Annotated in this window: 56 protein-coding genes (2 of these 56 only partly in view); 38 read left to right on the top strand and 18 right to left on the bottom strand. The window is 64.9% G+C overall.

The window, feature by feature from the left end; translation table 11 throughout:
- Positions 1–1,245, bottom strand: the 5' portion of a protein-coding gene (locus tag KM135_RS03655; RefSeq protein ID WP_221712627.1) for a replication-associated recombination protein A. Its footprint begins 75 nt before the window's first position; only the first 1,245 of its 1,320 coding nucleotides appear in the window; the start codon lies at positions 1,243–1,245; its stop codon lies off the left edge, out of view.
- A gap of 121 nt (positions 1,246–1,366) precedes the next feature.
- On the opposite strand from KM135_RS03655, the gene KM135_RS03650 reads away from it, so the two are divergent.
- From KM135_RS03650 to KM135_RS03640, 3 genes are all read left to right on the top strand, one after another.
- The gene (locus KM135_RS03650) at positions 1,367–1,963 is read left to right on the top strand and encodes a PadR family transcriptional regulator (RefSeq protein WP_221712626.1); all 597 of its coding nucleotides are present in this window, start codon (positions 1,367–1,369) and stop codon (positions 1,961–1,963) included.
- 84 nt (positions 1,964–2,047) lie between these two features.
- The gene (locus tag KM135_RS03645; protein ID WP_221712625.1) at positions 2,048–2,371 is read left to right on the top strand and encodes a DUF2218 domain-containing protein; all 324 of its coding nucleotides are present in this window, start codon (positions 2,048–2,050) and stop codon (positions 2,369–2,371) included.
- Positions 2,372–2,429: 58 nt separating this feature from the next.
- Positions 2,430–2,861: a hypothetical protein gene (locus tag KM135_RS03640; RefSeq protein ID WP_221712624.1), complete on the top strand. Its 432-nt coding sequence runs from the start codon at positions 2,430–2,432 to the stop codon at positions 2,859–2,861.
- Between the two features lie 49 nt (positions 2,862–2,910).
- On the opposite strand, the gene KM135_RS03635 is transcribed toward KM135_RS03640, so the two are convergent.
- Positions 2,911–4,050 carry a glycosyltransferase family 4 protein gene (locus tag KM135_RS03635; protein WP_221712623.1) on the bottom strand — a complete coding sequence of 380 codons (1,140 nt, stop codon included), beginning with the start codon at positions 4,048–4,050 and terminating at the stop codon, positions 2,911–2,913.
- A 93-nt stretch (positions 4,051–4,143) separates the two neighbouring features.
- On the opposite strand from KM135_RS03635, the gene KM135_RS03630 reads away from it, so the two are divergent.
- From KM135_RS03630 to KM135_RS03620, 3 genes are all read left to right on the top strand, one after another.
- Positions 4,144–4,794, top strand: a complete 651-nt coding sequence (locus KM135_RS03630) for an MOSC domain-containing protein (protein ID WP_221713037.1) — start codon at positions 4,144–4,146, stop codon at positions 4,792–4,794.
- Positions 4,791–5,072, top strand: coding sequence for an HNH endonuclease (locus KM135_RS03625; RefSeq protein WP_221712622.1), 282 nt, complete (start codon positions 4,791–4,793; stop codon positions 5,070–5,072). Before KM135_RS03630 ends, KM135_RS03625 begins: the two co-directional genes overlap by 4 nt.
- A gap of 147 nt (positions 5,073–5,219) precedes the next feature.
- A complete protein-coding gene (locus tag KM135_RS03620; RefSeq protein ID WP_221712621.1) occupies positions 5,220–7,337 on the top strand; it encodes a nuclear transport factor 2 family protein in 2,118 nt (705 codons plus the stop codon).
- Positions 7,338–7,343: 6 nt separating this feature from the next.
- On the opposite strand, the gene KM135_RS03615 is transcribed toward KM135_RS03620, so the two are convergent.
- Both KM135_RS03615 and ligA read right to left on the bottom strand, forming a co-directional pair.
- Positions 7,344–8,210, bottom strand: coding sequence for a class III extradiol dioxygenase subunit beta (locus KM135_RS03615; protein ID WP_221712620.1), 867 nt, complete (start codon positions 8,208–8,210; stop codon positions 7,344–7,346).
- A 1-nt stretch (position 8,211) separates the two neighbouring features.
- Positions 8,212–8,613 carry a protocatechuate 4,5-dioxygenase subunit alpha gene (gene ligA / locus KM135_RS03610; RefSeq protein ID WP_221712619.1) on the bottom strand — a complete coding sequence of 134 codons (402 nt, stop codon included), beginning with the start codon at positions 8,611–8,613 and terminating at the stop codon, positions 8,212–8,214.
- Between the two features lie 195 nt (positions 8,614–8,808).
- Here ligA and KM135_RS03605 point away from each other — a divergent pair, with 195 nt between their 5' ends.
- Positions 8,809–9,069 (top strand): hypothetical protein, encoded by a 261-nt coding sequence (locus KM135_RS03605; protein WP_221712618.1) that lies wholly within the window; start codon positions 8,809–8,811, stop codon positions 9,067–9,069.
- Here the strand turns inward: KM135_RS03605 and KM135_RS03600 are convergent.
- The 6 genes from KM135_RS03600 to purB all read right to left on the bottom strand — a co-directional run bounded on the left by KM135_RS03600 (position 9,056) and on the right by purB (position 14,557).
- Entirely contained in the window at positions 9,056–10,336 is a 1,281-nt protein-coding gene (locus KM135_RS03600; RefSeq protein WP_221712617.1) for an MFS transporter, read from the bottom strand. The genes KM135_RS03605 and KM135_RS03600 overlap by 14 nt on opposite strands.
- Positions 10,336–10,767, bottom strand: a complete 432-nt coding sequence (locus KM135_RS03595; RefSeq protein ID WP_246605728.1) for a MarR family winged helix-turn-helix transcriptional regulator — start codon at positions 10,765–10,767, stop codon at positions 10,336–10,338. Before KM135_RS03595 ends, KM135_RS03600 begins: the two co-directional genes overlap by 1 nt.
- A gap of 189 nt (positions 10,768–10,956) precedes the next feature.
- Entirely contained in the window at positions 10,957–12,000 is a 1,044-nt protein-coding gene (locus tag KM135_RS03590; protein ID WP_246605727.1) for a methyl-accepting chemotaxis protein, read from the bottom strand.
- Positions 12,001–12,134: 134 nt separating this feature from the next.
- Complete coding sequence (gene pyrF, locus KM135_RS03585) at positions 12,135–12,809, bottom strand: orotidine-5'-phosphate decarboxylase (RefSeq protein WP_221712615.1); 675 nt, start codon at positions 12,807–12,809, stop codon at positions 12,135–12,137.
- On the bottom strand, positions 12,806–13,147 hold the full coding sequence (locus KM135_RS03580) for a LapA family protein (protein WP_221712614.1): 342 nt from the start codon (positions 13,145–13,147) through the stop codon (positions 12,806–12,808). Before KM135_RS03580 ends, pyrF begins: the two co-directional genes overlap by 4 nt.
- 90 nt (positions 13,148–13,237) lie before the next feature.
- On the bottom strand, positions 13,238–14,557 hold the full coding sequence (gene purB / locus KM135_RS03575) for an adenylosuccinate lyase (protein WP_221712613.1): 1,320 nt from the start codon (positions 14,555–14,557) through the stop codon (positions 13,238–13,240).
- 243 nt (positions 14,558–14,800) lie between these two features.
- Here purB and KM135_RS03570 point away from each other — a divergent pair, with 243 nt between their 5' ends.
- Positions 14,801–15,424 (top strand): EF-hand domain-containing protein, encoded by a 624-nt coding sequence (locus tag KM135_RS03570; RefSeq protein ID WP_221712612.1) that lies wholly within the window; start codon positions 14,801–14,803, stop codon positions 15,422–15,424.
- Between the two features lie 391 nt (positions 15,425–15,815).
- Here KM135_RS03570 and radC read toward each other — a convergent pair whose 3' ends face one another.
- Positions 15,816–16,523, bottom strand: a complete 708-nt coding sequence (gene radC, locus KM135_RS03565) for a RadC family protein (protein ID WP_221712611.1) — start codon at positions 16,521–16,523, stop codon at positions 15,816–15,818.
- A 77-nt stretch (positions 16,524–16,600) separates the two neighbouring features.
- Between radC and KM135_RS03560 the strand changes: the two genes are divergently transcribed.
- From KM135_RS03560 to uvrC, 9 genes are all read left to right on the top strand, one after another.
- The gene (locus KM135_RS03560) at positions 16,601–19,819 is read left to right on the top strand and encodes an intermembrane phospholipid transport protein YdbH family protein (protein ID WP_221712610.1); all 3,219 of its coding nucleotides are present in this window, start codon (positions 16,601–16,603) and stop codon (positions 19,817–19,819) included.
- Positions 19,820–19,842: 23 nt separating this feature from the next.
- The gene (locus tag KM135_RS03555) at positions 19,843–20,025 is read left to right on the top strand and encodes a YnbE family lipoprotein (protein ID WP_221713035.1); all 183 of its coding nucleotides are present in this window, start codon (positions 19,843–19,845) and stop codon (positions 20,023–20,025) included.
- The gene (locus tag KM135_RS03550; RefSeq protein ID WP_221712609.1) at positions 20,022–20,408 is read left to right on the top strand and encodes a YdbL family probable chaperone protein; all 387 of its coding nucleotides are present in this window, start codon (positions 20,022–20,024) and stop codon (positions 20,406–20,408) included. Before KM135_RS03555 ends, KM135_RS03550 begins: the two co-directional genes overlap by 4 nt.
- Positions 20,409–20,597: 189 nt before the next feature.
- Positions 20,598–20,921 (top strand): AtpZ/AtpI family protein, encoded by a 324-nt coding sequence (locus KM135_RS03545; RefSeq protein WP_221712608.1) that lies wholly within the window; start codon positions 20,598–20,600, stop codon positions 20,919–20,921.
- 71 nt (positions 20,922–20,992) lie between these two features.
- Entirely contained in the window at positions 20,993–21,751 is a 759-nt protein-coding gene (locus tag KM135_RS03540) for a F0F1 ATP synthase subunit A (protein ID WP_246605767.1), read from the top strand.
- 47 nt (positions 21,752–21,798) lie between these two features.
- Positions 21,799–22,026 (top strand): F0F1 ATP synthase subunit C, encoded by a 228-nt coding sequence (locus tag KM135_RS03535; RefSeq protein ID WP_114520182.1) that lies wholly within the window; start codon positions 21,799–21,801, stop codon positions 22,024–22,026.
- A 75-nt stretch (positions 22,027–22,101) separates the two neighbouring features.
- Entirely contained in the window at positions 22,102–22,587 is a 486-nt protein-coding gene (locus tag KM135_RS03530) for a F0F1 ATP synthase subunit B family protein (protein ID WP_221712606.1), read from the top strand.
- The gene (locus KM135_RS03525) at positions 22,587–23,228 is read left to right on the top strand and encodes a F0F1 ATP synthase subunit B family protein (RefSeq protein WP_221712605.1); all 642 of its coding nucleotides are present in this window, start codon (positions 22,587–22,589) and stop codon (positions 23,226–23,228) included. The genes KM135_RS03530 and KM135_RS03525 overlap by 1 nt, the downstream gene beginning before the upstream one ends.
- Before the next feature lie 297 nt (positions 23,229–23,525).
- Complete coding sequence (gene uvrC / locus KM135_RS03520; protein ID WP_221712604.1) at positions 23,526–25,448, top strand: excinuclease ABC subunit UvrC; 1,923 nt, start codon at positions 23,526–23,528, stop codon at positions 25,446–25,448.
- Between the two features lie 5 nt (positions 25,449–25,453).
- On the opposite strand, the gene KM135_RS03515 is transcribed toward uvrC, so the two are convergent.
- A complete protein-coding gene (locus KM135_RS03515; RefSeq protein WP_246605726.1) occupies positions 25,454–25,996 on the bottom strand; it encodes an OmpA family protein in 543 nt (180 codons plus the stop codon).
- A 300-nt stretch (positions 25,997–26,296) separates the two neighbouring features.
- Here KM135_RS03515 and secG point away from each other — a divergent pair, with 300 nt between their 5' ends.
- From secG to KM135_RS03500, 3 genes are all read left to right on the top strand, one after another.
- Complete coding sequence (gene secG, locus KM135_RS03510) at positions 26,297–26,683, top strand: preprotein translocase subunit SecG (RefSeq protein WP_221713033.1); 387 nt, start codon at positions 26,297–26,299, stop codon at positions 26,681–26,683.
- A gap of 84 nt (positions 26,684–26,767) precedes the next feature.
- Positions 26,768–28,402, top strand: a complete 1,635-nt coding sequence (gene pyrG / locus KM135_RS03505; RefSeq protein WP_221712603.1) for a CTP synthase — start codon at positions 26,768–26,770, stop codon at positions 28,400–28,402.
- Positions 28,403–28,458: 56 nt separating this feature from the next.
- The gene (locus KM135_RS03500; RefSeq protein WP_221712602.1) at positions 28,459–29,205 is read left to right on the top strand and encodes a GNAT family N-acetyltransferase; all 747 of its coding nucleotides are present in this window, start codon (positions 28,459–28,461) and stop codon (positions 29,203–29,205) included.
- Between the two features lie 170 nt (positions 29,206–29,375).
- Here the strand turns inward: KM135_RS03500 and KM135_RS03495 are convergent, their stop codons facing one another.
- Positions 29,376–29,843 (bottom strand): Hsp20 family protein, encoded by a 468-nt coding sequence (locus KM135_RS03495; protein WP_221712601.1) that lies wholly within the window; start codon positions 29,841–29,843, stop codon positions 29,376–29,378.
- A 516-nt stretch (positions 29,844–30,359) separates the two neighbouring features.
- Between KM135_RS03495 and KM135_RS03490 the strand changes: the two genes are divergently transcribed.
- The 4 genes from KM135_RS03490 to KM135_RS03475 all read left to right on the top strand — a co-directional run bounded on the left by KM135_RS03490 (position 30,360) and on the right by KM135_RS03475 (position 33,748).
- Positions 30,360–31,610: a lipoprotein-releasing ABC transporter permease subunit gene (locus tag KM135_RS03490; protein WP_221712600.1), complete on the top strand. Its 1,251-nt coding sequence runs from the start codon at positions 30,360–30,362 to the stop codon at positions 31,608–31,610.
- A gap of 6 nt (positions 31,611–31,616) precedes the next feature.
- The gene (locus KM135_RS03485) at positions 31,617–32,288 is read left to right on the top strand and encodes an ABC transporter ATP-binding protein (RefSeq protein ID WP_221712599.1); all 672 of its coding nucleotides are present in this window, start codon (positions 31,617–31,619) and stop codon (positions 32,286–32,288) included.
- A 49-nt stretch (positions 32,289–32,337) separates the two neighbouring features.
- Positions 32,338–33,009 carry an SDR family oxidoreductase gene (locus KM135_RS03480; protein WP_221712598.1) on the top strand — a complete coding sequence of 224 codons (672 nt, stop codon included), beginning with the start codon at positions 32,338–32,340 and terminating at the stop codon, positions 33,007–33,009.
- A 169-nt stretch (positions 33,010–33,178) separates the two neighbouring features.
- Entirely contained in the window at positions 33,179–33,748 is a 570-nt protein-coding gene (locus KM135_RS03475; RefSeq protein ID WP_221712597.1) for a PEPxxWA-CTERM sorting domain-containing protein, read from the top strand.
- Positions 33,749–33,919: 171 nt separating this feature from the next.
- Here KM135_RS03475 and KM135_RS03470 read toward each other — a convergent pair whose 3' ends face one another.
- Positions 33,920–35,083, bottom strand: a complete 1,164-nt coding sequence (locus tag KM135_RS03470) for a Yip1 family protein (protein ID WP_221712596.1) — start codon at positions 35,081–35,083, stop codon at positions 33,920–33,922.
- Between the two features lie 162 nt (positions 35,084–35,245).
- Here KM135_RS03470 and dnaE point away from each other — a divergent pair, with 162 nt between their 5' ends.
- The 3 genes from dnaE (at position 35,246) to KM135_RS03455 (ending at position 40,838) form a co-directional block, all read left to right on the top strand.
- Positions 35,246–38,734: a DNA polymerase III subunit alpha gene (gene dnaE, locus KM135_RS03465; protein ID WP_221713032.1), complete on the top strand. Its 3,489-nt coding sequence runs from the start codon at positions 35,246–35,248 to the stop codon at positions 38,732–38,734.
- Between the two features lie 121 nt (positions 38,735–38,855).
- Complete coding sequence (locus tag KM135_RS20130; protein ID WP_221712595.1) at positions 38,856–39,914, top strand: methyl-accepting chemotaxis protein; 1,059 nt, start codon at positions 38,856–38,858, stop codon at positions 39,912–39,914.
- 267 nt (positions 39,915–40,181) lie between these two features.
- Positions 40,182–40,838 (top strand): PEPxxWA-CTERM sorting domain-containing protein, encoded by a 657-nt coding sequence (locus KM135_RS03455; RefSeq protein WP_221712594.1) that lies wholly within the window; start codon positions 40,182–40,184, stop codon positions 40,836–40,838.
- 64 nt (positions 40,839–40,902) lie between these two features.
- Here the strand turns inward: KM135_RS03455 and KM135_RS03450 are convergent, their stop codons facing one another.
- Positions 40,903–41,967 (bottom strand): PA0069 family radical SAM protein, encoded by a 1,065-nt coding sequence (locus tag KM135_RS03450; RefSeq protein ID WP_221712593.1) that lies wholly within the window; start codon positions 41,965–41,967, stop codon positions 40,903–40,905.
- 155 nt (positions 41,968–42,122) lie between these two features.
- Between KM135_RS03450 and KM135_RS03445 the strand changes: the two genes are divergently transcribed.
- The 7 genes from KM135_RS03445 to KM135_RS03415 all read left to right on the top strand — a co-directional run bounded on the left by KM135_RS03445 (position 42,123) and on the right by KM135_RS03415 (position 48,111).
- Positions 42,123–43,328 (top strand): FAD-dependent oxidoreductase, encoded by a 1,206-nt coding sequence (locus KM135_RS03445; RefSeq protein WP_221712592.1) that lies wholly within the window; start codon positions 42,123–42,125, stop codon positions 43,326–43,328.
- Between the two features lie 61 nt (positions 43,329–43,389).
- Positions 43,390–43,896, top strand: a complete 507-nt coding sequence (locus tag KM135_RS03440; protein ID WP_246605725.1) for a YbjN domain-containing protein — start codon at positions 43,390–43,392, stop codon at positions 43,894–43,896.
- A gap of 69 nt (positions 43,897–43,965) precedes the next feature.
- On the top strand, positions 43,966–45,411 hold the full coding sequence (locus KM135_RS03435) for a DNA recombination protein RmuC (RefSeq protein WP_221712591.1): 1,446 nt from the start codon (positions 43,966–43,968) through the stop codon (positions 45,409–45,411).
- A 64-nt stretch (positions 45,412–45,475) separates the two neighbouring features.
- Positions 45,476–45,811, top strand: coding sequence for a VOC family protein (locus tag KM135_RS03430; protein ID WP_221712590.1), 336 nt, complete (start codon positions 45,476–45,478; stop codon positions 45,809–45,811).
- A 4-nt stretch (positions 45,812–45,815) separates the two neighbouring features.
- Positions 45,816–46,097, top strand: coding sequence for an ArsR/SmtB family transcription factor (locus KM135_RS03425; RefSeq protein WP_221712589.1), 282 nt, complete (start codon positions 45,816–45,818; stop codon positions 46,095–46,097).
- On the top strand, positions 46,097–46,690 hold the full coding sequence (locus tag KM135_RS03420; protein WP_221712588.1) for a hypothetical protein: 594 nt from the start codon (positions 46,097–46,099) through the stop codon (positions 46,688–46,690). The genes KM135_RS03425 and KM135_RS03420 overlap by 1 nt, the downstream gene beginning before the upstream one ends.
- Before the next feature lie 83 nt (positions 46,691–46,773).
- Positions 46,774–48,111, top strand: a complete 1,338-nt coding sequence (locus KM135_RS03415) for an amidohydrolase (RefSeq protein WP_221713030.1) — start codon at positions 46,774–46,776, stop codon at positions 48,109–48,111.
- Between the two features lie 29 nt (positions 48,112–48,140).
- On the opposite strand, the gene KM135_RS03410 is transcribed toward KM135_RS03415, so the two are convergent.
- Positions 48,141–48,524 carry a hypothetical protein gene (locus KM135_RS03410; RefSeq protein ID WP_221712587.1) on the bottom strand — a complete coding sequence of 128 codons (384 nt, stop codon included), beginning with the start codon at positions 48,522–48,524 and terminating at the stop codon, positions 48,141–48,143.
- Between the two features lie 227 nt (positions 48,525–48,751).
- Between KM135_RS03410 and KM135_RS03405 the strand changes: the two genes are divergently transcribed.
- The 3 genes from KM135_RS03405 to prsR are packed head-to-tail and all read left to right on the top strand — an operon-like array spanning position 48,752 to position 53,626.
- Complete coding sequence (locus tag KM135_RS03405; RefSeq protein ID WP_221712586.1) at positions 48,752–50,140, top strand: TIGR03013 family XrtA/PEP-CTERM system glycosyltransferase; 1,389 nt, start codon at positions 48,752–48,754, stop codon at positions 50,138–50,140.
- A 19-nt stretch (positions 50,141–50,159) separates the two neighbouring features.
- Positions 50,160–52,265: an XrtA/PEP-CTERM system histidine kinase PrsK gene (prsK, locus tag KM135_RS03400; protein WP_221712585.1), complete on the top strand. Its 2,106-nt coding sequence runs from the start codon at positions 50,160–50,162 to the stop codon at positions 52,263–52,265.
- A complete protein-coding gene (gene prsR / locus KM135_RS03395) occupies positions 52,265–53,626 on the top strand; it encodes a PEP-CTERM-box response regulator transcription factor (RefSeq protein ID WP_221712584.1) in 1,362 nt (453 codons plus the stop codon). The genes prsK and prsR overlap by 1 nt, the downstream gene beginning before the upstream one ends.
- Before the next feature lie 19 nt (positions 53,627–53,645).
- Here prsR and KM135_RS03390 read toward each other — a convergent pair whose 3' ends face one another.
- Complete coding sequence (locus KM135_RS03390) at positions 53,646–53,990, bottom strand: GntR family transcriptional regulator (protein ID WP_221712583.1); 345 nt, start codon at positions 53,988–53,990, stop codon at positions 53,646–53,648.
- A 123-nt stretch (positions 53,991–54,113) separates the two neighbouring features.
- Positions 54,114–54,689 carry a nitroreductase family protein gene (locus tag KM135_RS03385; protein ID WP_221712582.1) on the bottom strand — a complete coding sequence of 192 codons (576 nt, stop codon included), beginning with the start codon at positions 54,687–54,689 and terminating at the stop codon, positions 54,114–54,116.
- A gap of 213 nt (positions 54,690–54,902) precedes the next feature.
- On the opposite strand from KM135_RS03385, the gene KM135_RS03380 reads away from it, so the two are divergent.
- Positions 54,903–55,940, top strand: the 5' portion of a protein-coding gene (locus tag KM135_RS03380) for a peptide MFS transporter (protein ID WP_221712581.1). It continues 540 nt past the right edge of the window; only the first 1,038 of its 1,578 coding nucleotides appear in the window; the start codon lies at positions 54,903–54,905; the stop codon falls past the right edge of the window.

Genomic DNA, 55,940 nt, shown 5'->3' with positions numbered 1-55,940 from the left:
GACGGGATCGTAGAATGTTTGCGGCGTCATTTCCTCGGGCCAGTAATTATCGCCGGAGAAGCCGTCGTCCGTGTCGTGATCGTAGGTATAGCCCTTGCCGTAGCCGATTTCCTTCATGAGCTTCGTGGGCGCATTGAGGATATTGGCAGGCGGCATCAGCGAGCCGGTTTCCCTGGCGGAGCGCCAGGCGGCTTTCTGGGCGGTGTAGGCCGCGTTCGATTTGGGCGCGGTGGCGAGATAGAGGCAGGCCTGCACGATCGCCAGCTCGCCTTCCGGGGAGCCGAGAAACTCATAGGCATCCTTGGCGGCGAGGCACTGGGCGAGGGCCTGCGGATCGGCGAGGCCGACATCCTCGCTGGCGAAGCGGACGAGGCGGCGCACGACATAGAGCGGCTCCTCGCCGGCGACGAGCATGCGCGCCATATAATAGAGCGCGGCCTGCGGATCGGAGCCGCGCAGGGCCTTATGTAGCGCCGAGATGAGATTGTAATGCCCCTCGCGGTCCTTGTCGTAGACCGGCATGCGGCGGTGGAGCAGCTCAGCAAGCGCGGCGGGATCGAGCGGGTTGTCGATACCGATGCTTTGCAAGGTCTCGACCTGATTGAGCAGGAAGCGCCCGTCGCCGTCGGCCGAGGCGATGAGCGTGGCGCGGGCATCCTCGGTGAGGGGCAGGGGCTTTTCGGTCAGCGCCTCGGCGCGGGCGATGAGTTCGCCGAGCGCCGCCTCGTCGAGGCGGCGCAGGATGAGCACTTGCGCGCGCGAGAGCAAAGCGGCGTTGAGCGCGAAGCTGGGATTCTCGGTCGTGGCGCCGACGAGAGTGACGGTGCCGTCCTCGACATAAGGCAGGAAGCCATCCTGCTGGGCGCGATTGAAGCGGTGGATCTCATCGACGAACAGCAGTGTGCGCTGGCCGGCGCGGGCGGCGTCGCGCGCCGCGGCGAAGGCGGCCTTGAGATCGGCGACGCCGGAGAAGACAGCGGAGATCGGCGCGAAGCGCATGCCGACCGCATCGGCGAGCAGGCGAGCGAGCGTGGTCTTGCCGGTGCCGGGCGGACCCCAGAGGATCATCGAGGAGAGGCGGCCGGCAGCGACCATGCGGCCGATGGCGCCGTCCGCGCCGGTCAGATGGTCCTGACCGACGACCTCGGCGAGCGTGCGCGGCCGCAAGCGATCGGCGAGCGGCGCATCTTCGCGGGGTTCCTGAGGCGGGGAGGCGGCGGAGAGGCCGCCGAACAGATCTGACATGGCCCCTATATAATCGACTGTCGCGCAGATGCACTCGCGCTTGCTGCGGTTCGGGGCTTGACTATGACTGTCCAAGATATATCTTAGACCTATCAAAACGAATCACAGGAGTATTTTCGACATGATGAAATGTGGACCGGGAGGCTGGCATGGCGCCGGCCGGGGACGCGGGCGCGGCGGATGGGGTGGCTTCGGCCCCGAGTTCGGCGACGCCATCAACAGCTTCGTCAACGAGACGATCCAGGGCGCGATGCGCGGCCGCCGGATGTTCGATGGCGGGGAATTGCGGCTGGTGCTGCTCAAGCTGATCGAGGGCGGGCCGCGTCACGGCTATGACCTCATCCGCGCGATCGAGGAACTGACCGGTGGCGCTTATGCGCCGAGCCCGGGCGTGGTCTACCCGACGCTCACCCTGCTGGCGGACATGGAACTGATCGCCGAGCAGCAGAGCGAAGGCGCGCGCAAGCTCTATGGTATCACGGCGGCGGGCGAGGCCCATCTGGCCGAGCGTGCCGAGGAAGTCACGGCGCTGATGGCCCGGCTGGAAGGCTTGGGCGAAATGCGCGAGCGCTCCAATCGCGGGCCGGTGCGCCGGGCGATGGGCAATCTCAAATCGGCCCTGCAAGCCAAGCTGCGCGGGCAGGACGGCAATGACGAACTGCCGCACGAGATCGCCGCGATCCTCGACGAGGCCGTCCGGAAGATCGAGCGTCTCTGAATGAGGCGTCTCGAAATCCTGCGCCTTCGGCTCGGTATCGGGCCGGAGGTGGACAGGCCGGACGAAAAGACTGAAAAGGACGCTATGAGCACCATTATGACCACGGGTATCGCCAAGGTTCCGACCAGGTCGGGCAGCCGCTATCTCCAGCAGCTTTCCAAGCACTGGAGCCACAGTCTGACCGTCGAGTTCACGGCGGAGCAGAGCCGGATCGTCTTTCCCAAGGACGCGCGCGGCGCGACATGGTCGGCCGATGCGCTGGTGACGATGACCGCGCAGCCCGAGACATTGGACGTGCAGATCGACGCCAGCAGCCCCGAGCATCTCGAGGCGCTGAAGGGCACTGTCGCGCGGCATCTCGACCGCTTTGCCTTCCGCGAGGCACCGCTGACGTTCGACTGGAGTTGATGGAACCTGCCGCCTGACTGCGCTATGATGCCCCCGGGATGCTTGGGGGAGAATGACCATGAACGGAGAGGCACGTATTGGCTGGAGCTACTGGATCGTGTCCCTGCTCAGCCTGCTCTGGAACGCTTTCGGTTGCTTCGACTATTATATGACGCAGACGCGCAACGCGGCCTATCTCGCGAATTTCCCGCCCGATGTGATCGCGTTTATCGACAGTCTGCCGGGCTGGGTGCATGGCGCCTGGGCGGTCGGCGTCTGGGGCTCGCTGCTCGGATCGATCCTGCTGCTGCTCCGCTCGCGCTGGGCGGTGGCGGCCTTCGGCCTGTCATTGCTGGGACTCGCTGCCAGCCAGATCCATCAGCTTCTGGCCGGGATGCCGGCGAGCATGACGACGCCCGCGATGCTGGCCATGCAGGCCTTCATCTGGATCGTGCTGCTGTTCCTGATCTGGTATGCGCAATGGGCGCGGGCAAAGGCTATCTTGCGCTGAACCCCATTTGTTGACGCATTTGCGAGTCGTCAGGTGATTCCACCTGACTTCAAATGCTCAGTGCCAGATAGGCCTCGATCATGCGGGCATTGACGCCGTCCCATTCATAGCCCTGCACACGCTTGTGCCCGGCCTCGCCGGCGGAGGTGCGCAGGGCTGGATTTTCGATGAGGCGCTGGATCGCGTCGGCATAAGCGTTGACGTCCTGCGGCGGCACGAGGAAACCGGTGACGCCGTCCTCGACCAGATCGATTGCGCCGGTGGCGCGGGCCGCGACGACCGGCACGCCGGCGGCCATTGCCTCGGTCGTCACATTGCCGAACGTCTCGGTGACGGACGGCATGAAGAAGATGTCCATGCCCGCGACCGCCCGGCCGAGATCGTCGCCCGCCTGGAAGCCGGTGAACACCGCTTCCGGCACGCGCTGGGCGAACCAGGCGCGCGCGGGCCCGTCGCCGATGACTAGCACGCGATGCGGCACGCCGCGGCGCTTGAGCGCTTCCACCACGTCGGCGAACACGCCGAGGCCCTTCTCCAGCACGAGCCGGCCGAGAAAGCCAACCGCGACATCGTCATCCGCGATGCCAAGGGCGCGCCGCCATCCATTGTCGCGGCGCTGCGGATTGAAGCGCGCGTGATTGATGCCGCGGGACCAGATGCCGATCGGGCTGGTGACGCCCCATGTCTGGAGCAGACTCGCCATGCTCGGACTCGGCACCATCACCTGATCCACGCGATTGTAGAAGCGCTTCTGCAGCCAGACGAGTAGCGGCTCGGTGAAACCGAGGCCGTAATAGCGCGGATAGGTCTCGAAGCGGGTGTGCAGCGAGGCCATGCAGGGGATGTCCTGTTCGCGTGCCCAGGCGGCAGCGCGATGGCCGAGAATGTCCGGCGCGGAGACATGCACGATATTGGGCTTGTACGCCGTGAGGTCGGCCTTGATCGTGTCAGGCAGGCCCTTGGCGAGGCGATATTCGCCCCGGCCACCGGGCATGCTCCAACTTGGCACCGATACGAGATCCCCGGCCGGTTCGAAGGCGGGATGATCGGTCGTGGGTGAATAGACGCGGACAGTCGCGCCGGCCGCGATGGCGGACGCCATGAGACGATTGAGCGCCTGATTGGCGCCGTCGCGAACGTAGTTGTAGTTGCCGCTGAACAGGGCAATGCGCAGGTCGCTGGCTTGCATCGCGGCGCTATAGCGATGCCTTCGCCTGGTCGCAAAGGGGTTCATGCGGCACAGGGGCTGGTCAAGCCCGAGCAGGGCTGGCATGGCCGGGCGATGACGTTGATCCTGTCCCTCGATGCGCTGCTGACCGGCAAGCCCGCTCTGCTTGCGCCTGATGTGCTGAGCGCGATGGGAAAGGCGCCGGTCGCCGGTCCCGTGCGGATCGGCTGGCTCGGCCTGGAAGGCGATGCCGTCGCCGATCCGGTCCATCATGGTGGGCATGACAAGGCGGTGCATCTCGTGCCGCAGGATCATTATCCCTGGTGGCGCTCGCAGCTCGACGATCATCCGCTGCTGGGCAGCCCCGGCGCATTCGGCGAAAATCTCGCGACGCGCGGCGCGACGGAGGAAGCGCTTTGCCTTGGCGATCGCTTCGAGCTCGGAACGGCCTTGCTCGAGATCAGCCATGGCCGGCAGCCCTGCTCCAAGCTCAATGCGCGCTTCGGCCGGAAGGATGTGCTCGCCAAGGCAGTCGCCAGCGGCCATTGCGGGCTGTATCTGCGCGTGATCCGTGAGGGCGAGGCGCAGGCGGGGAAGCCGATGACTCTCGTCGAGCGCAGCCACGCGGACTGGCCGATCGCGCGCGTCTTCAAGCTGCTGGTTGGCGGCGGGCACAAGACCGATCCCGCCGGGGTAGCGACGCTGGCGCGCATGCCGGTACTCGCGGAGGCCTGGCGCGATCGGGCGGAGAAGCTCGCTTCGTGACGGCGGAGTCCGGGCGCTGCTGGCTGTGCGAGCGGCCGCTGGGCGTGCGGATCGAGGGACATCATCCCATTCCCAGAGCGAAGGGCGGGCGCGAGACATTCCCCGTCCATCCGATCTGCCATCGGGCGATCCATGCCAATTTCTCGAACGGGCAGCTTCAGCGCATGGGGAATGATCTGACGGCATTGCGCGGCGATCCGGCAATGGCGAGCTTCCTGCGCTGGGTGGCGGGGAAAGAGCCGGATTTTCATGCGCCGACGCGGCGGCGTAAGCTGTGAAACGAACGGGCGGATTTGCCCGTAGCGGCAGCAAATTTTGGATAGGACAGCAGAAGCCGCAGCCCGACATTGTCCGCTTCCTTCGAGACGCTAGAGACGATCCGCGCGAGCCGCGCCTGACGCGGCCATGCCTTGCAGGAGAGTCCGATGCGTCCGTTCGCCCTGATCTGTGCTCTCATCGGATTACTCTTCTCCTTGCCCGCGCAGGCCGATCCGGCGCTCGACAACTTTGCGCGCGATGTGGAGCGCACCGAGAGCCTGCGGGCCGTGCGCGCGCTTCAGAACAGCTATGCACAATATGCCCAGTTCGGGCTTTGGACCGAGGTGGGCGCGCTGTTCTCCGCCGAAGGCAGGCTCGTGTTCGACGGGCAGGTCAAGGAAGCGCTGACGGCGAGCGGGCCGGCCGCGATCGCGAGCTTCCTGCGGACGCGCTATGGCGGCGGGCGGGACGGGCAAGTGGCGGGTGGCCTCTCGGCGATGATGATCGACTCGCCCGTCATCAGTCTGTCGGCGGACGGCGAGACCGCCAAGGCGCGGTGGCAGGCGATCATCTTCCATGGCCATGACGGGAAGGCGCGGATCGAAGGCGGTGTCTTCGTGAATGATTATGTGCGCGAGGGCGGGGTCTGGAAGATCGCGACGGCGCATTATTACCCGCAGTTCGACGGACCCTATGAGGAGGGTTGGGTGAATTGGGGCGGGGGCGACCTGCCGGTACCGCCTTATCATTTCGATCAGGACAATGCGGGCATTCCGATCCCGCCGCCGACGGGCGCGGCGGCACCGGCCAGGGCGACGCTTGCCGCGTTGCAAGCGCGGACCGACCGGCTGAACGAGGAGGACCGCATCCGCAATCTTCAGTCCATGTACGGCTTCTACGCCGACCGGAAGATGTGGGACGATGTGGCCGATCTGTTCGCCAAGGACGCTGCCGTGGAAGTCGGCAGACAGGGCGTCTGGCGCGGCAAGGCGAGGGTGCGGCGCTGGCTGGAGAGTATTGGCGCGGCGGGGCTCAGCCATGGGCAGCTCAATGACCGCGTGCAGTTCAATGTGATCGTCACGATCGCACCGGGCGGCAATGAGGCGTCCGCGCGCGGGCTTGAGCTCGGCATGCTGGGCGAGGCCGATCAGGAGAAGGGCTGGTGGGAAATCGCTACCTTCCACAATCGCTTCGTGCGCGAGAACGGGGTCTGGAAGATCCGCGAGATGCGGCGCTTTCCGCAGATGAAGACGGACATCTTCCTCGGCTGGGGCAAGAGCCGGATCACCGACCCCGTGCCGGGCGGGGCCAATGCGCCGGACGGGCCGGTGCCGCAGGACGATGTGACCGGCCCGCGGACGGCTGTGCCCGCGTTTCTCGGCGTGCATCCGGTCACGGGCAAGGCGGTGGTGCCGCGGGGCAGCGCCAAGACGGTGGCGGCATTGCCGCTGACCGGGGCCATCGCCGCGCGGAAGGCCGCACCGGTCACGCTGGACGAAGCCAAAAGGCGGCTGGCGCGCTCGGCCGCTTATGACGGTTCCGTCAATGTCTCCTCGGCTTATGGCTTCTTTCTCGACGACGGCAATCCGGCCGGCTTCGGCGGGCTGATCGCGGAGAAGGGCTTCAAGGTCACGCCGTTCGCCGGCTATTATATCGGCCGCGAACGGGTGCTGGCAGCGCGGACCGCCGGCAAGGTGCCGGAGAAGCGGCCCGGCATTTCCTATCATTGGCTGGTGCAGCCGGTGTTCCTGATCTCGGACGACGGGCGATCGGTGACGGGTCATGTCCGCCTGTTCCAGCCGCGCACCGGCAAGACGGTGGGCGAGGCGGGGGCGTTCTTCGGCGCCTCCTTCTGGGGCGGCATATATTATAACGAATATGTGCTGGAGAAGGGCGTCTGGCGGCTGTGGAACCTGTCGCTGGACGAGCCCTTCATCAAGCCGGTGGCCTGGAAGGACGGCCTGTGGGCGAAGGCCAAGGACCCACCGCCGCCCGATCCCAACGTGCCGGCGCGCGTCTATTCCGGCGGCAATTTCCCGCCGGACATCCCGCTCAAGTCGCTCGGCAAGCGTGCGGAGCATTATTGGGGCGGGACCGGCGACACATGGGACTGGCCGATGATCCTGCCGATGTGGTTCGAATATACCAATCCGGTGAGCGGGCGCGTGCCGCCGCTCTATCATCCTGACTGCATCCCTTGCGCTGTGCGGCCGGAACTGCGGCTCGACCGGAACGGCTATCAGCAGCCGCCGGACGCGCCGGCGGCGAACCGATCGCCGAACTGAGGTGGATCAGGCCGCCTGCGCGACGGCGCCGATGGCTTTGGGACGTAGCACGATATGCCCGACCGCCGTGTTCGAGGCGGGCACATGATAGAAGCGGTGCAGCTCCTCGACCTCGGCGCCGAGCGCAGCGCGCATGATGAGCCACATGATGAGCTCGATGCCTTCCGTGCCGGATTCGCGCAGATATTCGAGGCGCGTGATCGAGCGCAGGCCATCCGTGTCGGCAGTCAGGCCATCGAGGAAGGCATTGTCGAACTCGGGATTGATGAGCCCGGCGCGGGGTCCCTGAAGCTGGTGGCTCATGCCGCCGGTGCCCCAGATCTGTACGTTCAGGTCCTCGGGGAAGCTCTCGACGGCATGGGCGATCGCCTCTCCCAGCATCCAGCAGCGATTGCCCGAGGGGGTGGGGAACTGCGTCACGTTGACGGCGAGCGGGATGACCTTGCAGGGCCACTCATCGACCTTGCCGAACATCAGGCTGAGCGGAACTGTGCAGCCATGATCGACGTCCAGATTGTTCATCAGCGTCAGGTCGAAATCGTCGAGCACGAGTTGCTCGGCGAGATGTGCGGCGAGCTCGATATGACCCTGCACAACAGGCACGTCGCGCTTGCCCCAGCCTTCGTCGGCCGGCTCGAACTCTTCCGCCATGCCGAGCGCAAAGGTTGGCACGACATCGAGCATCATCGCCGAGGCGTGATCATTGTAGCAGAGGATGACGACGTCGGGCTTCTCGACTTCTTCCCAGGTCTTCACCCAGTCATAGCCGGCGAAGACCGGACCCCAATAATCGTCGCGTGAGCGGCCCTGATCGAACGCCGCGCCGATCGCGGGGACGTGACTGGTCGCGATACCGGCCGTTATTCTTGCCATGTCAATTGCCCTCCCGGATCGAGCGTTGCCCCTCGGGCGAGCGGCCGCCGCCGCGCATCATCGCGGCATATTCGTCGGCGGTCATGCCGGTCATCGAACCGACCGCGCGCTGGGTGCTCCAGCCGTCGGTGTTCGACAGCTTCACCAGGAAGTATATGTTGCCTCCCAGATCGATGAGCGTGTTGAAATCGCGATCCTGCACGGCGCGCTTCTGCTCCTCGCTCATCCTGAACTTGTTGAGATAGGCGCGCTCATGATCCTTGAAGGCCGCCCGATTGGCGGGGTCCATGAGCGACATGCAGAATTTGTGAAGATGATAGGCTTCGCGCGAGCGCTTGGCGGTAAACACCGTCGTGCCGGGAATATCTTCCAGCTCGCTGAGCGGATAGGGACGTTTACGCATGGCCTGACCTTTCGATCGGACAGAGTTCGATTATAGAGGAGCGGAGAGCACTTTCCAGTGCCATGCCGTTGTGCAAGTGCGAACGCAACCATTTTCTGTCGCATATGTGAATATTATACATATGTGAAATAATGCATTGTAGCGACTGAAGATGGCGGTCATGTGTCGATCGGCGCGGTCTCGCTTTTGGGGGAAGTGATGGACTGGACATTCAAGATATTGGCGGCGCTGAATGGCCTGCTGATGCTCGTGCTGTTCTTCTACAAGGCGGGCGGCGAGGACCCGGCCGGGGAAGGCATGCGCCTCGGCGTCGCGACGATCATGCTGTTCGCTTATGCAGCAATCCTCGCGGGCTATTGGCTGATCAAGTGGAAGCCGCTGCGCGTTGTTCTGCTCATCCTGCTCGCACTGCCGATCATCACAACGGTTTACGGTGTGATGCTCATGCTGGGCTGAGCTGAGGCTTGCGCCCCGCAGGCGCCAGGAACGCTAGCGAGGCGAGAATGCCAAAGCAGCCGGCAAGGACGAAGGCCGGCGTATAGCTGCCATATTCCTCGCGGATGACGCCCGCGCCGAACGCGGCGACGGCACCACCGATCTGGTGACCGACGAGGATCCAGCCGAACAGGATCGGTGCGTCGCGCTCGCCAAATTGCTGGTTGGCGAGCTTCACGGTTGGCGGGACGGTGGCGATCCAGTCCAGCCCGTAGAAGATCGCGAAGACCGCGAGGCTGGCGGTACTCCAGTCCTGGAAAGGCAAGGCGATGAGCGAGAGGCCGCGCAGGCCATAATAGACCATGAGCAGCTTGCGCGGATCGTAGCGGTCCGTCAGCCAGCCCGAGGCGGTGGTGCCGAACAGATCGAAAAGGCCCATGGTAGAGAGGAGGCCGGCGGCCGCGACCGGCGCGATGCCCATGTCACCGCAATAAGCGATCATATGCGTGCCGACGAGGCCATTGGTGGTGAGCCCGCAGACGAAGAAGGTACCGAACAGCAGCCAGAAGACCGGCACACGCACGGCCCTGCGCAGGGCGGAGAAGGGAAGGGCCATGGCGGCGGCAATGCTCGTGCGTGGCGGGACGAGCGGGTCGGGCGCGTCCGGCGCTTCGCCGAAGCGGCGCGTGCCCGCATCGCTCGGGCGCTCGGGGACCAGCAACGCAACGAGCGGGAGCAGCGCGGCACTGGCAACGCAGACGGCGATGACGACGGGCTGCCAGGCACCATAGCGGGACAGCCACGCCAGAAAGGGCAGGAAGACGAGCGCGCCGGTCGCGGTGCTGGCGGCGAGCAGGCCCATCATCAGGCCCTGCCGCGCGGCGAACCAGCGGTTCACCACGGCCGAGCCAAGCACCATCGCGACGGCGCCGCTGCCAAGGCCGCCCATGACGCCCCAGGTGAGCAGGTAATGCCAGCTCTGTGTCATCCACAGGCTGGCGAAGCTGGAGGCCGACATGAGCGCCAACCCGCCAAGCATTGTCCGCCTGATACCGAAATTCTGCATGAAGGCGGCAGCGAAGGGGCCGACGAGGCCATAGAGCAAAATTCCGATGGCGGCGGCGAAGGAGATGCTGGCGCGGCCCCAGCCGAAATTGAGTTCGAGCGGCACGAGCAGCACGCCGGGCGTGGCGCGCAAACCGGCGGAGATGAGCAGTGCGAGGAAGGTGACGGCGACCACGGCGATGGCGACGCCGCGCGGCGGGAGGAAGCGGGCGAGCGGGGCCATCAGTTTGTCCTTGCGCGGGAGAGGTCGACGAGGGTGCGAAGCTGGGTTTCGAGCGCTTGCCACTGATCGGCGCCGACGGCGCCGACAATGTCGGCCTGGCACTCTTCCCAGATGACGGCGGCGGACTCGACCTTGGCATGGCCGGCCGGGGTCAGGTCGGCCTGCTTGATCCGGGCGCTCCTGGCAGTGATCGCGATCCAACCCTGCCGTTCGATCGGCGCGAGCGTGCGATATAACGAGGTGCGGTCCATGACGAGGAGATCGGCAAGTCGGCTGAGCGGCAGCGTGCCGTGGCGCGCGAGATTGCGCAGCACCGCGAATTGGGTCGTGGTGAGGCCGGAGGCGGCGAGACGATCGTCGTAGACGCGGGTGACAGCGCGAGCAGCCTTGCGCAGGGATGTGCAGACGCAGGGGGAGGGACCGGTGGTCATAGAATGATGCATATGCATCATTTTGAGGTGGCACAAGGGGACTGGCTTAGCGAAAATCCTCCTCCTGCAAGGGGGGCGGATCACGGCCGCAAGCTGTGATGGAGGTGTGTTCACTTGCGGAGGGTTGGTACCCCTCCGTCAGTGCTTAGCACCGCCACCTCCCCTTGCCGGGGAGGATTTCAGGGAGCGTCAACCCGTCGCGCGCCTCGCCTGCGCGGCGGTCTCGATGCCTTGTACCTTGCTCTCGATGCAGCCGTACCAGCCAAGGCCTTTGTAGGTCTCGTAGCCGGGGGTCAATGCATATGAGATGATGCTGTCGTCGCGCCGGTAGAAGCCGCGCCGGGGATCGCGGACGCCCAGCTCATATTGCTCGCCGAGGCGTCGATTGCCGTCCGATGTCGCAATGATCTTGTGCTGCGCGTCGAGCAGCATGATGCTGCAGAGGGTCTTCTCCTCGTCGGTCAGGGCGACATTCTGCACGACGTCGCGCGCCTGCGGCTCCCAATCGAAGAAGATACCGAGCGCGCCGATCGGGGTGCCCTGCGTGTCGCCGTTGCGACGGATCGCGGTGGAATAGACGGCGACCGCGGCGTCCTCCAGCAGGCGCTCGCGGGCGATGTCGCACACGGCGAAGGCATCGCCCGAGGGCGTCTCCAGCGCGCGGCGGAACCACTGGCTGCGCGAGACATCCTGACCGATGATGCCGCCATAGCGCCCGCCGCGTCCCTGCGCGACGACCTTGCCGTTGATGTCCGCCACCCAGAGATCGAGATAGACAGTGTAGGAGCGCAGGATGGTCGCGAGACGCTCGGACGCCCAGGCATGGACGCTTCTGTCGGTGCTGCCCGCCGCATCGACGATGGCGCTGTCCGTCGCCCACCAGCGCACGTCGCAGGAGCGCTCATAGAGGTTGCGGTCCATGATCTCGACGACATTGCGGGACATGTCCGCATAGCGTGCACCTAGGAGATTGTGGGCGAGATCCTCGCCGGCGGTGCGGATCTGCTCGGTATTGGTGGCGATCACCTCGCGCAGTTCGGCGGCGAGTTGCGCGACTTCGCTGGCGAAATCCGACATCTCCTGCGCAACGACCGCGAAGGCAGCACCATGTTCTCCGGCGCGCGAGGCCTCGATGCGGGCGTTGAGAGATAATACCCTTGTCCGGCGAGTGAGCGCGTCGATGACGTCGATCTTCTCTTCGGTGGCACGATGAACTTCGAATGCGAGTCTCAATACGTCGTCTTGCACGCCGCTCCCCCAAAAGCAGTGTGAAGGCAACCTCTCCTGATTTTTTCAAGATATGTGCGTTTGAGCGCTTATCCCGACGACCTGCAAGCGATTATTTCGCACGTGCAGTAAAAATAGATTTAAAGTGTCGCCTCGATCTCGCGGGCAGCAATGTCGGGCTCGGCGGCCTGGGTGATCGGGCGGCCGATGACGAGGATCGAGGCGCCGTTGTCGAGCGCCTGGCGGGGCGTCACCGCGCGCTTCTGATCGCCCTTGCTGGCGCCGGCCGGGCGGACGCCGGGGACGACGAAGAAGCCGCTCGGCCAGAGCTTGCGGGCATGGGCGACTTCGGCGCCCGAGCAGACGATCCCGTCCAGGCCGGAGTCACGGGCCAGCTTCGCGAGGCGCGTCACCTGCTCCAGCGGATCGCCGCTGACGCCGGTCTCCTCGAGGTCGGTCTGATCGAGGCTGGTAAGCATCGTGACGGCGACAACCTTCGTATGGATACCGGCCGCAGCTTTTGCATCCTCCATCATCGCGCGGCCGCCCGAGGCGTGGACAGTGAGGATCGCCGGCTCCAGCGAATGCAGTGCCTGCACTGCCTTGGCGACGGTGTTCGGAATGTCGTGGAGCTTGAGATCCAGGAAGATCGGCAGGCCGAACTTGCGCATCTCATGCACGCCATGATGGCCGTTTGCGCAGAAGAATTCGAGGCCGAGCTTGATGCCGCCGACATGATTGCGGACCTGCTGGACGATCTGCTGGGCGCGGGTCAGCTGCGGCGTGTCGATGGCGACGTAAATGATGCTGGTCATAAGCGGTCCGGCGGGGATCCTGGCGATGGCGGTTCAGAGGGCGCCGGAGGAACAGGAGCAGCCGGCGGGCTGGGCGCGGCATAGGCGGTCGGCGTGACCGCCGCAAGCGCGCGCTCGGCAGTGTCGAGCTTGCGGCGCAGGCGCCAGCGCGTGGCCTTGTGCAGCGCCCAGAAGGGCAATGAGCCGGCGAGGAAGGCGGTGATGACGAGGACAGGCAGCTTGGTCTCGAGCTGCAGGCCGCCCCACAGATTGATGGTGACGGGAGTCCAGTTGGCGAAGCTGAAGATCATGATGATGATCGCCAGCACGACCCAGAAGGCGGTTCTCAGGAACTGCATCGGCTTTTGGCTCCCCTGCGTGGTCCTTTGATCGGACCATAGGGGGAAGGGGGGACGTTGCCTAGGGGGATAGAAAAGGCGGGAAGAGCGTCAGCCCGCGGCGCCGAACACGCGCCCGAAGACCGTATCGACGTGCTTGAGGTGATAATCGAGGTCGAACAGCGCCTCGAGCTCCGCATTGCCGAGCTTTGCGGACACGCCGGGATCGGCCTTCAGCAGATCGAGCAGCGACAGGGCGCCGTCGCTTTCCCAGACTTTCATCGCGTTGCGCTGGACCATCACATAGCTGTCCTCGCGGCTCGCGCCGGCCTGGGTGAGCGCAAGGAGGACGCGCTGCGAATGGATGAGGCCGCCCATGCGGTTCATGTTCTTCATCATGCGCTCGGGATAGACGAGCAGCTTGTCGATGACGCCGGTGAGGCGGGCGAGCGCGAAATCGAGCGTGATCGTGGCGTCGGGGCCGATGAAGCGCTCGACCGACGAGTGCGAGATGTCGCGCTCGTGCCAGAGGGCGACATTTTCCAGCGCCGGGACGACCGCCGAGCGGACGACGCGGGCGAGGCCGGTCAGATTCTCGGTCAGCACCGGGTTGCGCTTGTGCGGCATGGCCGAGGAGCCCTTCTGGCCCGGCGAGAAATATTCCTCGGCTTCCAGCACTTCGGTGCGCTGCAAATGGCGCACTTCGACGGCGAGCCGCTCGATCGAGCTGGCGATGACGCCGAGCGTGGCGAAGAACATCGCGTGGCGGTCGCGCGGGATGACCTGCGTCGAGACAGGCTCGACGGTGAGGCCGAGCTTGGCCGCGACATGCTCCTCCACGCGCGGATCGATGTTGGCGAAGGTGCCGACAGCGCCGGAGATGGCGCAGGTGGCGACATCGGCGCGCGCTGCGATCAGGCGGGTCTTGCAGCGGCTGAACTCGGCATAGGCCTCGGCCATCTTCAGGCCGAAGGTCACCGGCTCGGCGTGAATGCCGTGGCTGCGGCCGATCGTCGGGGTCAGCTTATGCTCGAAGGCGCGGCGCTTGATCGCTTCCAGCAACGCATCGAGATCGGCGAGCAGGATGTCCGCCGCCTTGGTGAGCTGCACGTTGAGGCAGGTGTCCAGCACGTCCGAGCTGGTCATGCCCTGATGCATGAAGCGGGCTTCCTCGCCGACATGCTCGGCCACCCAGGTCAGGAAAGCGATGACGTCATGCTTGGTGACGGCCTCGATCGCGTCGATGGCGGGCACGTCGATCGCCGGCTCGGTCTTCCACCAGTCCCAGAGCGCCTTGGCCGCGCTTTCCGGCACGACGCCGAGCTGCGCCAGAGCGTCCGTCGCGTGCGCCTCGATCTCGAACCAGATCCTGAAGCGCGCTTCCGGCTCCCAGATCGCGGTCATTTGCGGGCGGGAATAGCGGGGCACCATGATCGGGTTCCTGACAGAAAAGGGGAGTCGGCAGGCCCCTAGCAGGGCGGGAAGGCGCGGGCAATCGACACCCGACAGGCCTCCCGCCGCGCGCAGAAACAGCAATCAGAAACTGCTATGGAAGCGCCTTCCGGCTCCACTTGACGCGCACGGAAGGTCGGTTCGTCCCGCCGCGCGATGTCCCTCGCAACCCGCGACCCCATATGGGCATTAGCACGAGCACCAGACAGGAAAGGACGTGCCATGAATATGAAGAAAATCACGGCTTCGAGCCTCGTTATTGCCGCTGCCCTGATCGGCGCGCCGGGCTGGGCCCAGGAAGCTTCCGCGCCGAGCGATCCGACCTCGGCCGCACCGGCAGACCCTGCCCCGGCACCGCCGGCGGCGAGCGCGCCGGCCCCGGCTCAGCCGAACACGACGCCGGTCCCGGCCAGCGAGCCGGCGGCCAATCCGGCGCCTGCGGCCCCCACGACCGCTGAGACCGCTCCGGCGCCCAGCGATCCCGTGACGCAGCCCGCGCCGGCCGAGCAGGCGCAGACCAGTCCGGCGCCGGCCGCTCCGACGGCCCCGGCTCCGGCTCCTGCCCAGCAGGCGGATGCGGCCCCGGCACAGCCGGCGGCAGCGAACACGCAGGTCGCCGCTTTCGTGGACCAGCAGTTCCCGCAGGCGGACGCCGACGGCAATGGCTCGCTCTCCAAGACCGAGTTCGAGCCATGGATCGCCAAGTTCAAGGCGGCCGAGACGGGCAAGCAAGCGGCTGATGCCGACGTGAAGACCTATGCCACCAATGCCTTCGCATCGGCGGATAAGGACGCCGACAAGCTCGTCAGCAAGGTCGAGCTGACGCAGTTTCTGAGCCAGGGCTAATCAGTCCGACAATGGCATCAGAAGGACGGCCCGGGGCGCCAGCGCGCCCCGGGCTAATTTTGTGCCGATTCGGCACGGTGTTGCTGCCGGCCCATCGGGTGCAAGTGCGAAAATCACCGCTCGCAGGTGCGAAAAGCAGAGCGTGTTTGTCGCACGGAATCACGATGAACCGATGGTCCGCGTCGTCGGATCGTTATTGAGCAAAAGCATGCACTTGCCACGCCCTGATTTTGGGTGGAGATGCTCCCTCACTGGCCGCGGGGCAGGGGCTGGAGCATCTCTTCGGAGACGCATGAAGATATTCCGTGCCGGATGGATTTCCGGCTCAGGACGACTCCTCCACAACGCCTGGCAAAGGGGGCGGCTCACAAGGCCGTCCCCATTTTTTTCGTCAGATCATCCCCATGCCGCGCATTGAGTGGTGGCCTTCCGTGCCCATGATGAGATGATCGTGAACCGAAACGCCCAGCGGTTTCAGGGCTTCGATAATCTGGCGGGTGATGGCGATGTCCTGTCGGCTGGGCTCGGGCGATCCGCTCGGATGATTGTGGACGAGAATCACGCTGGCGGAGCCAAGCTCGACCGTGCGCTTCGCCACTTCGCGCACGTAGATCGCGGCCTGATCGATCGAGCCGTCGCCCATATGATCGTCACGGATCAGCATGTTGCGGGCATTCAAATGCAGCACGCGGACTCGCTCGACCGGCAAATGCGCCATGTCAGCGCGCAGATAATCGAGCAAAGCCTGCCAGCTCGACAGAACGGGACGTTGCGCGACCTCGCCCTTGAGCAGGCGCAGGGCGGCCGCCTGCGCGATCTTGAGCGCGGCGATGCTGGTATCGCCGAGGCCGTCGATCTGCGCCAGCGCATCCCAATCCGCCGTCAGCACGCCGCCAATGCCGCCGAAACGGGCGATGAGTTGCTTGGCGAGCGGCTTGGTGTCGCGGCGGGGGATAGCGAGGGCGAGCAGATACTCGATCAGCTCATGATCGAGCAGCGCATCGGGGCCACCTTCGGCCAGACGCTGGCGCAGGCGCGCGCGATGGCCGGCGCCATCATGCGCCGGCGCGCTCTTGCTCTGGGATCGGCCTTCGCTCATGAGAGTTAGAGCTAAGCAAGCGCCGGAAGAGCGGCAAGCGGAATGAACGCGCAGGCCGGAAGGGATAGCTGACCAACTTGGCCGAGGATGCCGAAGTGCTGGAAGAACAGGCGGGCAGGCGATCACGCCGGCTGGGCCGCGCGAAGCGCATCGGCGGAGGCGTCGCGATCGTCCTCGCGCTGGCGGCCGGCGCCCTCTGGCTCGCACGCAAGCCGATCGCTGACACGTTCATCGCCCGCGAACTCGCTGCGCGGGGCGTGCAGGGCCGCTACACGGTCACGCGCATCGGGCCGCGCACGCAGCGGCTGGACAATCTGGTCATCGGCAATCCGGCGAGGCCCGATGTCACCGTGCGGTTCGTCGAGATCGATGTCGGCTGGGGATTGAACGGCGCACGCATCACGCGCGTACAGGCAAGCGGGGTGCGATTGCGCGGACGACTGCGCGAGGACGGCGTGCTGGATCTCGGCCAGCTCAACCGGCTGATCGAAGGCGGCGAGGGCGAGGCGGCGCTGCCGCAGTGGACGGTCGATGTCGACGATGCACGGGCGGACATTGCGACCGGCTATGGCCCGCTGGTCCTGGTGTTGCAGGGCCGCGGCTATCTGCCTTCCGGCTTTGCCGGGACACTTGGGCTGGCCGCGACGTCGCTGCGCTATGCCGATTGCCGGATCGCAGGGCTGAAGGCGCCGCTCGATGTGGCCACGGAGAATGAGCGCATCGTGCTCAAGGGGCCGGTTTCGACGCCGTCCGTCGTCTGTCCGGAAAGCGGCTTCGCTTTGGCGATGCCGAAGATCGACGTCAATCTGCGGACCGATCTGGCTCTTGAGGATATTGGCGGCGCGCTCAGTTTCTTCGCGGATGGAGCGGAGCAGGGTGAGCGGCGGGTGGAGCGGCTTTCCGGCCTCGTGACCTTTTCGGGCAAGGCCGAGGAGTTGCGCGGCAGCGCGTCGATCTCCGCCAGCGGCGCCTCGATCGACGGCGTCCTGACGGATGCAGCCAAGATCGGCGGGAACTTCGCGCTCAACCCGACAGGGCGGAACCGGGCAGTGGCGTGGCAAGGGTTGGCAACGATCGACAATGCCCGCCCGGCGGACGGGATCGATCTGCGCCGTATCATGAGCGCGGCGTCCGACACGCCGGTCGCGCCGCTGGCCGAGAAGCTGGCGCAGGCGATCGAGCGGATCGGCAAGGCGAACCGGCTGACGATCGGGGGCGATCTCAATCTGCTCGGGACGCGCGGCAATGCGCAGGTCAACCGGCTGGAACTGGCGTCGGCCAGTGGAGCGCGGGTCCGGGCTATCGCCGGCACGGGCGTCAAATATAGCTGGCCCGATGGCGCGTTGCAGGCATCCGGCGCTCTGGAAATGGTTGGCGGCGGCCTGCCGGAGGGACGCATTGATTTCGCCGCGGACGAACGCGGGGCGGTGAACGGAACGGCGAGGCTCGCGGCTTATTCGGCAGGCACGGCGCGCCTTGCGTTCGCGCCTGCGCGGTTCCGGATCGAGCCAAGCGGGCAAGTGCAGTTGAGCACAGTGTTGACGCTCGACGGACCTCTGCCCGACGGGGCGCTCAGGGGGCTGACCGTGCCGCTAGATGCGCGGATGCGGTCGGACGGCGCGATTGCGCTTGCCGGAGACTGCGCGCCTGTGCGCTGGGCGTCGCTGCGCCTGTCGAGCCTGTCGCTCGATCCCGCTCAGCTGCGGCTCTGCGGCATTTCTGGCGGGCAATTGCGGCTCGGCCAGACGCGGCTCACCGGCCGCATGGGGACGAGCCCTCTTGTCTTCACAGCGGATTTCGTGCGTTACGGGCTGGCGAACGGCCGCTTCGACCTGGTGCGGCCGGATGTGCGGATCGGCGCGGCCGAGGCGCCGGTGCGCATTGCGGCGTCGAAGCTGGAAGGCGCGATCGGGGCGATGGCGGGCGGCATCGGCGGAACCCTGGAAGGCGGCACGGCGCGCATCGAGACGGTGCCGCTGGACCTGACGCAGATTGGCGGACGATGGACGTTCGCGAACGGGCGGCTGATGGTCGATGGCGGCTTGCGCGTGAGCGACACTGCGCCGGCGGCGCGGTTCAATCCGCTGACGGGGCAGGGCGTGCAGCTGACGCTGGCGAACAATCGCATCGATGCAACCGGCGTGCTGGTGCATCCTGCGCGGCAGGTGCCCGTCGCCTCGGTCGTGATCCGCCACGAGCTGTCGAGCGGGGCGGGGCAGGCGGACCTCAAGGTAGACAGCCTGCGCTTCGGCGGTGCGATCCAGCCGGACGACCTGACACCGCTGGCGCTGGGCGTGATCGCCAATGTCGATGGGCCGGTCGAGGGGACGGGCCAGATACGCTGGACGGGGACCGATGTCACCAGCACCGGCACCTTCTCGACGCGAGGCATGTCGTTCGCGGCGGCCTTTGGTCCGGTCAGCGGCTTCGCGACCACGATCAAGTTCGCGGACCTGCTCGGCCTGCGCACCGAGCCCGGACAGGTCATGACGATCGGCAGCGTCAATCCGGGTGTCGATGTGCGCGACGGGACGATCCGTTATGCGCTGCGATCGAACGAGCAGGCGGTGATCGAGGGCGGCTCGTGGCCCTTCTCCGGCGGCACGCTGGAACTGCTGCCGGCAACCCTCGACCTAGATGCGCGCAAGCCGCGTCATCTCAGCTTCCGGGTGGTCGGGCTCGAGGCAGGCGCGTTCATCAATACGCTGGAGCTGGACAACATCTCGGCGACAGGAACGTTCGATGGCCTGCTGCCGATGGTGTTCGACGAGCATGGCGGGCGGATCGAGGGCGGCGTCCTCGTCGCGCGCCAGCAGGGCAATGCGCCGCTGGTGCTGACGACGACGCAAGGCCTGAATGTGCCGTGCGATCCGGTGCGCCAGTCCGGCAATCTCGCCTATGTGGGCGAAGTCTCGAACGCGCAGCTCGGCGCTTTCGGCAAGCTGGCGTTCGATGCGCTGAAGAATCTGCGTTATCGCTGCCTGGCGATCATGCTGGACGGCGCGCTCGACGGCGAGTTCGTGACGCGGATCACCGTCAACGGCATCAACCAGGGTACGGAAGAAGCGCGCAGGAGCTTCCTCGCGCGGCCGTTCATCGGCTTGCCGTTCATCTTCAACGTGCGGATCGAGGCGCCTTTCCGGGGCCTGCTCAACACGGCGGCGAGCTTCTCGGACCCGAGCGCCGTGATCCGCAACCAACTCGGCGATCGCTATGCGCCGGTCATCACCGACACGGGGCGGCTTGCCGTTCAGCCAACGGACAGCGACAAGAGGATAGAAGGGGTGCAGAAATGAGGGATCGACAATGGCTGCGCGACATGACGCGAACGGGGATCGGGCTGCTGGTGGCCGCCATGGCTGGCGGCTGTATCCAGGTGCGCGCGCCCGACAAGCCGATCGAGATCAATCTCAACGTGAAGATACAGCAGGAAGTGGTCGTGCGGCTCCAGCAGGACGCCAAGGACCTCATCCAGAACAATCCGGAGCTATTCCCGCAATGACACGCAGCATCATGAGCATCGCCGCGCTTGCCGCCCTGGTCGCGGTCGGGTCGCCCGCCTTTGCGCAGGACGTCATCAGCGCCGCCAAGGCAGCCGGCACGGTCGGCGAGCAGTCGGACGGCTATCTCGGCATCAAGGGTACGGTGAGCGCGGCTGTCCGCAAGGCGGTCGACGATCTCAACATCAAGCGCCGCGACGCCTATACCGGCCTGGCGCAGAAGCGCGGCGCGACCGTGGCCGATGCCGCGGCGGTGACCGGTTGCCAGACGCTCGCGACCCGCGTGTCACAGGGGCAGATCTACCGGATCGGCACGGGCGACTGGCAGACCAAGGGCGCCGGGCCGATCGCGCTGCCCGATTATTGCGCGGCGGCGGGCAACTAAAGGGGGCGATTCGTCGCTCTGCTGCAATCGTTTCTCGCCATATTCCGCAGTCCCGCGCCATCCGTGACGCCGTTGTTGACTTGCGAGGCTTGCCTTTCTACACGGGCCGCGCCTTGACGGGGGCGGACTTGGCGCGTCATGGAGCTGGCGGTTTTGCGCGCTCAAGCGACGTGAAACAGAGGTGGCGACATGGCCGAGACCGACCCCGGGCAAGACCGGATTGCCGAAGATGACCGCCTGAAGTCGCTCGATGAGCGGGTGAAGCGCGCGGAAGCAATCGAACAGGTCAGGACCGGAACGGGCCAGACCGGTGGCATGGACGAGAATTATCGTCTGGGTAACCGGGTGCTCGCGGAACTGCTTGGCGGTCTTGCCGGTGGTGCGCTTGTTGGATGGGTCCTGGACCGGTTCATCGGCACGTCGCCCTGGCTCCTGCTGGTTTTCCTCTTCTTGGGGATCATCGTGGCCTTCAGGAACATCATAAGGATTTCGACGAAGCGTCCTCCGCAATAGGGACGCTTTCGTCTTACTCGCAGACGGCTAAACGGGATTGATACGTGGCAGAATCCGGCAAGATTGACCCGATGCACCAGTTCGCGATCGAGCCGATGTTCGGCACCGATCATCTGGCCATTGGCGGCTACAACATCGCCTTCACGAACAGCGCGCTCTGGATGGTCATCACCGTCGTCGTGCTATGGGTGTTCATGCTCGGCGGCATGAAGCGCGAGCTCGTTCCGGGCCGCTGGCAAGCCGCCGTAGAGTCGATGACGGGCTTCATCGCCAAGCTGACCGACGAGAATATCGGCAAGGGCGGTCGCAAGTATGTGCCCTACATCTTCTCGCTCTTCATGTTCATCCTCTTCGCCAACCTGCTCGGCCTGCTGCCGCTCGGCGTGATCGGCCTGCATCCCTTCACCTTCACCAGCCACTTCACCGTCACCGGCGTGCTGGCGATCCTGAGCTTCTCGATCGTGCTGATCGTCGGCTTCTTCAAGCACGGGATCAAGTTCTTCAGCCTCTTCATCCCTCACGGCACGCCGCTGCCGATGGTGCTGGTGATCTTCCCGATCGAGCTGGTCTCGTTCCTGTTCCGCCCGTTCAGCCTCGGCCTCCGACTGTTCGTGGCGATGATCGCCGGGCACATCCTGCTCAAGGTGCTGGCCGGCTTCGTGATCAATTCCGCCAATGCCAGCCCGCTCTGGGGCGGCGTCGTCGGCATCCCGAGCTTCGCGCTGATGATCGGCGTCTCGGCGCTCGAAGTGCTCGTCGCCGGCATTCAGGCCTATGTTTTCGCACTGCTCACGTCGCTGTACATCCACGATGCCGAGCATCTGCACTGAGTTTTCAATCAACTGACTGACTGATTTTAGAGAAGGAGTTTATTACCATGGACGCAGAAGCCGCAAAGCTCATCGGCGCCGGCCTCGCAGCAATCGGTGCCGGCATGGCCGCCATCGGCGTGGGTAACGTCTTCGGCAGCTTCCTCGAGAGCGCGCTGCGCAATCCGGGCGCCGCAGACGGCCAGCAGGGCCGCCTGTTCATCGGCTTCGCCGCCGCCGAGCTTCTCGGTCTGCTGGCGTTCGTCGTTGCGATGATCCTGATCTTCGTTGCCTGATCTCACGATCTGACAAACGAAGCGGTGCGGTGGCGGCCCAAGGGCACCACCGGATCGCGCTGACGGACAGGTGATATGCCTCAAATAGCCCAACTTGCCGCAACCTACTCATCGCAGATCTTCTGGCTTCTGCTGACGTTCGGCATCGTGTTCTTCGTCATCGGCCTTGGCATGGTGCCGAAGGTCCAGTCGACGGTGGATGCGCGCGACAAGAAGATCGCCGACGATCTGGAAGCCGCCAAGGCCAATTCGGCAGCCGCCGATGCGCTGGAAGCGGACTGGCGGGCGAAGGAAAACGAGGCCCGCGCCGACGCGCAGGCCAAGCTTGCCGAGGCGAAGGCCAAGGCAGCGAAGGACCGCGAGGCCAAGCTGGCCAAGGAAGACGCGGCGATCGGCGAGAAGCTGGCCGCTGCCGAAGCCGAGATCGAAGCCGGGCGCGGCAAGGCGCTGGGTGAGATCGAGGCAGTCGCGGCCGAAGCTGCGGCGGACATCGTCCGTCGTCTGGCCGGGACCGACGTGTCGGCCGATGCGGCGCTCAAGGCAGTGAAGGCGGTAATCTGATGGCCAATCATAGCGACAGCCCCGCCGAGCATCTGGATAACGCCTCGCAGGCCGTGGCGCACAATCTCGATCAGGCCGACAAGGTCCAGGGCCTGAGCGGCGACGTTCATGCCGCGACCGAGGCGCATGGCGGCCCGACCGCGCATGGCCCTGAGCCCAAGGCCGTCGGCATGGATGCCACGGCCTGGGTCAGCCTAGCGATGCTGGTGTTCATTGCCGTGCTGCTCTGGAAGAAGGTTCCGGCGCTGCTCGGCGGTGCACTCGACAAGAAGATCGCGACGATCCGCTCGCAGCTCGACGAGGCCGCCAAGCTGCGCGCCGAGGCCGAGGCGCTGAAGGCGGAATATCAGGCGAAGATCGCCGCCGCCGCCAAGGATGCCGACGCGATGCGTGCGGCCGCCGAGGAAGAGGCTGCCGATCTGATCAAGGCTGCCAAGGCGGAGTCCGAGGCGCTGGTGAAGCGTCGCCAGAAGATGGCCGAGGACAAGATCGGCGCGGCCGAGCGTGCCGCGATCGCCGACGTTCGCGCCAAGGCTGCGACGGCCGCGACGGCTGCGGCTGCCGCGCTCATCAAGCAGACCCACGACGCCAAGGCGGACAAGGACCTGGTCGACGACGTGATCTCCAAGCTGACGCACTGAGCGCCGCCGGCAATAGCCAGACATGAAGAGCCGGGCTGGTTTCAGCCCGGCTTTTTCGTTTCCGCGATCCTCTCTCCCCTCGCGGGAGAGGGGGGGGGGCGCCGCCGGACGCGGTGGGAGGGGGAGGGGGCGGCCAGCCGTACCACCGCAAAACCCCCTCTCCAAGCTGCGCTAGCGACCGCCGGTCGCAAGTTTCGCTTTCCTCTCCCGCGAGGGGAGAGGAGCAGAAGTGAGGTTGTTTTGCGGATGTGCCTTCCCGGCATTGCTCCGTTCGCACCTCAGTCCTAAATCCCCTCCATGACTGATCGCCCCTCATCACCGAACCGTTTCAATGAGGAGGCGGCGACCTATGCCATTCGCGGCAGCGATACGCCAGATATCGAAACCGGTGTGGCGGCGATCCGCGAAACGCTGAAGACCCTGCCGACGCGGCCGGGCGTCTATCGGATGCAGGATGCGCGCGGCGACGTGCTCTATGTTGGCAAGGCGCGGGCGCTGCGCAATCGCGTGACGAACTACACACAGGTCGATCGGTTGCCCAAGCGGCTGCAGCGGATGGTCTCGCAGACCCGATCGATGACGATCGTCACGACCAACAATGAGGCTGAAGCGCTGTTACTGGAGGCGCAGCTCATCAAGCGGTTCCGGCCCGCTTACAATGTGCTGCTGCGCGACGACAAAAGCTTCCCCTTCATCCTGCTGCGCGAGGATCATGCCTTTCCGCGCGTGCAGCTCCATCGTGGTGCGCGGCGGATCAAGGGACAATATTATGGGCCGTTCGCGGGCGCGGGGCAGGTCCGCAAAACGCTGAATGCGCTGCAGAAGCTGTTCCTGCTGCGCAGTTGCACGGACAGCTATTTCAACAACCGGTCGCGGCCGTGCCTGCTCTATCAGATCCGCCGTTGTTCGGCGCCTTGTGTGGGGCGGATCAGCGAGGAGGCCTATGCCGAGCTGACGGCCGACGCGCAGGATTTCCTCGGGGGCAAATCGACCAAGGTGCAGGCCAAGCTCGGCGATGCCATGACCAAGGCGGCCGAGGCGATGGATTACGAGATGGCCGCCGTCTATCGCGACCGGCTGAAAGCATTGACCTTCATCCAGGGTAGCCAGGCGATCCATGCCGAGGGGCTGGGCGACGCCGACATTTTCGCGCTCGCCAGCAAGAATGGCGGCATGTGCATCCAGGCCTTCTTCATCCGCGGCGGGCAGAATTGGGGGCATCGCAGCTTCTTCCCGGTCCACACCGCCGAGGTGAGCGAGGATGAAGTGCTGATGCAGTTCATGGCGCAATTCTACGAGGATGTGCCGCCTGCGCCGCTGGTCCTGTGCGATCGCGAGCCGGCCGAGACCTTGCTGCTCGCCGAGGCACTGACGCAGCGCATCGGGCGCAAGGTGCGCATCGAGGTGCCACAGCGGGGCGAGCGCGTGAAGCTGATCAAGCAGGCGCAGCGCAATGCCGTGGAAGCGCTGGAGCGGCGCCAGGCGGAAAGCAGTGCGCAAGGCAAGATCCTCACCGAACTGGCCGATCTGTTTGCGCTGGAAGGGCCGCCGGACCGCATCGAGATCTACGACAACAGCCATATTCAGGGCACGAATGCGCTGGGCGCGATGGTCGTCGCGGGGCCGGAGGGGTTCCGCAAGAACGCCTATCGCAAGTTCAACATCAAGAAGCCCGAGACGATCGCTGGGGACGATTTCGGCATGATGCGCGAAGTGTTCGAGCGGCGCTTCGGGCGCGTGCAGGAGGAAGACCCGGATCGCGAGACGGGCGAATGGCCCGATCTGGTGCTGGTCGACGGCGGGCGCGGGCAGCTCAATGCGGCGCGGAAAGTGCTGGAGGAACTCGGTATCGAGGAGGTACCGATGGTCGGTGTGGCCAAGGGGCCGCATCATGGCCGCGAAGGCCGGGAAGTCTTCCACCTGCTGGACGGGCGCGATTTCCAGCTGCCGGTGAATCACCCGGTGCTCTTCTATCTCCAGCGGTTGCGGGACGAGGCGCATCGCTTCGCCATCGGCGCGCACCGGCAGAAGCGGGCGAAGGCGATCACGGTGAGTTCGCTGGATGAGGTCCCCGGTATCGGTCCCGCGCGAAAGAAGGCGCTGCTCATGCACTTCGGCACGGCGAGCGCGGTGCGCAATGCGAGCCTGGATGATCTCCAGCGCGCGCCCGGTGTGTCGTCAGCCGTAGCGCAGCAGGTCTATGATTTCTTCCATGGGTGAGCGGCCTAGTTCAGCACCACCACGGTGATCCGCCGATTCTTCGCGCGGCCGTCCGCCGTCGTGTTCGGCGCGACGGGCTGGGCCTCGCCATAGGAGACGGTGGCCATACGGTTGGCCGGGACGCCCTGGCGATGCAGGTACAGCATGGCGGCGTCGGCGCGGGCCTGGCCGAGGCGCAGATTGCGCGCGGGCGTGCCGACATTGTCGGTATAGCCCTGGATCTCGAGATAGACGTTCTTGTTGTCGGTGATGAGCCGCTTGGCGAGCTCGGCGAGGCGAGTCTCGGCCGTGGGTGAGAGATCGGCCTTTGCGAAGGGGAATTTGACGCTCTCGTCGCTCAGCACGACCGAATAGACGAACTTGCCTTCCGCGAGCTTCTGGGCGGCCGTCGCGCGGGAGAGGGCATCCTGCGCGGTGCGATCGACTCCATCGATGCGGTTGTTCAGCGAGGCGACCCGGCTATCGACATACTCTTTCGTGGCACAGCCGCTGAGCAGCAGAGCGGAAAGGGCGGCGACAGGCGCGATTTTCAGGATGTGCGACATCATATTCTCCCACGCATTAACCTTTTCAGTAAGCGGCGCGGCGCGTGGCTACGCAAGATGATGCGGACGCTTTGCGACGAGTCGTGCGTCGCGAGAGCCGCGAATGGCGTGGTCGTCCCTGTATGAGACAGATTTGCGTCGGTTTCGCGCCGTTGTACCGACCGTCCTGCCGTTCTGGCGCGACGGTTCGGCGTGTCCGCGACTCGGCCTTCATTGTGTGCGGTGCGGCGAGGTTGAACCCGTCGCGTTTCGACGCTACATGCGCGGCTTCAAGACCATAACCGGATTTGCCGCACCCTCATGCTGTTCACTTTCATTCTCGTCGTCCAGGCCATCGTCGCGGCCGCGCTCGTCACGGTCATTTTGATGCAGCGTTCGGAAGGCGGCGGTCTCGGCATGGGCGGCAGCCCGAGCGGGCTGATGTCGGCGCGCGGCGCGGCGGATTTCCTGACGCGCTCGACGACTGTTCTGGCCACGGTCTTCGTGAGCCTCAGCATCGTGCTGGCGGTCATTGCCGCCACGCAGCACCGCGCGGCCACGGTGGACACGTCGCTGGTCGGCAAGGCCGGACCGGTCGATGATGGCGCCGTTCCCGCTGCAAACGGCGATGCGCTTTCCGGCGCCGCCGCAGCCGCGAGCAACGGCGCTGCCCCGGTGACGACCAACCAGTCGGTCCCGCTCGCCCAATAATTGCGCGCACAGCATAATTTTTTCGCAGGCGGCGGATTCGTTCGCTTGCCCTTTTCGTCGAGTAACGAGTAAGCCTCACCTCCCATGGCGCGGTTCATTTTCATCACCGGCGGCGTGGTCTCTTCGCTTGGCAAGGGCCTCATGGCCGCCTCGCTCGGCGCGCTGCTCCAGGCGCGCGGCTTCACGGTCCGCACCCGCAAGTTCGATCCTTATCTCAATGTCGATCCGGGCACGATGTCGCCCTATCAGCATGGCGAGGTCTATGTGACGGACGACGGCGCCGAGACCGATCTCGATCTCGGCCATTATGAGCGCTTCACGGGCGTCGCGAGCCGTCAGGCCGACAATGTGACGCAGGGGCGCATTTACCAGACGATCATCCAGCGCGAGCGGCGCGGCGATTATCTGGGCGCGACCGTGCAGGTGATCCCGCACGTCACTGACGAGATCAAGGCGTTCGCCCTTGCCGAGACGGACGATGTCGATTTCGTGCTGTGCGAGATCGGCGGGACGGTGGGCGATATCGAGAGCCTGCCGTTCATGGAGGCGATCCGCCAGCTCCACAACGAGCTGGACGTCGGCCAGACCATCTTCGTCCATGTGACGCTGGTGCCCTATATCGCGGCGGCCGGCGAGCTCAAGACCAAGCCGACCCAGCATAGCGTGCGCGAGCTGACCTCGCTCGGCATCCAGCCCGATATCCTGCTTTGCCGCACCGAGCACCCGCTGCCGGACAGTGAGCGGGCCAAGATCGCTTTGTTCTGCAACGTCCGCAAGGATGCAGTGATCCCCGCGCTCGACGCGAGCAGCATCTATGCGGTGCCGGCGCAATATCATGCCGAGGGCCTCGACACGGCCGTGCTGCGCGCCTTCGGCATCGAGGGCGTTCGGGAGCCGGACATGGCGCGCTGGGCGGACATCATGGACCGCCAGCAGAATCCGGAAGGCGAAGTGACGATCGGCGTCGTCGGCAAATATGTCGGCCTGCCGGACGCCTACAAGTCGCTGCATGAGGCGCTTGTGCATGGCGGTCTTGCCAACCGCGTGAAGGTCAAGGTCCAGTGGCTCGATGCCGAATTGTTCGAAGCCGAGGACAGCGACATCGCCGCGAAACTCGAGCCGATGCACGGCATTCTCGTGCCCGGCGGCTTCGGCGTACGCGGATCGGAAGGCAAGATAGCCTCGGTGCGCTTCGCGCGCGAGCGACAGGTACCGTTCTTCGGCATCTGCCTCGGCATGCAGATGGCTTGCATCGAGGGCGCGCGGAACACGGCGGGCATTGCCGCCGCCTCCACGACCGAATTCGGCCCGACGGACGAGCCGGTCGTCGGTCTCATCACCGAGTGGATGAGCAAGGAAGGCTTGCAGAAGCGCACCGCCGAGGGCGACCTCGGCGGCACGATGCGGCTCGGCGCCTATCCGGCGAAACTGACCGGCAACAGCGTCGTTGCGAGCATTTATGGCGGCAATGACATCAGCGAGCGGCACCGCCATCGCTACGAAGTCAATGCGAGTTATCGCGAGCCGTTGGAAAAGGGCGGACTGTTCTTTTCCGGCATGTCGCCGGACGGCACGCTGCCGGAGATCATCGAGCGGCCGGACCATCCCTGGTTCATCGGCGTGCAGTTTCATCCGGAGCTCAAGTCCAAGCCGTTCGATCCGCATCCGCTCTTCGCGAGCTTCATTGCCGCGGCGGTGAAGCAGAGCCGGCTGGTCTGATCCGGCGCTTGAGCGCGTGAGGCCAGATCGATAGGCTCCCCTTTTGGGGAGCGCTCATGACATCGCAGGAGCTCAATTGGCGGATCGAGGCAGCCTGCCTCAACGCCTGGCCGTCACATCGCGAGATTGTGCTGGGCGGCTGGCTGCTACGCGCATCCGGCGGCCCGACGCGACGGGCGAACTCGGCCAATCCACTGCATCCCGGCGCTCTGATCGATGAAGCGCATATCGAGCGGGTGGAGGCTACGTATCGGCGACTGGGGCAGCGCGTCCTGTTTCGCGTGCCCGGGATCATCGATGGAATCGACACCAAGCTGGCGGCGCGGGGCTATGAGATCGATGGCGTCACGCGGACGCTTTATGGCGACATGGACGACCTGACGCTGGAAACGGCGGGCCAGGTGTCCGTGGCCGACTTGCCGGATGAAGACTGGCTCTCTGCCCGTGATCGCCTGAGCGGCAATGACCCAACCGGCTGTGCGGCCTATCGCGCGATCATCGCATCGCTCCTGCTGCCATGTGGCTTTGCCGCAGCTCGACACGAAGGGCGGATCGCCTCGATCGCTTTCGGCGCAATACAGGACGGCCTGCTGGCGCTCGAATCGGTAGTGACGGACCCGGCGCTGCGTGGGCTTGGACTGGCACGCCAGTGTGTCTCGGGATTGATCTTGTGGGCGCGACAGCAGGGTGTGGAGGGTGTTGCGCTGCAGGTCATGGCCGACAACGCACCGGCGCGGCGGCTTTACGCGGGGCTCGGCATCGGGCGCGATCTCTATGGCTATCACTACCGGGTGAAAGCCTGACCTGACCCCATGCCATCACCCCAGCGTAACCTGGGGTCTCATAAATTCGCGGCCCGGCTACCTCTACCCGAGATCCCAGCGTTCGTTGGGATGACGAATGAGACACAAAAGGGCGCCCGGGTTTCCCCGGACGCCCACTCTCTGACTGGTTAGAGAGCTCGTACTACGGCTCAGGCGGCGTTCTTGTCGCCGGTTGCGAGGTCGATGACCTCACCCTTGCCGTTGATGGCGATCTTGCGCGGCTTCATCGCGTCGGGGATCTCGCGCACCAGCTCGACGGTCAGGAGACCATCGGAGAGGTCAGCGCGCTCGACGCGGACGAAATCGGCCAGCTCGAAGCGGCGCTCGAAGCTCCGATTGGCAATGCCGAGGTGCAGGAACTTCGTGCGGTCGCTCTCGGCGACTTCGGCTTTCCGGCCGCTCACCTGCAGTAGGTTCTGCTGAGCGGTGATGTCGATCTCGTCGGCCTTGAACCCGGCGACGGCGAGCGTCACTCGATAGCGGTCCTCGTCCAGGCGCTCGATGTTGAAGGGCGGATAATTGTCGGTCTGCTGCCGCGCGCTGTTCTCGATGAGGTCGAACAGTCGGTCGAAGCCGACCGTGCTGCGGCGATAGGGAGTCAGGTCGAAACCACGCATAGTCAAATCCTCCAAAGGAGCGTGTTTGATAGGTGCGATGCCGGACCCCGCACCGGGCGCCCGGTTCATCATCCGATCCCTGAGTGGCGATCGGACGAGCTTCAGATATGTGCGGGGGAGGGGGTTTCAAGAGGGGCACGTTGCCCAGAAAGACTAAGCGCCCAGATCGATTTCCGATCCGGGCGCCCGTGGACGAAAAAATCGTCTCCCCCTTTGGCGTCGTCTCCGCTCACCTAACCGGCCCCCTCAAGCGAGTAGGCGGGAGAGCGACGTCCCTGAACCACGGCCTGCTATGAAAAGCCTGTGTTTCAGCGACGAAGCTAAGCGAGGTGTCCGGCCCTGTCACTGGCAAACAGGGTTCCCGAAAAATTGCTTCGGCATCTGTGCCAATTCCGCAACAGATGGGGTTTGACGATGCCTGACGCTACGACATGTCGGTTTTCCGCTGCAACCCTTGCCACCGGCACGCCCGCGCCATAGAGGAAGGCACCCCCTGTCGAGGCTGCCCGCAGCATCATGATCCTCAACCGCTATGAACAGATGATTGCCCGGCGCTACCTGCTGCCCGGTAAAGGCGAGGGATTCATCTTTCTCGTGGCGGCGATCAGCCTGATCGCGGTCATGCTGGGGGTCGCGGCGCTGATCGTGGTGATGAGCGTGATGAACGGCTTCAGGGCCGAGCTGTTCGACAAGATCGTCGGCCTGAACGGCCATGCGGTCGTGCAGGGCTATGGCGGGCGACTCGACAACTGGCAGGACATTGCCGCGAAGGCGCGCGCCACGCCGGGCGTGACGAGCGCATCGCCGCTGATTGAGCAGCCGCTGCTCGCGACCTTTCAGGGCCGCGTCGAGGCCGCCCTTATCCGAGGCATGACCGAAGAGGATATTCGCGAAAGCCCTTCGCTCAAGGGTAAGGTCGTCGCCGGATCGCTCGATGCGATTCGCACCGGCAGCGGCAAGGTCGCGGTCGGATCGCGGCTGGCCGAAAATATGGGCGTGACCGTCGGCCAGACGATCAGCATCATCAATCCCGCCGGGCGATCGACGCCGTTCGGCACGGTGCCGCGGCAAATCCCCTATGAAGTGGGCGCGATCTTCGAGATCGGCATCTACGATTACGACAAGGCCTTCGTCATCATGCCGATGAAGGATGCGCAGACCTTGCTGCTGCTGGGTGACAAGGTCGGAATGGTCGAGGTGCAGACCAACGATCCCGACCGGGTCGGCGAGATCCTCGCACCGCTGGCCGAGCAGGTGCGCGGGCAGGCGCTGGTGATCGACTGGCGGCAGATGAACTCCAGCCTGTTCGAGGCCTTGCAGGTCGATCGCGTGGTGAGCTTCGTCATCCTATCGCTGATCATTCTCGTGGCGGTGTTCAACATTCTCTCCTCGCTGATCATGCTGGTGCGCGCCAAGACGCGCGACATTGCTATTCTGCGGACGATGGGCGCGACGCGAAGCAGCCTGCTGCGCATCTTCGTGACTGTCGGCCTCGCTATCGGATCGCTCGGCACGCTGGCGGGGCTGGTGCTGGGCTCGATCATCCTTTTCTTCCGTCAGGGTATTCTCGACGGCGTGCAATTCCTGACCGGCCAGCAGATATGGGACCCCTCGATCCGTTTCCTCACCACCTTGCCTTCCAAGCCCGATCCGGTGGAGATCGTCGCCATCTGCCTGATGGCCATCGGCTTCAGCTTCCTCGCGACGCTCTATCCGGCACTCAAGGCCGCCAATACCGATCCGGTGCAGGTGCTGCGCTATGAGTGAAGTGGCATGAGCGAGGTTTTGGCCGTCTCCGCGCTCTCGCGCAGCTTCACGCAGGGCGGCGCGCAGATCGACGTGCTGCGCGGCGTCGATCTGCGAGTTGGCGCGGGCGAGATCGTGGCGCTGCTCGGTCCCTCTGGCTCGGGCAAGTCCACCATGTTGCAGGCCATCGGGTTGCTGGAAGGCGGCTATGGTGGATCGATCCGCCTGTGTGGTGTCGAGGTGGCGGGCGAGGGCAATGACGGCCGCACGACCTTGCGCCGCGAGCGGCTTGGCTTCGTCTATCAATTCCATCATCTGCTGCCGGATTTCAGCGCGATCGAGAATGTGATCCTGCCGCAGCTGATCTTCGGCAAGAGTACCGATGAGGCGAAGGCGCGCGCGGAGAGCCTGCTTTCCAGCCTCGGCCTCGGGCACCGGCTCGATCACAAACCGAGCCAGCTTTCCGGCGGCGAACAGCAGCGCGTTGCTGTCGGGCGGGCGCTGGCCAACAAGCCGGCCCTCGTGCTGGCGGACGAGCCGACCGGCAATCTGGACGAGCGCACGGCCGATGTCGTGCTGGACGAGTTCGTCCGGCTCGTCCGGGAGCAAGGCTCGGCAGCGCTGATCGCGACGCACAACGAGCGCCTCGCAGCGCGGATGGACAGGATCGTGCGGCTGCATGACGGGGTTCTGGACTAGCAACCTTTCGGCCGCGCCTCCGGCGGTGGCCCTGGCAAGGAGTGGCATCATGGCAACCATCGTCATCACCGGCGCAAATCGCGGTATCGGGCTGGAATTGGCGCGCCAATATGCGCGGGAAGGCCACGAGGTCATTCGAATGATGCGCGGCATCGACAAGGCCGATCCACTGTTCGGCACGACCGTCGCACTGGATGTGACCAGCGGCGAGTCTGTCGCGAAGGCGGCAGCGGCACTGGGCGGCAAGCCCATCGACCTGCTGATCGCCAATGCCGGTGTCATCGGCCCGGACGCGGCGAACCAGAGCGCGACGGCGATGGACTTTGCCGGGTTCGCGGCAACGCTGGACGCCAATGTGCTCGGGCCGCTCCGCGTCATTCAGTCGCTGCTGCCCAATCTGCGCGCGGCGAAGGACGCGAAAGTCGCCGTTGTTTCGAGCCGGATGGGATCGATGGCCTATGCCAAATCCGATCATGTCGCCTATCGCGCGTCGAAGGCGGCCGTGAACAAGGTCGTTCAGTGCCTCGCGACCGATCTGGCGGAGGAAGGGATCGCCGTCGCCTCCCTGCATCCCGGCTGGGTGCGCACCGATATGGGCGGAGCAGGCGCCGACATCGATGTCGAGACCAGCGCGACGGGCTTGAGGAACGTGCTGGCTGGTCTGAACCTCGACAACACCGGTCGTTTTTGGGCCTATGATGGCGAAGCACTGACCTGGTAGATTGCGACGAGACGAGGGCAATGTGCGAGGATTGGACAGTGTCACCGCGATTAAATTGCGCGGGATGCACGCAGCGTGTAAGCGATCGTTAATCAGAATGAACAGAGTCGCAACCATCCGGCTGCGTGGGCGTTCCGGGCAGTCATCACATTCTCTGTGGGAGAGATTTATGAAGAAGTCGTTTGTCGTCCTTGCAGCCGCTGCTGCCGCGACGCTTTCCGGCAATGCCAATGCGGTTCTGCTCGATGGCGCCACGATCAACTATCAATATTATTATCCGGACAGCGGTTCGCCCTATGGCTTTGCTGATAACGGCAACAAGGTCGTTGGTGCGGGCATCGAGGTCAGCAACATTGCTGACAGCACCGGCACGATCGACATTTCCGACACCAACATCTTCGTGGACTTCACCACGAGTACGTCGTGGAATGGTGCGGCGTTCAACGGCTGGGTGATCACCGACGTGTTCAACACGATCGGCGCTTTCACCAGCGTGACGATCAACGGCGCGACCAATATGGCCGGCTTCAGCGCGGCGAACGTCAGCTGGACGGCTGACAGCATCACGGTCAACTGGCAGGGCCTCAGCTTCGACGCCAACACCGTTGTGTCGCTCGACATCAACGGTGCCGGTGGCGCGGTTCCCGAGCCGACGACATGGGCCATGATGGTTGCCGGCATCGCCATGGTCGGCGGCGCGCTGCGCACGCGCAAGTCCAAGGCCGTCGTCGCGGCCTGATTCATACGCGACATAGTGGGAAGACAGAGGCCCGTCGGAGCGATCCGGCGGGCCTTTCTTTTGGCGATCAGGCGCGATGCCGGGTGTCGAAGCGTGGCGACCGCTGGGCCTCTCACATCGGAGTGGCAAAAGGGCGCACGGCGCGCGCCCTTCCTCGCCTGTCGGCCCCTGTCAGCCTCCGGCGAGGCGTGCCAATCGCCCTGCATCGATGCTCGCGACCGCAGCCTTCAGTTCGTCGATGCTCGCTGCCTCACCGTCGGCCTCGACGATGAAGCGTTTGCCGACCATCGTCATGAACGAGCCGCTGTTCGACGATCGGTCCCATTTTTCCTGCACGAGATTGCCGTCCACAGTGGTGGTCTTTTCGTAGCTGTCGGCATCTTCCTTGTTCTGTTCGACGCCGAAGACGCCGGCCATGCCCGCCATCGCGCCGGCGATGGCGACATCGGCGACCTTGAGCCGGAAGCTCTTGCCGTCTGCTTCATAGCGCGCCTCCGCCTGGCTGGCGGGGCCGGCCTTGCTGCTCTCGATCGAGGTGCGCTGATAGCTGCCGATGCTGGTCGGCAGCAGCGCCTGCAAATCGCTCGCCGCGACGGTCTCGGCCTTGCCCGTCGCCGCCGCCTCGATGTCCTTGGCGGCCTGTTCGATTTTGCCGGTGTCGAGCGCGCCGCCACCGGGGAGGGTGATGGTGCCGCCATCGGAATCGCTGACCGTACCGCTCTGCAGCGCCATGCCGCCGAACAGGCCGGTGACCCTCGCCGTCACCGTGCCGATGACGATATACAGTAGAAGGACACAGACGACGGTGACAATCGTGTAGGTCACGCTCTTTTCGGCCGGCACTTTCATCAGCGGGCCGGCACCAAGATAGAAGAGATAGAAGGAGTAGAGGCCCACGATCGCAAGAAAGCTGAGTGAGGGTATGAGCCCGAAGATCCCGGCAATCCACGAAGCCGTCATCGAATAGCAGACCAGCTTGAAGGCGTTGCGCGAACTGGACTCACCGCCGAACGTCGGGGCCAGCTTGTTGGCCGCGAAGCTGATGACGAAGAGGCCGATCAGCGAGAGCACGTAGCCGACGACGGCCATGGACAGGCCGCCCATGATGCCGGGCCGATAGGTGAAGCCGAGCGCGCCATAGCCGAAGAGCTGGCCGCCGATGAACTGGGCGACCGGTCCTATCGCGGCGAGCGGCACGGCGTAGCGGGTGAAAAGGTCGCCGCTCGATAACGTCTCGCGCTCGATGATCGGCCATTCCTCCCTGGGTTTCAGGATGATGGCCTTGGCCCGCTCGACAAGATTGTTGTCCGAGCCGCCGGGTGTAACGTCGTTCATGCTGTCACTCCCCCAAGATGGTGATCTGGCCGCAAGTTGGACCATGAAATTGCGTTACTGGCAAGGTTACGGGCCCGCGGTGCAAAAGTCTGTGGACAAGTCGGGCCGCGCGGATCGGGCGGCTTGCGCAGACTCGGATCGGAACCACATAAGGGCATGGCCATGCCGCATGCGCCCTATGTCCCGCTTCGCAATTTGTCGGCCTATACGTTGCTCGAGGGCGCCATCGCGCCCAAGCAACTCGCGGCGCGCGCCAGGGATCTCGGTTTCCCTGCCGCCGCGCTGACTGATCGCAATGGGCTTTATGCGGCCATGTCCTTCTCCGAGGCCGCGGCGAAGGCCGGCGTGCAGCCGATCATCGGTGCGACAATCGCTGTGGCCCGGCCAGGGCGGCCGGACAATGCATCGATCGTGCTCGACTGGCTGGTGCTGCTCGCGCAGGACGAGACCGGTTACACCAATCTCTGCGCACTGGTGAGCCAGGCCCATGTCGAGCGGCCCGAAACGGCGGACGCCCATGTCGAGTTCGTGGCGCTGGAGCGCTTTTCCGACGGGCTGCTCTGCCTGACTGCGTCGGGCGAGGGCGCGCTGGCCCGTCTGATCGCGGAAGACCAGCCCGAGGCGGCTAGCGTCTATCTCGACCGGTTGCAGGCCCTGTTCGGCGACCGTCTGTATATCGAGCTCTCGCGTGCCGGCGATCCGGTGATGGAGCGCGCCGAGGAAACGCTGATCGAACTGGCCTATGCGCGCGATCTGCCGATCGTCGCGACCAACCCCGCCTGCTATGCCGATCGCGATTTTCATGGCGCGCATGACGTGCTGCTCTGCATTGCCAACAGCAGCTATGTGGATAGCGATGAGCGGCCGAAAAGCTCGCCGCAGAGCTGGATGAAGCCGGCCGACGAGATGGCGGCGATATTTGCCGATCTGCCCGAGGCGATTGCCAATACCCTCGTCGTGGCGCAGCGCTGCGCGGTGATGGCGCCCAAGCGCAAGCCGATCCTGCCGAGCCTTGCCGGCGATCGGGCTGGCGAGGAAGCGCAATTGCGCGCGGATGCCCATGCCGGCCTTGCCGCACGGCTCGACAAGCTCGGCATTGTCGATGCGGCTGAGCGTGACCCTTATGTGACCCGGCTGGATTTCGAGCTCGACGTCATCATCCAGATGGGCTTCCCCGGCTACTTTCTCATCGTTGCCGATTTCATCAAATGGGCGAAAGCGCAGGATATTCCGGTGGGGCCGGGCCGTGGTTCAGGCGCGGGTTCCGTGGTCGCCTGGTCGCTCACGATCACCGATCTCGATCCTTTGCAACTTGGCCTGCTGTTCGAGCGCTTCCTCAATCCCGAGCGCGTCTCGATGCCGGACTTCGACATCGACTTCTGCGAAACGCGGCGCGGCGAGGTCATTCGCTACGTGCAGAACAAATATGGTCACGACCATGTCGCGCAGATCATCACCTTCGGTACGCTGAAGGCGCGCGCGGCGCTCAAGGATACCGGCCGCGTTCTCCAGATGGGTTATAATCAGGTCGATCGGCTTGCCAAGCTGGTGCCGAACCACCCGACCGATCCCTGGACGCTCGCCCGAACCATGAACGGCTCGGCCGAGTTCGTGGCCGAATATCAGGCGGACCGGCAGATCAAGCGCCTCGTCGATCAGGCGATGATGCTCGAAGGCCTGCCGCGCAACAGCTCGACCCACGCTGCCGGCGTGGTGATCGGTGACCGGCCGCTGAGCGAGCTGGTGCCGCTCTATCGCGATCCGAAGTCCGATATGCCGGTGACGCAGTTCGACATGAAATATGTCGAGACGGCGGGTCTGGTGAAGTTCGACTTTCTCGGCCTCAAGACGCTGTCCGTGCTTCAGCGCGCGATCCAGCTGCTGGCCGCGCGTGGCGTCACGGTCGATCTCGATGCGCTGAGCTGGGACGACGAGAAGACCTATGCCCTGCTCCAGCGCGGCGACACGGTCGGCGTGTTCCAGGTGGAATCCGAGGGCATGCGCAAGACACTGGCGGCGGTGAAGCCGACCGTGTTCGAGGACATTATCGCGCTCGGCGCGCTCTATCGCCCCGGCCCGATGGACAATATCCCTATGTTCGGCCGTCGCAAGAACGGCGTCGAGGAGATCGAATATCCCCACCCGCTGCTCGAAGGCATATTGAAGGAGACCTACGGGATCTTCGTCTATCAGGAGCAGGTGATGCAGGCCGCGCAGATCCTCGCCGGCTATTCGCTCGGCGGCGCCGACCTCCTGCGTCGCGCCATGGGCAAGAAGGTGAAGGCGGAGATGGACGCGCAGCGCGCGACCTTCGTCGAGGGTTGCAAGATCAATGCGATCGACAAGAAGAAGGCCAATGAGCTGTTCGACTTGATCGACAAGTTCGCCGGCTATGGCTTCAACAAGAGTCACGCCGCCGCTTATGCGCTGCTCACCTATCAGACGGCGTGGCTGAAGGCGCATCACCCGGCAGAGTTCTACGCCGCCTCGATGGCGTTCGACATCCATCAGACCGACAAGCTCTGCGTGTTCGTCGATGACATGCGCCGCATGGGCCTGACGTGCCTCGGCCCGGACATCAATGTGAGCGCCGCCGACTTCTCGGTCGAGCCGGACCCGAACGATGCGGCGCGCATGGCGGTGCGCTATGCGCTGGGTGGGCTCAAGGGCGTCGGCGAGAAGGCCATGGAAACCCTGGTCGAGGAGCGCGACCGGAACGGGCGCTTCCGCGATCTTGACGATCTGGCCGACCGGATCGAGCCACGCCTGCTGAATCGCCGGCAGCTTGAGAGCCTCGCGGCCGGCGGTGCATTCGATTGTATCGGGCTGGACCGCGCGGTCGTCCATGCCGCGGCGGAGACGATCCTCTCGGTCGCGGCCAAGGCGGCGGAGTCGCGCGAGAGCGGGCAGGGTGGCCTTTTCGGTGGCGACGAGGTCGCGCATGCCGATGTGCCGCTGCCGATCGACGTCAGCTGGGCGCTCAGCGAGCGCATGGCGCAGGAGAAGGAGGCGTTCGGTTTCTATTTCTCGGCGCATCCGGTCGATCGTTATCGCCAGCTCTGCAAGGAGCGCGGGGTGCGCAGCTATGCCGAGCTGTGCGGTCAGGCGGACGGCCTCGGCGCAGGCGAGCGCAGCGGTGCTGCCATGGCGGGCCTCGTCGAGGACATTCGCTGGCGTGACACGCGCAAGGGGGGGCGGTTCGTCTCGGCGACCTTCTCGGACAGCAGCGGGCAGTTTCAGGCAAGCTGCTTCGATGAGGATGGCTGCAAGACGTTGGCGCGGATGTATGAAGAGGGCGAGTGCGCGCTGCTGACCGTGGAGCTGGATCGCCAGCCAGGCGAAGAGACGCCGCGCGTCACCGTGCGCGGTGTCACGCCTTTTTCGCGCGTGCAGAGCGCCGCGCGGCTGCGCCTGGTCGTTCAGGTCGTCGCGTCCGAGGCCATCGCGCCGCTCGCCGCTATGCTGGGCGATCGGCGCGGCGGGCGCTCTGAAGTGCTGATCGAGACGAAGACGCCGCTCGGCAGGGCGCAGGTCCGCCTCGGCAGCGACTTCCAGATCGATGGCGAACTGGCCGAGCGGATCGAGACGATCACCGGCGTTGCGAGCATCGACATGGGGCCGGGAGGGCCGCAACTGCGCGTCGTTGCCTGACTATGGCGCACGCGCTCGCGATACGCTGACCTGCGACATGTAAAATTTGCGTCCGGAGCAACGTCCTTAGCGTGCTTTTTACCATGGCAGCCCCATGATAACCGTGAATATGGAGTGGCCGGTGGCGTTTTCTGGAAAATTGGATTCGGTCTGGCAAGCGCTTTGCCAGTCGCAGCTGGTCGCTGAATTTCAGCCGGACGGCACACTCATCTGGGTCAACGACCTGTTTGTCGAGACGTTCGGCTATGCGCTGGATGAGCTGGTGGGCCAGCCTCACAGGATGCTCTGCTCGGCCGATCATCTCAGCACCTCCGACTACGCACGGTTCTGGCAAAAGCTCGCGTCGGGCGAATTCGACGAAGGCGTCTATGCACGTGTCGCACGCGACGGCCGGCCCGTCTTTCTGCACGCGACCTACAGCCCGGTGCGAGATGAGGCCGGGCGCGTCGAGCGCGTCGTCAAGATCGCGCGCGACGTCACGCGCGAAACCTTGGCGCGTGGCGAGCATCTCGCCTTGTCCGAAGCGATGAACCGCTCCCAGGCCCGGATCGAGTTTTCGCTCGACGGCAGGATTCTTGGCGCGAACGAACATTTCCTGCGTCTGGCGGGCTATCGACTGGAAGAGATCGTCGGCCATCATCACCGCATGTTCTGCACGCCCGAGGATGCCGCGAGCGAGGATTATCGGCGTTTCTGGAGCAAGCTCGGGCGCGGCGACTATGACGGCGGAACCTACAAGCGACGGACGAAGGACGGTCGCGACATCTGGTTGCAGGCGACTTACAACCCCGTACTCGATCCGGCCGGCAAGCCGATCAAGGTCGTCAAGTTCGCGACGGACATCACGCGCCGGGTCGAGCTGGAACAGGAAGTGCAGGATCGGCTCGCTGAGGGTCTGGCTTTCCAGGCAGAACTCGAGGCTCGCAAGCGCGCACTCGAAGAAACGATGGACCAGCTCAGCGCGATCGTAACGACCATCGGCGATATCGCTTCGCAGACGAATTTGCTGGCGCTCAATGCCTCGATCGAGGCGGCGCGCGCAGGCGAGGCGGGCCGCGGCTTTTCCGTTGTGGCCAGCGAAGTGAAGAAACTCGCGAATGACACACGCGCCGCGACGCAGCGGGCCAGCGCGATGATGACAGGAAATATGCGGGATCTGGCTCCCAATCGCGCGTCCTGACAGCGCACCTTCGCTGCTTCTTCGTGCACAGGCGCATGGATGCCTTAGTCCGCCCATATTGCCGTTCGTTCATCATGTCGTCGATGGTTGCGCACGCTTGAGCGGCTTTTGCCGTCGCTCGATTGAGGCCGCGCCGCAATGACGGTAAACGAGTTGTCAATCGCGCTGCGCGGCTGATCCGTCGGTCGTGATAAAAGCGTCTTCATGGGTCGCGGACTGCGGCAGCCGGCTCGGCTGCTTTTCAAGTTCATGTGGGAGACTGAACTCATGAAGCATCTTCATCTGCTTGCCGCGGTCGCGGCAGGCGCCCTTGTGATGAGCGCGCCGGCGTCGGCCGCGAATCTTCTGATCAACGGCGATTTCGAGGCCTCGACCAGCCAGACGACCACGCCTCCGGGCTGGACCAACATTGGCCATGCGGATGGCGTGATCGCTTATTCGGCGTTCAACACGCCAGCCTATGACGGCGAATATTACTACGACATCGGTGGCTTCGGTTCGCCGCTGCCGGCGCTCGGCGATGGCATCCAGCAGACGGTCGCGACCGTGGCTGGTGAGGCCTATACCCTGACGTTCGGCTATTCGGGCGAGAATACGTTCGGTGCGACGACCATCCTCGACGTAATGATCGGCTCGGTGCTGACACAGTTCACGATCGTGGCCGATGGAAGCGGCGTGTTCCAGAAGCCGTTCACGACGACCTCGATCAATTATGTAGCGACCGGGGCATCGACCACGATCAGCTTCACGATCAATTCCAGCACCAATCTCGGCAACAATGATCCGCTGCTCGACAAGATCATCTTCGATGGTGCCGTCGGCGGCGCGGTCCCCGAGCCGGCGACCTGGGCGATGATGATCCTGGGCTTCGGTCTGGTCGGCACGGCGATGCGTCGCCGCAAGACGGCTGTCAGCTTCGCCTGATCCCTATCGAAAAGAGAAGGGAGCGGCCTGTCACGGGCCGCTCCTTTTTCACGCCCGGCGCAGATCAGAACAGTCGACCCTGATCGCCTGGCGGCACGAACAGATCGGTGCGTAGGGCGATGCGGCCATTGCCGAGCCCGTAGCGCTTGCGGGCACGATCGAAACGCAAGCGGATGAGATCGGCATAAGGTCCGGCCCCCCGCATGCGGCTGCCGAAGCCGGGGTCGTTGTCGCGCCCGCCGCGGATCGACTGGAGATGGTGCATCACCTTGCCGGCCCGATCCGGGAAGTGCTCCGAGAGCCATTCGCGGAAGAGCGGCGCGATCTCGTAGGGCAGTCGTACCGGAATACTGGACACCGAACGCGCGCCCGCCTCGGCCACGGCCTCGACCAGCGCCTCGATCTCATGATCGTTGATCGCGGGGATGATCGGCGAGATGCATGCATTGACCGGTATGCCGACCTCAGTGAGCGCCCGGATCGCCGCGATGCGTTTGTGCGGATGCGGAGCGCGGGGTTCCAGCTTGCGGGAAAGCGCAGGGTCGAGGCTGGTCACCGAGAGACCGACCGCGACCAGCCCGTCCGCCGCCATCGGCCCCAGCAGATCGATGTCGCGCGTCACCCTGTCCGACTTGGTCGTGATCATCAGCGGATGTTTGCAGGCGGCCAGCACCTCGATGCAGGCGCGGGTGATCCGCCATCGCCCCTCGATCGGCTGATAGGGATCGGTGTTCGTCCCCATCGCAATGGTTTTCACTAAGTAGCGCTGTTTTGCCAGCTCCGCGCGCAGCAGCTTCGCGGCTTCCGGTTTCACGAACAGCTTGCTCTCGAAATCCAGCCCTGGCGAAAGGTCCATCCGCGCGTGGGTCGGCCGCGCGAAGCAATAGACGCAACCGTGTTCGCAGCCCCGATAGGCGTTGATCGACTGATCAAAGCCGATGTCTGGCGAGTTGTTCCGCGTGATGATCGTCCGGGCGCGCTCCTCGGTGATCTGCGTCCGCAGCGGCGGCGGCGCATCCTCGTCTTCCAGCCGAAAGTCCAGCCAATCGCCATCCGCTTCCCGCGATGGCAGGTTGAAACGCGACGATTCGCTGTTGGACTGGGCGCCACGACCCTTGATGAGGGACATGGATTGATAAGAACATAAAGAGAACAATTTGGCAAGGCGCGGTGAGGCACAAGTGGGAATGAGACGACCGGCTGTGCTTGAAATTGACATCTCAACACCTCCCGCGCACCTTGGGACCGCCCGGATTCGGCGACGTCGCCGGCAAGGAGAGCGCAATGGCGGAGAAGAGAGACGTCGTGATCGTCGGCGCGGGTCCGGTCGGCTTCATGACCGCACTGGGGCTGGCGCGACAGGGCATCGATGTCACCCTGATCGACAGCGAGAAGGATATCGTCAATTCGCCGCGCGCCGCCATTTATCATCCGGTGACGTTGGAACTGCTGGACCGTGTCGGCGTCATCGACGACTGCATGGACATCGCCTTCCACTGCAAGCGTCTCGGCATGCGTTATCCCGACACTGGCGAGATCATCGAATTCAACTACGCCAGGGCCGCGCTCCCGGACCAGAAGTACAATTTCAACCTGCATTTCGGACAGCATGAGCTTGCCGCGATCATCGGACGCCACCTTGCCGCCTTGCCGAACACGCGCGTCCACTGGGAGCATCGTTTGGAGTCGCTGGAGCAGCAGGGTGATCGCGTGCTGCTCGGCATCGAGACCCCGGAAGGCCGCAAGGAGATCAGCGCCAGCTGGGTGATCGGCACGGACGGCGCGCGCAGCACCACGCGGCGCCTGCTCGGCATGGAGTTTGAGGGCTTCACCTGGCCGGACCGCTTCGTCGCCACGAATGTCGAGGTCGACCTGACCTCGCTCGGCTATTTCGATACGAACATGGTGATCGATCCGGTGAACTGGGCCGTGATCGCGCGGCTCAATCGCGGGCATTTGTGGCGTCTCACCTATGGCGAGGATGGCGCGCTCGATGAGGAGACCATGTGGGATCGTATCCCGGAGCATTATCGCGCCTTCATGCCGCCCGAAACGGAATACCGGATCGATCAGGCTGCGCCCTATCGCTGCCATGAGCGCTGTGCGCCGAGCTTCCGCGTCGATCGCGTGCTGATGGCGGGCGATGCGGCGCATGCCTGCAATCCCTGCGGCGGCCTCGGCCTCACGACCGGCTTCATGGACGCCAATGCCTTGTTCCAGGTGCTCGGCGCGGTGATACATGGCCATGTGGGCGAGGAGGCGCTCGACCATTATGCGGCCGAGCGTCGGCGAATCTTCCTTGAGATCACGTCGCCCAGTGCCCAGCATTTCAAGACGCAGATGAGCCAGAAGGACCCGCGCAAGCGCGCCGAGCAACGAGAAACCGCGCGCAAGCAGATGGAAAATCCGTCCAGTGCCACGATGTCGGCCGTCATTTCGCGGCGGATCGTCGGTGACCCGATGCCCGTCGGGAGAGCGATGGCGCTATGAGGGGCCTTTTCGCGCGGCGTTCCATCTCGTAAAGTTCCCGCGGGTAGAAGGGGGAACGATCATGCGTGGGATGACATTTGCGGGCTTCGCACTGGCGCTTGGGCTTGGACAGGCGGCGATGGCGGCGGACAAGGACCCCTGCGCCGCGAACATGGTCTGTGCGAGCGCGCCGCAGACGGTCGTGAGCGCGCTTCAGGCTGCCGGCTACAAGGCCGTGCTCAAGAAGAGCACGAACACCGGTAATCCGATGATCGAGAGCGCTGCAGCGGGCTATGATTTCCGGGTTTATTTCTACGAATGCGAGGCCAACAAGGCCTGCGGTTCCATTCAGTTTCGCACCGACTTCGCCGATGATGGCGGCAACAGCGCGGCGCTCGCCAATCTCTGGAACAAGGAGAAGCGCTTCAGCCAGATGTCCTTCGACGCGGAGGACAAGTCGCTGTCGTTCAGCTATGACGTGACGACCGTCGGCGGGCTCAACCAGAAGAATTTCGCCGATGTGATCGACTGGTGGGCGACGATGCTCGGCCAGCTCGGCGCGTTCTTCAAGGCGCATCCCAACGGCTGATCACGGCGCTTGCCATGGTCGGAACGAGGCGATAAGTTCTCATTTCGTTCCCCATCATGAAAGTCGCCCGTGTCGCCGCTCGCTCTCGTCATTGCCCTGCTTGCCGCCCTGACCGGACTCGTCGCCGGCTGGATCGTCCGCGCCCGCATGGCTGCGCCGGTCGAGGCTGAGCGCCGGGCATTTGCGGAGCGGATCGCGACGCTGGAAGAGATGCGCAATGCGGCGCTGCGCGATCTCGCGGTCGCCGTCGAGCGCGCCGGGCAGGCCGAAGAGCTTCGAGTCAAATATGAAAGCGCCGACGAAGCGCGCGATGCCGCGGAGCGCGACCTGGCCGCTCTGCGCGCCGATACGCATGCCCGCACGGAAGGGTTCGAAGCGCAGATCAAGGCGCTGAAGGAAGCGCGCGAGCAGCTCTCGCTGCAATTCGCCGACACCGCCGGCAAGATGCTCGCCGAAGCGCAGAAGGCGCTGACCGAGCGCAACGACCGCCACATGGTGCAGGCGCATGAGAAGAGTGAAGCGAGCCTGAAAGCGCTGCTGCAGCCGGTCGAGACGACACTGAAGCGTTATGAAGAAGGGCTTGGCCGGGTCGAGAAGGAGCGCGTCGATAGCTATGCGGCGCTCCGGGAATCCATCGATCTGGTGCGGGCAGGGCAGGGGCAAGTGCGCGACGAGACGCAGCGGCTGGTCAATGCCCTGCGCTCCAGCCCGAAGGCACGCGGGCGCTGGGGTGAACAGTCGCTCTACAATCTGCTCGAGCAGGCGGGGCTCAGCGAACATATCGATTATCTGCGCGAGGTCTCGGTCGAGACCGAGGACGGGCGCCTGCGGCCGGACGTGATCGTGCGGCTGCCGGGCGGGCGCGAGCTCATCATCGACGCCAAATGCTCGCTCAATGCCTATCAGGACGCGACCGAAGCGCCTGATGACACGGCACGCACTACGCATCTGCGCCAGCATGCCGCCGCGATCCGCCTCCACGCCCAGCAGCTCGGCGCCAAGGACTATTGGACGCGCTTCGGCAAGGCGGCAGACTATGTCGTCATGTTCATCCCTGGCGAACATTTCCTCTCCGCTGCACTGGAGCAGGACGCGGCGCTTTGGGAATGGGCGTTCGAGCGGCGCGTGCTGCTGGCAACGCCGACCAATCTCATCGCGATCACGCGCACGGTTGCGAGCGTCTGGCGGCAGGAGAAGCTGGCCGAACAAGCGCAGTTGGTCGGCGCGCTCGGCAAGGAGATGTACGAGCGGCTGTCCGTGGCAGCCGGACATCTCGCGGCGCTGGGGCGCAGTCTCAATGGCTCGGTCAGCAATTACAACAAGTTCGTTTCCAGCTTCGAGAATCGCGTGCTGGTGACGGGCCGTCGCTTCAAGGATCTGAGTGTCGAAACCGGCTCGCGCGATATCGAGACGATCGAGCCGGCCGAGACGCTGGCGCGCCTGCCGGAGCCGCTGGTCAGCGATGGCGGACTCGAGGACGATAATGCGCCCGACCGGGCCGAAGCGGCCGAGTGACCGGCTACCCTTGACATTTCGTCAATTAACGAAATAATGTTGCCTTCATCGGGAGGCGGCGGACATGGGCTATCAGGCAGGCGCGATCGGGCATTTCGACATAGCCGGTGACGAGCTGGGGCGGCTCGGGGATTTCTACGGTACATTATTCGGCTGGACGATCGCCTCGCGCGGCCCGGGCTATGCGCAGGTCGCGACGCCGGGGCTGGATGGTGCCATCGTCGAGGCACCGACCGCATCGCTCACCATCGGCATCATTGTCCCCGATCTGGAGGCGGCGCTGGCACAGGCGGAAGCGCTTGGCGGGTCGGTTGCGATGCCGGCCGTGGACAATGGCTGGGTGCGCAAGGGGCAGGTGCGCGATCCGGCCGGCAATCTCCTCACCCTCATCCAGCAGTGATCGCTTGGAGGTTCGGGAGGCCGAGGCGCTCGACGAAGCGTTGCGCGCCCTGGCGCATCCCGATCGGCGGATGTTCGTGCGCGCCTGCCTGAGTTCCGAGCAAGCGGCGGGCGATCTTGCCGCGTTGTCGAACCTGTCGCTCGCGACGGTGTCCGAGCATCTCAGGGTGCTGCGCAAGTCCGGCCTGCTGATTCTGGAGCGGCGCGGGCGCTTCTGGATGTATCGAACCGATAAGGCGTTGCTTGCCAGCGTGGCGCAAAGGATCGAGGAATTGGGAGAAGGCTGATGGGGCGAGAGGCGCTGGTTCATGCCGAGGTTGGCGGCGAGGCAGGCGAGGTGCGCGCCTTGCTGGAAAGCAGCGAGCTGATCCTGCGCGGCGAGATCAGGCGACGCTTTCCCAAGGCTGCGATGACGGACCTCCGTGTCGAGGACGATATGCTGTGCTTCGTGTGCCAGGGGGACGCTGTCCGGCTCGCGCTCGGTGCGCGCGCGGCAGCGTCTTGGGCTGAGGCGATCGCCAAGCCGCCGCCGAGCCTGCGCGCGAAGCTGGGCCTCGATAAGGGCGCCAAAGCGCGGCTGATCGGCGTGTGCGACGATGTGGTGTTGGCGGAGGCCGTTGATGGCGCGCTGGCCCCTGCCGGCGAAGCAGCGACGATGCTGATCGCTTGCGTCAATGGCTCGGACGATCTGGCGAAAGCGCTGGATGCGCTTTCCGCCGCGCCGCAAATGGCGCTCTGGGCGATCTATCCCAAGGGAAAGGTCACCTTCGGCGATACCGCCATCCGCGAGGCTTTACGGGCGCAGGGCCTGCGGGACACCAAATCCTGCGCCGTCTCCGAGCGGCTGACGGCGACCCGCTACAATCGGCCATCGATCTGACCGATCCAGTCCTGTCCGGCCCGCGCCCTCTTTCGCCGGACGCAAAAGCGCTTATGCTCGACACTATCGGGGAGACCAGGATGATGAAACGGACGAGGGCGGCCCGGGTCGCCGGCCTGATCGGAGGAGCATTGATGGCGTTGAGTTCACCGGCCCCGGCCATGGCCGATCCGGCCGTCACGGCGAAGGTGGACGGAGATTTGCCGGGCCTCGTTGCCTTGTATCGCGATCTCCATGCCAATCCGGAGCTGAGCTTCCAGGAAGTCCAGACCTCCGCCAAGCTGGCGGCGCGCGCGCGCAAGCTCGGCTTCACCGTGACGGAGAAGGTCGGCCAGACCGGTGTCGTCGCGGTGCTCAGGAACGGTCCCGGCCCGGTGCTGATGATCCGCGCGGACATGGACGCCCTGCCGCTCGAGGAGAAGACCGGCCTGCCATTCGCCTCGAAGGTCGCCGCCACCACCCGGGACGGCATCGAGAGCCCGGTCATGCATGCCTGCGGGCACGACACGCACATGTCGGCCTGGATCGGCGCGGCGCAGGCGCTCTCCGCGATGCAGGACAAATGGTCCGGCACGCTCGTCATGATCCTGCAGCCGGCCGAGGAAATCGGCCTCGGCGCCCGGGCGATGCTGGAGGACGGCCTGTTCACGCGCTTCCCCAAGCCGGATTATGTCCTCGCCTTTCATGACAGTGCCGAGCTGCCCGCTGGTACCATCGGCTATCCCAAGGACTGGGCTCTGGCCAATGTCGACAGCGTCGATCTGACCGTGCGCGGCGTCGGCGGCCATGGCGCTTATCCGCATCTGGTGAAGGACCCGATCGTGCTTGCGAGCCGGATTGTGACCTCGCTTCAGACGCTGATCAGCCGCGAGCGCGATCCCAAGGAACCGGCGGTCATCACCGTCGGCAGCTTCATCTCGGGCGCCAAGCACAACATCGTGCCGGACGAGGCCAAGCTGCTGATCACCGTGCGCAGCTATTCGGACGAAACGCGCGCGGCTTTGCTTTCCGGCATCGAGCGCATCGCGCGGGGCGAGGCGATCGCGGCGGGCCTTCCCGAAGACCGCATGCCGATCATGAAGGCTGAGAAGAACTATACGCCGTCCACTTTCAACACGCCGGCCGTAACGGAACGTCTGGCCGCGCTGTTCGCGGCGCAGTTCGGCGCCGACAAGGTAAAGCCCGTGCCGCCGGTGATGGCAGGCGAGGATTTCAGCCAATATTATCGCGCGGACAAAAAGATCGAGAGCTTCATCTTCTGGGTCGGCGGTGTCGATCCGGCGAAGGTCGAGCGGGCGCAGAAGGGCGAGATCAGCTTGCCGGGCCTGCACAGCCCGCTCTGGGCGCCCGATCCTGAAGCCGTGATCGGCACGGCGAGCAAGGCGCTGACTTTGGCGGCGCTGGACCTGCTCAGGAAGTAACGCTGCTCAGCGAGCGGAAATGGCTGCGCTCACTGGTCCACATGCGTCGAGCGCCGCCTGGGCGCCGGCTCGGCATCGTCTGCCGGCTTCCCGACAGGGGCCACCGGCGGAGGCGCGATAGCAGATTGGACGGCGCCAACGGCGGTGGGCGCGATGCCCTGCGTGTCGAGCGTCGGCGTGGTGTGGACGAGCGCGTCGCTTGACGGCGCCTGTTGCGGTTGCGGTGGCGGCTGCGGCGCGACTACGGGCTTTTTGGCCACTTCTTCCGGCTGCTGCTGCGGCTTACTGACAGCTTCGTCTGCAGCTTCCGTCGCTTGCGGCGCGGCGGGCACGACATGGCTCACGATCTGCACGATAATCGGTGCAACGATGAGGATGCCGAGCGCCATATATGTGTAGAGTCGGTTGGACATGCCGATATCCGGTTTGCAGCGTCGCAAGTGCATCTCCCGGGTAAGCCAACGGACTTAGCAAAATGTAAATTCGCGCACCGCGACCCGCACAGAGCTGCGATACAGCTGCCCTGTTCAACATATATTTGCCATTTACCCTGTATCGATCCGACGATGTCGGAGAATCTGACAGGATGGTGTAAAGCGGAGCGTCCAGCGATCCTGGCGCCCGGGGGAATAGCGTCGGCATGATCAGGTTGTTCAAGCACTACATTCCGCATGCGGTGCTGATGCTCGGCATTTTCGACTTCGCGCTGCTCCTCGCGGCGGCCGAGACTGGCTGGGTGCTGCGCGCCCATCAGATCGAGATGGATGTCGAGCAGATCTACACGCGCATCGCGCCGCTGCTGAGCTTTGCCGTTTCGCTGCAGACGGCGATGATCGCCGTCGGTGTCTATGGGCCGGAAGCGCTCACTTCCCTGCGCTTCGCCATGGCGCGGCTGCTGGTCGCGATTTCGCTCGGCGTCATCTTCCTGTCGGTCATGCATTTCGCCATGCCGGACTACACGCTGTGGCGCTCCAACTCGCTTTACGCGATGGTCCTCGCATTCCTGTTCCTGATTTCCTTGCGAATCCTGCTCGGCTCGATGCTGGGCGGAGAAGCGTTCAAGCGTCGCCTTGTCGTGCTCGGCGCGGGCAAGCGCGCGGACCGCATTCGCCAACTGGAGCGCCGCTCGGGTTCGGGCTTCATCGTCGTTGGCTATATTGCGATGAACGACGGCGAGCAGGTGATCGAGGAAGCGATCAACCGCAACGCCATTTTCAACATGTCGGATTTCGTGGTCCGCCTTGCCGCCAGCGAAGTCATTCTCGCGCTGGAGGAGCGCCGCAATTCGGTGCCGATGAGCGACTTGCTGCGCATCAAGACGACGGGCGTCCACGTCAACGATCTCTCGACCTTCCTGGAGCGCGAGACCGGCCGCATCGATCTCGACACCGTCAATCCGAGCTGGCTCATCTTTTCGGACGGTTTCTCCTCGGGGCAGCGCCTGTCGGCTTTCGCCAAGCGTCTGTTCGACGTGACGGCCAGCGCCGTTCTGCTCGCGCTCGCTGCACCCCTCATCATTCTGGGCGCGCTGATCGTGAAGCTGGATAGCCGCGGGCCGGCCTTCTACAGGCAGCTGCGCGTTGGCCTCTACGGGCAGGAATTCTACATCGTGAAGCTGCGCACCATGCGTCAGGATGCCGAGGCGCCGGGCAAGGCCGTCTGGGCCGAGAAGGATGATCCGCGCATCACCCGCATCGGCCGCTTCCTGCGCAAGATCCGCATCGACGAACTGCCGCAGGCCTGGAATGTGCTCAAGGGCGACATGAGCTTCGTCGGCCCGCGTCCGGAGCGCCGCCAGTTCGTCGAGGGACTGGAGCAGCAGCTGCGCTATTATGCCGAGCGCCACATGGTGAAGCCCGGCATCACCGGCTGGGCGCAGATCAACTATCCCTACGGCGCCTCGATCGAGGATGCGCGCCACAAGCTGGAATATGATCTCTATTATGCGAAGAACTATTCGCCGTTCCTCGATCTCCTGATCATCCTCCAGACCCTGCGCGTGATCCTGTGGCCGGAGGGCGCGCGCTAGGGCGCGGCTTCGCGGCTTCATGTCCTCGCTCTGGATGATCGCCGGCAATGCCGGTCACGCTCTTGCCGCGGCGCTGCTCGCCAGTCTCGCGATCCTGACCTCGCGTCGGGCAGGGCGGACGCGGGACGGGCAGATCCTGGTCGTGGCGCTGGCGCTGACCGCGCTCTGGTCGCTGCGCCATGCCCTTGCCGGGGTCCTCAGCCTTGCCTTCCTGTCCGACGGCGTTGCCGAGACCGTGCGCAACGGCGCCTGGCTGGCGGTGATGGGCACCTATCTCTATCGCAGCCAGGGGAACTGGAATCTCCACCGTGGCAGATCGCTGGTGTTCATGGCGCTGGGTCTGTTGCTTGTGGTGCAGCTCGGCTTCGATCTGCTGGTGGGCGAGGGCGCCCCGCTCAATGAAGGCTTGCTCCCGGTCTTCAAGAGCAGCTGGCTGCTCCGCTGCGTCTTCGCGCTCGGCGCGCTCGTCGCGCTGCACGGTCTGAGCGGTCAGCGCGATCATCCCGCGGTCGCGCGGCAGCAGGCCTGGGTAGGCGCGGCTTTGGCCTTCATGTGGGCCTATGACTTCAATCACTACATCCTCGCCTGGCTCACCCATGGCGAGGTGCTGTCGATCGGCCCGATGCGCGGGTTCGTCATGGCGCTGCTTGCCGCCATGCTGGCCGTCGCGCTGCGCACGGACGGGACGCGATCGGTCGCTATCTCGCGCGCCGCGCTGACGCGGCTCATCTCCCTCGGCATTCTCGTGCTCTACATGCTCGTCGTGGTGCTGGCAGCGACGCTATCGAGCGAACTCAGCGCGCCGCTCGGCCGGGTCGCGCAGTTCGCCGTCCTGTTCGCGCTTGCCGTCTCGGTGCTGGCGCTGCTGCCTTCGGCATCGCTGCGCTCCTGGCTGCGGGTCGAGATTTCCAAGCATCTCTTCGCGCATCGCTACGATTATCGCGCGCTCTGGCTGCGCTTCGCCGCAACGGTCGCAGACAGCACCGAAGACGAGGCGCCGCTGGACACGCGCGTGACCCGTGCCATTGCCGAGGCGATCGAGGCTCCCGCTGCCGCTCTGTATTTGTCCGACAGTGACGGCCGACTGATGCGCAACATCATGTGGGCCTGGCCGGACCAGATCGACCTGCCCTGTGATTTTGATCCGAATCTCTCGGCGCGGCTTCGGGAGACCGGCTGGATCGTCGATGTGGCGACGGACTGGTCGCAATTCGGCACGATGCTGCCCGGCTGGATGCATCGCAGCCCGCATGCCTGGGCGATCGCGCCGCTCATTCATCGCGACCAGCTGGTCGGTGCCATCCTGCTCGCCGCGCCTCCCGGAAGACGCCCGCTCGACTGGGAGGACCTGGACGTGTTGCGCGTGGTGTGTGGCGAAGCTGCGGCGCTGATCAGCGAAGCGCGCGGCCGCATCGCCCTGGCCGAGGCGCAGCGTTTCGACGAGTTTAATCGCCGCTTCGCCTTCATGCTGCACGATCTCAAGAATCTGGTGAGCCAGATGTCGCTGCTCGCCAGTAATGCGCAGCGCCATGCCGACAATCCCGCTTTCCGCGAGGATATGGTTCTCACCCTCCACGAGACGGCCGGCCGGATGACCGAGCTTCTGCAGCGCCTCGGCCGGCCGGACTCGACCGTGGACGCCGACGCGACGAGCCTCATGCTCGGGCCCTGGGTGCGCGAGCTGGCTCCGGGTTGGGCGGCAGGGCTCGGCCTTGTCGAAGTGGAAGGGGATGTGCTGCAACCGGCCCGTGCCGATGCGGAGGGTCTGGCCCGCGCGCTTGGCCATCTCGTTCGCAATGCCATCGAGGCAAGCCCGGCCGGCAGGCAGGTCCGCATCGTGCTCGAAGCGCAAGAGTCTGCCGCACGCATCCATGTCATCGATGGCGGCAGCGGCATGAGTCCTGCGTTCGTCCGCGACGAACTCTTCCGCCCGTTCAGCTCGACCAAGCCCAATGGTTTTGGCCTTGGCGCACATGAGGCACGCCTGCTTGTCCAGGCTATGGGCGGCAGCCTCGAGGTTGAAAGCGCGGAAGGGCAGGGCACCTGCTTTACGATCCGGTTGCCTTTTGCCGATAGACTTGCCCCGATTCCCCATTTTGCCCAGCCGGCACGAAAGACAGGTTGATGTCCGATACGCGGCCAAAATTGCTGATCGTCGAGGACGATGCGGGCCTTCAGCGCCAGTTGCGCTGGGCTTATGACGGCTATCAGCTGTTCATCGCCGGCGATCGTGAGGAAGCGCTGGACGTGCTGCGCAGCGAGGAGCCGCCGGTCGTCACGCTCGATCTCGGCCTGCCGCCCGATCCGGATGGCATCAGCGAAGGCATGGCCGTGCTGGCGCAGATCCTCGCCGAGCGGCCGGGCACGAAGGTGATCGTCGCCTCGGGCCATGGCGACCGGGCCAGCGCGCGTCGGGCCATCGCGGAAGGCGCATGGGATTTCTACCAGAAACCGATCGACATCGACTCGCTCGGCCATATCGTCGCGCGCGCTTTCCACGTGCATGCGCTGGAAGAGGAAAATCGCCGCTTGGCGCAGACCGCGCCGGAAGATGATCGTGTGCTCGGACGGATGATCACGGCGGCGCCGGAAATGCTGAAGGTCGCGCGCATGATCGAGCGTGTCGCCAATGCGAACGTCACGGTCATGCTGCTCGGCGCCAGCGGCACCGGCAAGGAATTGCTGGCCAAGGGACTGCACGAGAAGAGCGATCGCGTATCGGGTCCGTTCGTGGCGATCAACTGCGCGGCCATTCCCGAGACCCTGCTTGAGAGCGAACTGTTCGGCCATGAAAAGGGCGCTTTCACCGGCGCGATCAAGACCACGGCCGGCAAGATCGAGCAAGCCGAGGGCGGCACCTTGTTCCTCGACGAAGTCGGCGACATCCCGCTGCCCTTGCAGGTCAAGCTGCTGCGCTTCCTCCAGGAGCGCGTGGTCGAGCGCATCGGTGGCCGGCAGGCGATCCCGGTCGATACGCGCATCGTCTGCGCCACGCACCAGAATCTGGAAGAGATGATCGCGGCGCAACGCTTCCGCGAGGATCTCTATTATCGGCTTGCCGAGATCGTCGTGCGTATCCCGTCGCTGGCTGAGCGGCCGGGCGACGCCGTCCTGCTCGCGCGTCATTTCGTCTCGCGCTATGCCCGCGAGCTCAATCCGCAGGTCAAGGGGCTGTCTGGCGATGCCGTCGCCGCGATCGACGCCTGGGGCTGGCCCGGCAACGTCCGGGAACTGGAAAACCGCGTGAAGCGCTCGGTGATCCTGGCCGACGGCAAGCTCGTCACCGCCGCCGATCTCGATCTCACCGCGCGAGAGGATGGCGACGATGCCGTCGTCAATCTGCGCGCCGTGCGTGAAGCTGCGGACCAGCATGCCATCCGCCGCGCCATGGCCCGTTCGGACGGCAATGTCTCCAGCGCGGCACGCATGCTCGGTGTCAGCCGTCCGACGCTCTATGATCTGATGAAGGCCTATAATCTCGGCTGAACCGAGACTGACGCGAATCTCAGGCTTCTGTGCGCTCGCCGAGTTCGTCGAACGTAATGCCGATGCGATGCATCTGCTCCACGACCGGCGGCCAGACTGAGGAGAAGAAGCGTTCGCGCTCCATGGCGCGCAGGCGGCGCGAGGCGCCCGGCGCAACGAACATGCCGACCCCGCGCTTCACCTGCACGAGGCCATCATCCTGAAAGCTCTGATAGGCCTTGGCGACCGTCAGAGGATTGGCGCCCTGCTGCGCGGCAAAGGCGCGAACCGACGGCAGCATGTCGCCGTCATGATATCTTCCATCGAGAATCGTCGCGGCGATCAGGTCGCGCAAACGCAAATAGACGGGCCGGCTTTCATCCATCGTGCTGCACTAGTGACATAATACAGCCAATCGGTCAACACACTATGTGACGGACTCGTGTCACAAAGGCCGCAAAATGTCGTGGCTCGGCGGGTTTTGGCGCCAAACCGCGCTTGTCGGAGATCAGCCTTCCCAGATGCTCAGTATGTCGTCGAGCTCCGGGCGCGGCCGCTCCTCCAGCTCGCGGCCCGGCGTGCCGAGGAACACGAATCCGGCGATCTTTTCCTCTGCGCTGCCGAATGCGTCGCGCACCGCCTCGCTATAGGCCGGCCAACCGGTCAGCCAGCCTCCAGCAAAGCCCATGGCATGGGCGGCATGCAGCAGGTTCATCGAGGCAGCGCCGACCGAGAGCTCCTGCTCCCAGAGCGGGATCTTGCTCTGCTTGGGCGAGGACAGAATGACGATCACGGCGGGCGCCTGCCGCGCGAACTGGAGCATCGCCTCGATCTCCAGGCGTCCGGCCTCCGGCTTCTCGGCGCGATAGCTCTCTGCCAGCAACGTCGCCAGTGCCTCGCGCTTGTCGTCTGGCACGATCACGAACCGCCAGGGCGCGAGCTTGCCGTGATCGGGCGTGCGCGCGGCGATCCGCACCATCTCCCGCATCTGATCGATGCTGGGGCCGGGCGCGGCCAGGTCGCGCGGTTTGCCCGAGCGGCGGGTGGAGAGATAGGCGAGGAGCGAGGAGCGATCGTTGAGCATGTCAACCGCGCTAGCCAAAAGCGGAGCGCCCGCCAAGTCCCATTGCGAACGGTTCGCAGAAACTGTCCGGGAATGGGTTGATTGTTCGGGAAATGCGGCTCCGCTCGCCGCACAAAAAACGCGCTTCACAGCGCGGCGATAATCTCTAGTTTCGGCCGATCAACTTCGCGCGGCCGTGGCAGCTTTGCCGGGCGCTCGAAACACGGAGAGTTTATGGCAACCATACCCGCCATTGCCCTTGGCAGCCTGCTGGTCCTTCTGATTGGTGGTGCTGTCGGGCTGTCCAGCAAGAAGGCCGAATTTCTCGGCCATCCCAAGGGCCTGTATATCCTGTTCTTCGCCGAGATGTGGGAGCGCTTTTCCTATTATGGCATGCGCGCCCTGCTCATCTTCTACCTCACCAAACACTGGCTGTTCGGCGACGGGCAGGCCAATCTCGTCTATGGCGCCTATACCAGCCTCGTCTACATCACGCCGGTGCTCGGCGGCTATCTGGCGGATCGCTATCTCGGCCAGCGCAAGGCCGTGCTGTTCGGCGCGCTGATCCTCACCGCCGGCCATATCCTGATGGCATTCGAGGGGACGGGCGGACAGGGCGATCCGACGATCAACATCTTCTGGCTGGCTTTGTCCTGCATCGTGGTCGGCTCAGGCTTCCTCAAGGCCAATATCTCGGTGATCGTCGGCCAGCTCTATGGTCTGACCGACACCCGCCGCGACGGCGCCTACACCATCTTCTATGTCGGCATTAACGTTGGCGCGGCGATCGGCACGATCCTCGCGGGCTGGCTCGGCGAAACCTATGGCTGGAAATACGGCTTCGGCGCCGCCGGTCTCGGCATGCTGCTCGGCGCGCTCGTGTTCATGATCGGCAAGCCGCTGCTCCTGGGCAAGGGCGAGCCGCCAAAGCCGCTCGCGAAGAGCATGGAATGGGGCCTCTACGGCATCGGCATCGCATCAATCGGTGTGATCTGGTTCCTGGTCCAGTATCAGGATGTCATCCAGAACCTGCTGATCGTGTCGGGCATCGGACTGCTGGGCTATGTCCTCTGGTCGGCGCTCAAGCTGGAGCCGCATGCGCGAGATCGCATGTTCGCCATCCTGTTCCTGATCGCGCTGAACCCGGTCTTCTGGGGCCTGTTCGAGCAGGCCGGTGGCAGCCTCAATCTCTATACCGACCGCTTCGTGGACCGGCAGGGCGTTCCGGCGTCGCTGTTCCAGTCGATCAACCCGATCTACATCGTGCTGCTC

The organism is Sphingobium xanthum, from assembly GCF_019737615.1.
Lineage (GTDB): Bacteria > Pseudomonadota > Alphaproteobacteria > Sphingomonadales > Sphingomonadaceae > Sphingobium > Sphingobium xanthum.
Note: the sequence above shows the minus strand (reverse complement) of the source record. Positions and strands in the feature narration are given on the sequence as shown.

Bases quoted from the DNA above. Each gene is read 5' to 3' on its own strand.
- KM135_RS03620 (WP_221712621.1), top strand. From the start codon at position 5,220: ATGCGTCCGTTCGCCCTGATCTGTGCTCTCATCGGATTACTCTTCTCC.
- KM135_RS03410 (WP_221712587.1), bottom strand. From the start codon at position 48,524: ATGTCCAACCGACTCTACACATATATGGCGCTCGGCATCCTCATCGTT.
- KM135_RS03640 (WP_221712624.1), top strand. From the start codon at position 2,430: ATGAACGGAGAGGCACGTATTGGCTGGAGCTACTGGATCGTGTCCCTG.
- KM135_RS03405 (WP_221712586.1), top strand. From the start codon at position 48,752: ATGATCAGGTTGTTCAAGCACTACATTCCGCATGCGGTGCTGATGCTC.
- KM135_RS03500 (WP_221712602.1), top strand. From the start codon at position 28,459: ATGACATCGCAGGAGCTCAATTGGCGGATCGAGGCAGCCTGCCTCAAC.
- KM135_RS03600 (WP_221712617.1), bottom strand. From the start codon at position 10,336: ATGGCCCCGCTCGCCCGCTTCCTCCCGCCGCGCGGCGTCGCCATCGCC.
- KM135_RS03550 (WP_221712609.1), top strand. From the start codon at position 20,022: ATGACACGCAGCATCATGAGCATCGCCGCGCTTGCCGCCCTGGTCGCG.
- KM135_RS03645 (WP_221712625.1), top strand. From the start codon at position 2,048: ATGAGCACCATTATGACCACGGGTATCGCCAAGGTTCCGACCAGGTCG.
- KM135_RS03530 (WP_221712606.1), top strand. From the start codon at position 22,102: ATGCCTCAAATAGCCCAACTTGCCGCAACCTACTCATCGCAGATCTTC.
- uvrC (WP_221712604.1), top strand. From the start codon at position 23,526: ATGACTGATCGCCCCTCATCACCGAACCGTTTCAATGAGGAGGCGGCG.
- KM135_RS03450 (WP_221712593.1), bottom strand. From the start codon at position 41,967: ATGTCCCTCATCAAGGGTCGTGGCGCCCAGTCCAACAGCGAATCGTCG.
- KM135_RS03515 (WP_246605726.1), bottom strand. From the start codon at position 25,996: ATGATGTCGCACATCCTGAAAATCGCGCCTGTCGCCGCCCTTTCCGCT.
- KM135_RS03545 (WP_221712608.1), top strand. From the start codon at position 20,598: ATGGCCGAGACCGACCCCGGGCAAGACCGGATTGCCGAAGATGACCGC.
- KM135_RS03455 (WP_221712594.1), top strand. From the start codon at position 40,182: ATGAAGCATCTTCATCTGCTTGCCGCGGTCGCGGCAGGCGCCCTTGTG.
- KM135_RS03495 (WP_221712601.1), bottom strand. From the start codon at position 29,843: ATGCGTGGTTTCGACCTGACTCCCTATCGCCGCAGCACGGTCGGCTTC.
- pyrG (WP_221712603.1), top strand. From the start codon at position 26,768: ATGGCGCGGTTCATTTTCATCACCGGCGGCGTGGTCTCTTCGCTTGGC.
- KM135_RS03385 (WP_221712582.1), bottom strand. From the start codon at position 54,689: ATGCTCAACGATCGCTCCTCGCTCCTCGCCTATCTCTCCACCCGCCGC.
- purB (WP_221712613.1), bottom strand. From the start codon at position 14,557: ATGGTGCCCCGCTATTCCCGCCCGCAAATGACCGCGATCTGGGAGCCG.
- pyrF (WP_221712615.1), bottom strand. From the start codon at position 12,809: ATGACCAGCATCATTTACGTCGCCATCGACACGCCGCAGCTGACCCGC.
- KM135_RS03580 (WP_221712614.1), bottom strand. From the start codon at position 13,147: ATGCAGTTCCTGAGAACCGCCTTCTGGGTCGTGCTGGCGATCATCATC.
- KM135_RS03630 (WP_221713037.1), top strand. From the start codon at position 4,144: ATGACGTTGATCCTGTCCCTCGATGCGCTGCTGACCGGCAAGCCCGCT.
- KM135_RS03635 (WP_221712623.1), bottom strand. From the start codon at position 4,050: ATGCAAGCCAGCGACCTGCGCATTGCCCTGTTCAGCGGCAACTACAAC.
- KM135_RS03535 (WP_114520182.1), top strand. From the start codon at position 21,799: ATGGACGCAGAAGCCGCAAAGCTCATCGGCGCCGGCCTCGCAGCAATC.
- prsR (WP_221712584.1), top strand. From the start codon at position 52,265: ATGTCCGATACGCGGCCAAAATTGCTGATCGTCGAGGACGATGCGGGC.
- KM135_RS03390 (WP_221712583.1), bottom strand. From the start codon at position 53,990: ATGGATGAAAGCCGGCCCGTCTATTTGCGTTTGCGCGACCTGATCGCC.
- KM135_RS03615 (WP_221712620.1), bottom strand. From the start codon at position 8,210: ATGGCAAGAATAACGGCCGGTATCGCGACCAGTCACGTCCCCGCGATC.
- KM135_RS03650 (WP_221712626.1), top strand. From the start codon at position 1,367: ATGATGAAATGTGGACCGGGAGGCTGGCATGGCGCCGGCCGGGGACGC.
- ligA (WP_221712619.1), bottom strand. From the start codon at position 8,613: ATGCGTAAACGTCCCTATCCGCTCAGCGAGCTGGAAGATATTCCCGGC.
- KM135_RS03440 (WP_246605725.1), top strand. From the start codon at position 43,390: ATGCGTGGGATGACATTTGCGGGCTTCGCACTGGCGCTTGGGCTTGGA.
- KM135_RS03570 (WP_221712612.1), top strand. From the start codon at position 14,801: ATGAATATGAAGAAAATCACGGCTTCGAGCCTCGTTATTGCCGCTGCC.
- KM135_RS03595 (WP_246605728.1), bottom strand. From the start codon at position 10,767: ATGACCACCGGTCCCTCCCCCTGCGTCTGCACATCCCTGCGCAAGGCT.
- KM135_RS03475 (WP_221712597.1), top strand. From the start codon at position 33,179: ATGAAGAAGTCGTTTGTCGTCCTTGCAGCCGCTGCTGCCGCGACGCTT.
- KM135_RS03430 (WP_221712590.1), top strand. From the start codon at position 45,476: ATGGGCTATCAGGCAGGCGCGATCGGGCATTTCGACATAGCCGGTGAC.
- dnaE (WP_221713032.1), top strand. From the start codon at position 35,246: ATGCCGCATGCGCCCTATGTCCCGCTTCGCAATTTGTCGGCCTATACG.
- prsK (WP_221712585.1), top strand. From the start codon at position 50,160: ATGTCCTCGCTCTGGATGATCGCCGGCAATGCCGGTCACGCTCTTGCC.
- KM135_RS03415 (WP_221713030.1), top strand. From the start codon at position 46,774: ATGAAACGGACGAGGGCGGCCCGGGTCGCCGGCCTGATCGGAGGAGCA.
- KM135_RS03445 (WP_221712592.1), top strand. From the start codon at position 42,123: ATGGCGGAGAAGAGAGACGTCGTGATCGTCGGCGCGGGTCCGGTCGGC.
- KM135_RS03540 (WP_246605767.1), top strand. From the start codon at position 20,993: ATGCACCAGTTCGCGATCGAGCCGATGTTCGGCACCGATCATCTGGCC.
- KM135_RS03480 (WP_221712598.1), top strand. From the start codon at position 32,338: ATGGCAACCATCGTCATCACCGGCGCAAATCGCGGTATCGGGCTGGAA.
- KM135_RS03470 (WP_221712596.1), bottom strand. From the start codon at position 35,083: ATGAACGACGTTACACCCGGCGGCTCGGACAACAATCTTGTCGAGCGG.
- KM135_RS03485 (WP_221712599.1), top strand. From the start codon at position 31,617: ATGAGCGAGGTTTTGGCCGTCTCCGCGCTCTCGCGCAGCTTCACGCAG.
- radC (WP_221712611.1), bottom strand. From the start codon at position 16,523: ATGAGCGAAGGCCGATCCCAGAGCAAGAGCGCGCCGGCGCATGATGGC.
- KM135_RS03525 (WP_221712605.1), top strand. From the start codon at position 22,587: ATGGCCAATCATAGCGACAGCCCCGCCGAGCATCTGGATAACGCCTCG.
- KM135_RS03490 (WP_221712600.1), top strand. From the start codon at position 30,360: ATGATCCTCAACCGCTATGAACAGATGATTGCCCGGCGCTACCTGCTG.
- KM135_RS03420 (WP_221712588.1), top strand. From the start codon at position 46,097: ATGGGGCGAGAGGCGCTGGTTCATGCCGAGGTTGGCGGCGAGGCAGGC.
- KM135_RS03555 (WP_221713035.1), top strand. From the start codon at position 19,843: ATGACGCGAACGGGGATCGGGCTGCTGGTGGCCGCCATGGCTGGCGGC.